We start from the raw sequence: 57671 nt of genomic DNA, 5'->3' as shown, positions 1-57671 counted from the left end.
CTCGGCCTGTTCACCCCGGAAGGGAATCAGCGCCACCTGATCGCGGTTTTGGTAGGCCTCGGTCAACAGCCGCAGCACCGCCCCCTTAGCCGACTGCATCCGGTTCAGCGCCATAGAACCCGACGCATCCACCACAAAAATCACCAGGGATCCGGCCTTGCGGGCCAGGCGCTTGGCGCGAATATCCGACTGTTCCACAATCACCCGGCGGTTGGGCTGGCGTTCCCGGCGGGCCTTTTGGTAGGGCGCGGCCGATCGCAGGGTAGCATCCACGGCAATGCGGCGCACCTGACCGCGGGGCAGCATGGGCTTGATATAGCGCCCCCGATCTTCGGAGAAAATCATGCCTCGGGAACCCGACTTACCCTGACGGTTGGCCATCTGGGCAAAGTACAGCACGTTAGGGTCGAGAATCACCCCTTCTGGATCGAAGACAAACTCTTCCGGCACGCCCGGCGGTTCCTCTTCTTGCTGATCCTCCGGTTCGTCCTGCTCTTCCTCCTGCTCCTCTTGATCTTCGGGCTCGTCCTGATCTTGATCCGAGGCATCGGGCTGGTTGGGCGGTGGCGGTGGGGGCGGGGGCTGTTCTTCCTCCGGCGGCGTTTGTACCACCGTAGCTCGGGGCACAATCACCAACTCCACGGCTCGGCGCAGATCGTCGGCGGTGACATCCACCCGGCCATCAAAAGCTGCATGGGCCTTGGCCACCCGCACGGCAAACAGTTCGGCTCGGTGCCCCTGCACCCCTGCCCGCATGGCTTCGTTCACCAAGTAGGCAATTTGGTCTGGCTTAATCCGAACGTCTTTCAACCATTCCCGCGCCAGCAAGATTTGGGTTTTGAGACCATCTAGCTCTTCGTCATACTGGGCCAGAAAGGCCTGGGGCGTTTCGGCATAGCTCGTGGCCTGCTCCACCGCCATCACCCGTTCATCCAACCCCAGCACCGCATCGGCGGATAGGGCAATGGCAATGCGATCTAAAAGATGCGATCGCAACTCTCCCTCCTCGGGGTTGTAGGTGGCGATCAGCAGAGGTCGGCAGGGATGCTGAAAACTGATGCCTTCCCGTTCAATCAAATTGCGCCCGTCGGTTAAGGCCGACAGCAGCAGGTTAGCAATTTGATCATCCAGCAAATTAATTTCATCGACATACAGAACGCCACGATTTGCCTCCGCCAACAGCCCCGGCTGGAACACCGTCTCTCCCCGCTGAATGGACTGGGCCACATCTACAGACCCAATCAAGCGATCCTCCGTGACGCCGAGGGGAATCTGGATGAAGGGTGCCGGTACAATCTCGGTGGGTAGGGGACAGGGAGGTGCAAGACCATCTGTTGACTCTACGGGGGGCAGGTCGGCCAACCGCTGTAGGGTGTCGTCATCCCACTGATCGGGGTGGAGGGGGTCGCAGTTGCAGCAGGAGCCTTGAACCACCTCAATGGGCGGCAAGAGAGCATGGATAGCGCGGGACATCACTGATTTTGCTGTGCCTCGCCGCCCGGCAATTACCACACCGCCCAACCCTGGATCAACTGCCGCCAGCAGCAGCGCTAGCTTAATGGCCTCTTGACCAACAACGGCTGATAAAGGAAATGCAGTGGACGAGCGAGTAAGGGCGACCATGGTCAAATTCAGTCATCACAATGGGTGCAGTTAACTAGCATACAGGAAAACCCTAGGGGAGGGCGATCGCTGTCTGCCCCACCAACCTCGTTGAGATGATCTAGCGCAGTCCTTATCTAGGTATTCGGTTAGGTATCGGTAGCGTGAGGTTCAGAGCCGGATGAAACATGACAAACTGCCGATCAGCAACCAGACTCAGCGAAGCGATGCTACACCACAAAGCTGATCGCCTCTCCCTGGGCAGCTTGCCAACTGCGGGCGTCGTAGTACAGATCTTCGAGCGATACAGTGTAGAGCGCCTGCTTCATGGTTTCGTGGAGCCGGTGCCAAATGGTATGGGTGACCCAGTCTTGGGCATGATCGGCGCTGGGAAGATGACGCGGCAAGGGCTCTACGGTTTCGCCTACGGCATCTAGAATCTGCCCGAGGGAAATGCTGGCGGGCGATCGCGCTAGACGATAGCCACCATGGGCTCCGCGCACTGATTCCACGAGTCCCGCCCGCCGTAGCTGAATCAGCAGCTTTTCGAGGTAGGGGGGCGGTAGATCTTGCCGTTGGGCGATCGCCCGAACGGATGCAGGGCCGTAGTTGGGCTGAAAGGTTAAATCTAGGAGGGCTTTCACACTATAGTGCCCGCGGGTGGTGAGCTTCATAGGGGCACCGCAGTCAACGATCTTGATCATACGCGCTAGCTGTTGCCCGCCGTTACTCACCGATGACTAGGTCATCCTTCTCATCCCCTGTTTCGACAACCTAGGCTAAGCCGATGAACAGATTGTTTTTGGCAGACAGGGAATGATAAATCAGGGAGCGATCGCGTCTCTGCATTGCACGACCAATCCTATCAAAGCCAATGGTAAGTTCTGCATTTCTCCAAGCTTGTAAACTTACAAGACCAAGCTTCTTTTTAAGCAAAACTAATAGAAATTAGCATGAGACGGTAAGTTTATAGGTGTAATATAGATCGAAGGAACGGTAGCAAGAGCGCAGTAGGTTCGTAGACGAAGATCGCCTTAGAAAGTTCTCTTAGTACCATCAATTGAATACCGTCTGAAGACCTTTAGATGAGAAGCATTTCATCTTGGCAATAGGCTTCTTTATCGTCTTCCTCTAAATTCTGATCCTTGTTTGACATGGGTGGTAAACGGGATTGGCTCTTTTGTCTGATGGATGTCAAAAGAGGGAGAGCCAGTCTCCAGTTGGGTGCAGGGTTAGAAGGATTCCTTCTGCTTCCGATGGTGTCGTGCCGTTTCTACTTTTTGTTGATTGACGATCGCGATAGTAAGTGAATGAGTAAAAAGAAGAAGATCGAGCTGCTAACGGGCGAAGCACTCTTAGCCAAGGTCAAGGAATTAGAGCATTTGCCTAAAGACCAAACTGCAAAAGAGTGTGGTTACTACACCGTTACGAAGGGTGGAGTAGAGCGGGTTAATATGATGAAGTTTCTCAATGCTCTGATCGAAGCAGAGGGCATTGAACTAGATGGAAAACAAGGTCAGAATGGCCGCGGTGGGCGCAGCGCCAGCTATCGAATTACAGTACAGGCTAACGGTAACCTCCTCATTGGTTCGGCTTATACCAAGCAAATGGATCTCAAGCCTGGGGATGAGTTTGAAATTTCTTTAGGACGTAAGCACATTCGTCTTAAACAAGTGAATGGTCAAGGGATGGAGGAGGATGAAGCATAGTCTTCATCTAGGCGATCGCTCTCACCAGCAGTGCCTTGATCTGAGAGAGCGTCTGTGGGGGGTGTCCCAGTTTTGCAGCCCTCACCCTAAATCCCTCTCCCAGGAAGGGCGAGGGACTTTGAATCCGGCTCCCCTTCTCCGTTTTTGGGAGAAGGGGCTGGGGGATGAGGGACAGATGTGCCAACGTGGGATACACCTGAGGCTGTGGGAGGTGCAGTCCAGGTGACTCTCTTGATTTGTCCTGGCATCCATGACCCCCATCTCACCCAAGGGTTGCTCGACGACTTGGGGCGATCGCTCCCCGAACCGCTAATTGTTCCGGCGGATCAGCCTCCCTATTCTGCTGCGCATGGGTGGGATGTTTTGATGCGATCGCAGCCCGATCTATCCTCCCCACTGACGGTGTTGGCGTTTAGCGCGGGGGTGGTGGGGGCGATCGGTGTCGCTTGGGCTTGGTATGCTCGGGGCTATCCTCTGCAGCAGTTGATTGCTGTGGATGGTTGGGGGGTACCGCTCTATGCGCCTTTCCCGGTCTATCGTGTCAGCCATGATGCCTTCACCCACTGGAGTTCTTGTCCCTTTGGGGGCACGACCCATGGCTTCTATGCCGATCCACCGGTGGCTCATTTAAATCTATGGCGATCGCCCCATACGGCAACGGGCTGGGCCGTCCGTCCGGCACTGGGTCAGCCGTCTTGCCCGATCGGCCTGCCTGCTGAACGCACCACGGCTGCGGCTTGGCTGCGGCAGTCCCTGGCTTCGCATCTTGCACCTCCTGTCTGACCTTTAGGATTGGGACGCGATCTTGGGCGGAACCATGTCAGCAGTTGCTAACCACCTGCGTAACAGTCTCTGTAAGGAAAAAGGTGTTCGAGGGTAAGATGCAAATTAAGGGAGTATGGCAAGCCGATGGACAAAAAACTGTTGTTGAGAATACTAAACTTCATCCCTCTGACCCTCGACAGCATCAAAGCATCGGCATTAGACTGAAATATTAACAATTCTCTGAAAATCCAGGTCTGTCCTTTCATCCGTCCACACTGGCTATGGCTGAGGCTTTCTCCATGCATTCCAACAGCACTGCAACCAAAAGCGCCCTTTCATCCACCGTATCGAGCCCGACGTCCACTTCTTCGTCGTCGGTACGGGTCACCGGAGCCTTTGCTCTCATCGATAGCCTACGCCGTCATGGGGTCAAGCATATTTTTGGCTATCCCGGCGGGGCCATTCTGCCTATTTACGATGAACTCTATCGGGCTGAGGAGGCCGGCGGTATCCAGCATATTTTGGTGCGCCATGAGCAAGGTGCCTCCCACGCGGCCGATGGCTATGCTCGGGCGACCGGGCAGGTAGGCGTTTGCTTCGGTACCTCTGGCCCCGGCGCAACGAACCTCGTTACCGGTATTGCTACAGCCCAGATGGACTCGATTCCCATGGTGGTGGTCACCGGGCAGGTGTCTCGGGCTGCGATCGGCACCGATGCGTTTCAGGAAACCGATATTTTTGGCATTACCCTGCCAATCGTGAAACATTCCTACGTAGTGCGCAATCCGGCAGACATGGGCCGGATTGTGGCGGAAGCCTTTTACATTGCCGCGACGGGGCGGCCGGGGCCGGTGTTGATTGATGTGCCCAAGGATGTGGGGCTGGAGGAATTTGACTATGTGCCGGTGGAGCCGGGGCATGTAAACCTGCCGGGCTATCGGCCAACGGTGAAGGGCAATCCGCGTCAGTTTAACCAAGCGCTCAGCCTGATCCGCCAAGCTAAGAAGCCTTTGCTGTATGTGGGGGGAGGGGCGATCGCTGCCTCGGCCCATGGAGAAATTCGTACCTTAGCCGAGCGCTACGGTATACCCGTCACCACCACCTTGATGGGCAAGGGCGCTTTTGATGAACACCATCCCCTTGCCGTCGGTATGTTGGGGATGCATGGCACCGCCTATGCCAACTTTGCGGTGAGTGAATGTGACCTGCTGATTGCGGTGGGAGCCCGGTTTGATGACCGAGTTACCGGCAAGCTGGATGAGTTTGCCTCTCGGGCGAAGGTCATCCATGTGGATATTGATCCGGCAGAAGTGGGTAAGAATCGCATTCCGGATGTGCCCATTGTGGGCGATGTGCGTCAGGTGTTGAGTGGTCTTTTACAGCGCGACCTCGACTCCCACATTCAGCCTGAGCCTGCCCAAACCCAAGCCTGGTTAGACCGCATTAACCAATGGCGGCATGACTATCCGCTGCAGGTGCCTTACTATGCCGATCAACTGTCGCCCCAAGAGGTGATTGTGGAGCTTAGCCGTCAGGCTCCCGATGCTTACTACACCACCGATGTGGGACAGCATCAGATGTGGTCGGCCCAGTTCCTTAAAAATGGCCCGCGTCGTTGGATTTCCAGCGCTGGGCTAGGCACCATGGGCTATGGTCTGCCGGCAGCGATGGGCGCGAAGATGGCGCTGCCGGATGAGCAGGTGATCTGTATCAGCGGTGATGCCAGCTTCCAGATGAATTTGCAGGAGCTAGCGACCTTGGCGCAGTATCGCATTGCCGCCAAGACCGTGATTATTAACAACGGCTGGCAGGGTATGGTGCGTCAGTGGCAGCAAACGTTCTACGGCGAGCGCTATTCGTCGTCGAATATGCAGCCGGGTATGCCCGATTTTGTGAAGCTGGCGGAGGCTTTTGGGGTTAAGGGTATGGTCGTGAATACCCGTGAAGAACTGGCAGAGGCGATCGCTATCATGCTGGAGCATGACGGTCCGGTGCTGATGGATGTGCGGGTTTGCCGTGATGAAAACTGCTATCCCATGGTGGCTCCCGGCAAGAGCAATGATCAAATGCTGGGGTTGCCGACACTGGCGGGATCTGAGGCGGCACCGACGACGGCTGTTTGTTCGAGCTGTGGCCATGCGAATGAGCCTACTCATCGCTTCTGCTCGGAGTGTGGCACGAAGCTTTAAGGGTTTGGCAGGGGCGATGGTTGGGTTGTGGCTTTCTTCCGAAGGGAGACGTTTCACGTTGGCGTAGCCTGTCCTCAGGACAAACGGCTTCGCTCAGCCAGCGTAGTCCCTGGGATGTTCTTATCCAGAGCTGAGTCATGGGGACATGGTTTTACATGTCATGTTCCTATGGGGCTGTAGCGTTGGGATTGTTTGTGGTGGGGGTGCGCTGTCCTGTCCCAGAGTTGATCGATCCTGTGGAAGGAGATCCAAGCCGTTTGTTGAGGCATACACCATGAGTGAGGCACCCACCCTAAGCCTGTGCATGATTGTCAAAAATGAGGAAGAGAATCTGCGGCGCTGTCTGGATAGCGTCATGGATGTGGTGGATGAGCTGGTGATTCTCGACACCGGTTCGGCAGACGACACGCCGGATATTGCGGAAGCCTACGGGGCTAAGCTGCATTATTTTCTGTGGTGTGATGACTTTGCGGCGGCCCGTAATGCCTGTCTCGCTCATGCCACGGGGGATTGGGTGCTGGTGCTGGATGCGGATGAACAACTGGTTCCTGGGGTGGGGGCGCGGTTGCGGGAGGCGATCGCTGATCCCAATGGCTTGGTGGTGAATTTAGTGCGCCAGGAAATTGGTGCAGCCCAATCGCCTTATTCTTTGGTATCTCGCCTCTTTCGCCGCCATCCTAGGCTGTCTTTTTCCCGGCCTTACCATGCCATGGTGGACGATAGCGTGGCGGAGTTGATGCGCCAAGAGGCTCACTGGACGGTGGCCAACCTTCCCGGCGTCGCCATGTTGCACCACGGCTATACGGCAGAGGCGATCGCCAGTCGCCATAAGCTGAACAAGGCGCGGCTGGCCATGGAGCGATTTCTCGTCACCCACCCCGGCGATCCCTATGCCTGTAGTAAATTAGGGGCGCTCTATGTGCAGATGGAGCGGGTGCGGGATGGGGTGGAATTGTTGGAGCGAGGTTTGCAAGAGAGCAACTTGGATCCATCGGTGGCCTATGAGCTGCACTACCACTTGGGCATTGCCTACAGCCAGCTCACCCATGTTGATCAAGCGGCCCAGCATTATCAAGCGGCCATTCAGCAAGCTATTTTTCCGGTTTTAAAGCTAGGAGCCTACAACAACCTCGGTAGTCTGCGGCGGGCGGCGGGAGATCTGGCGGGGGCAGAGGCGGCCTTTCGTGCCATGGTGGAGATTGACCCCAACTTTGCCATCGGCCATTACAACTTGGGTTTGACCCTGAAGGGCATGGGTCGGTTTCCAGAGGCGATCGCCCACTATGACCAAGCGATTCAACTCCAGCCCGACTATGCCGAAGCGTACCAAAACCTAGGCGTAACCCTTTTTAAGCTAGGGAAAATGCCCGAAGGATTGGCTGCATTTCAAAAGGCGATCGCCCTCCACCAAGCTCAGAATCCGGTGGAAGCCCATCGTTTGCGCCAGGGGCTAGCCCAGATGGGGTTTACGGTTACTGCGCCCGAAGCCTAATCGCCGTGCCGCTGGCGGTGACTAGCAACAGCGCTCCGCGATCGTCGATGTTGATGGTGCCGGTATCGATTTCAATGCCGATCACCGCATCGGCTCCTAGGCGGGCTGCTCGTTCTTCCAACTCTTTGAGTGCATCCTGATGCCCCTTCTCGAAGACGCGCTCATAGCTGCCGGTACGTCCGCCAATGATGTCGCGGATGCCAGCAAAGAAGTCTCGCAGCGCATTACTGCCGTAGACCACCTCAGCGGTAACAATTCCTAGATAGGCGTCCACAATTTGTCCCTGAAGGACGTCAGTTGTTGTTAAGATCATAGGCTACATTCACTAACGATACATCTTCCCACAACGAACCATTCACGTCCCGTTTCATGCCCCATAAATCCACCGAAGCTAACCGGATGGGCTGAACGAGCGACGTAAACTAGCAGCATTGAGGAGCTAGAGTTATACCCATGGTAAACCGAATTGCATTGACCCTAAGTGTTTTGATGGCCACGCAGGCGATCGCCCTCCCGGTCTGGGCCCAATCGCCCCCGGTACTCATCAGTCAAGCATCGAGCGGTAATGAACAGCTCAATGACCTGTTAGACGAAGGACGAGACCTGGTGGCCGCGGGAGATTATGGCGCGGCTCTGGCTGTGTACCAGCAGGCGATCGCCCTGGAGCCAGATAATGCTCGCATCTACTCCGGTATCGGCTTTGCCTATGCCAATCAAGGTGACTATCAAGAAGCTGCCGCCGCCTATGAGCAGGCGATCGCCTTGGAATCGGACAATGCTGATTTTTACTATGCCCTAGGCTATAGCCAGGCAAATCTGGGGAACTATGACGCCGCTGCCGAAGCCTATCGCCGTGCTACCCAGCTATCGTCGGACTACAGCGACGCCTTCCTCGGTTTAGGGGTGGTGCTGGTGCGGGCAGAACGCTACGATGAAGCTCTAACGGCCCTGCGTCAGTTGCAGTCTCTGCGTCCTAATGATAGTCGAGCTTATGAATATCAGGGTGTGGCTTACATCCAGCAAGGGCAACACCAAGAGGCCGTCTCTGCCTTACAGCAAGCGGTTGCCATTACCCCCCGCAGCGACTCCTACCTCAACCTGGGCATTGCTCTAGTGAACTTAGGGAACATGCCAGAAGCGCTCACGGCCTTTGAGGAAGCGATTCGTCGGAATAGCCGTAATGGGCGGGCCCATCTCCAAGTGGGTGATATCCGTCGCGCCCAAGGTGATCTGACCGCAGCGATCGCTGCCTATCAGCAAGCCACCCGCGTTCAGCCAGATATGCCCGAAGCCTATCGGCTGTTGGGCAGCGCGCTCTTGGAGGACGAGAATCCCCTCTGGGCCAGCGTTGCCTATCGCCGCTATACCGAATTAGCGCCTAACGATCCAGACGGATTTTATGGCTTGGGGGAGGCACTCATTCAGCGAGCGCTGTCCTATGATGCGGTGACGGTGTTTGAAACCGCCTTAGAGCTCTACCGTCAGCAAGGCAACGCTGAAGGCGTTGCGAAAACAGAAGAGATGCTCAACGAGTTGCAGTAGCGATCGCCTTTGTGGGCCTAGAGTTTGTTGAAGAGATGGGCATGGATCCATAAGCTCTAGGTCTGCGTCTTGCCCTGGCTCGGTCGATGGTGGGAGAGTTGGCAGGGATCGAAGCCATGGCGATCGCCGGACTGACGATTCGGTTATCCCCCGATGCCAGGAACTCTCCTGATCGAAAATAATTCTAAGAAGGTACATGCAACGGCTCCGGCGATCGCTCTGCCATCTTATCTACAGGCAAAGCTGGTCAGGAGAGCTGTACAAGCGCACCGCAACCTATCTGGGCAATATTGCTGGGCGTGATGCGAGGTCAATGGTTTCATCTGTGGAGAGCAGAGTATGGTTTGGATGAAGCGAATTAAGGCAAGGATTGGTATGAAGCAAGGTCTCAGAACCCTTGTCCTGTCGTTGCTAGCAGGTTTGGTATTTGTGGGCGTTAGCTTTCAGGTGATTGGTGGGCGATCGGTTGCGGCTCTGGCTAGTCCAGCGATCGCCCAAGTTCCTGCCGCCCAGGTGCCGACCCCCACGGAGGTGCGAGGCGGCCACAATTTTGTCTCCGCAGCGGTGCAGCGGGTTGGCCCAGCCGTGGTGCGGATTGACACAGAACGTACCGTGTCTACTGGGTTTCAAACCGATCCGTTTTTTGATGATCCTTTCTTTCGGCAATTCTTTGGCGACAATTTTCCCTCCCAGATGCCCCAACAATATCGCCAGCAGGGGCAAGGCTCTGGGTTTATCGTTGATGCCAGCGGTATTGTGCTTACCAATGCCCATGTGGTGAGCGGTGCCGATAGCGTCAGTGTCACACTCAAGGATGGCCGCACCCTTCAGGGGGAAGTGCGGGGTGTGGATGAACCCTCCGATTTGGCAGTGGTCAAAATTGATGGCAGTGATCTGCCGGTTGCGCCCCTGGGTAATTCCAGCGATGTGGAAGTGGGGGACTGGGCGATCGCGGTGGGCAATCCCCTAGGCTTGGACAATACGGTCACCCTGGGCATCGTCAGCACCTTGAATCGCTCCAGCGCCCAAATCGGTATTCCCGACAAGCGCTTGGACTTCATCCAAACTGATGCGGCGATCAACCCTGGTAACTCGGGCGGGCCGTTGTTGAACCAAGCAGGTGAGGTGATTGGCATCAACACCGCCATTCGTGCCGATGCAGAGGGTATCGGCTTTGCCATTCCCATCGATGCGGTGAAGGCCATCAAAGATCAGCTAGCTCGTGGGGAAACCATTCCCCATCCCTACATCGGCATCCAAATGCGATCGCTCACCGCTGACCTCGCGAAACAGTCCAATGACGATCCGAACGCCGCTATTCAACTCCCGGAAGTAAATGGGGTGTTGGTGATGCGGGTGATGCCCAACAGTCCTGCGGCGGAAGCTGGGCTACGGCGCGGCGATGTGATTACGGACATTGATGGGCAGACCATTACCACGGCTGAAGACCTCCAACGCACGGTAGAACGGAGCAGCGTTGGTCAACCCCTGCGCCTGCGGGTGATTCGCAACGGCAATACCCAAACCATCACCGTCCGTCCTGGCGATCTACAAGATATGCAGCAGGGATAGCAGCTCACTGAGCCGTGGCTGTGAAGGTACGGGTTGGACTACAGATCCCCGATGTTTTTAAAAACATCGGGGATCTTTCCCATGGTCCCAGATCCAGATTCCTACATCGTGCCGCGAAAGATGCCTTGGGGGCGAATAAGAAGTACCAAGATCATCATGCCTAGGGCAACTCCTAGCTTATATTGGGCTCCCAAAAGCGGCACGCTGAGTTCCTGAGCCATGCCAATCACCAGCGCTCCCAGAATGGCACCGTAGGGGTTACCAATGCCGCCGAGGATGACTGAGGCAAACATAGGCAAAATTAAGAACCAGCCCATATTGGGACGCACGGCAGTAATTAGACCATACAGGCCACCGCTTAGGGCCGTTAGACCGGTGGCGATTACCCAAGTCCAAATCACCACCCTTTCCACGTCAATGCCGGAGATGCGGGCTAGGTCAATGTTATCTGCGACGGCGCGCATGGCTTTACCTGTTTTGGTATGCTGCAGCAGATAATGTAGCCCCAAAATCACCACGGCGGATAGAGCTACGACAACTAGGTTGTAGTACTTGATGCGTATGCCCCAGACGTCGAGGGCAGCGGTGATCGGTAGGTCATAGCTTTGGTTGCTGCCGCCCCAGAACAGAATGATGCCATTGCGCAGAAATAGCGCGAGTCCAATGGAAATAATGATCAGGGTGGTGGGGGTAGCGCGGCGATCGCGCATGGGCCTCCAGAGCAATTGTTCGCAGAGCAGGGCAACTAGAATGGTGCCGATCGCTCCCACAACCATGGCAAGCCAAATATTTAACCCATTTAGGTTGGCGACGAGGGTGAGATAGGCACCGAGGGTCATCAAGTCGCCATGGGCGAAGTTGGCGAGGCGTAAAATGCCGTAGGTGAAGGTCAGCCCAACGGAGGCGAGGGCGATGATGCTGCCTACCGCAATGCCGTTCACCAAAAGCTGGATGAGGTCTGGACTCATGGGTTAATATGCCAAACGGTATAAGTCCTCATTGTCCAAGACCTGTGGCTGTTTGCAAAGCGTGGCCCCTAGGAGATGTTGACACAGGTTAGGAGGGCGATCGCTTTTTGCAGATCGGATACCAATGTGTAGATGGCCTGCTCCATGTTGCCCTCACCCCAAATCCCCCTCCCAGAGGGCGAGGGACTTTGAGGCATCTTAAACGATGACCTTGCAGATGGGACGATCGTCGGGGACGGCTTAATTTTTGGGGGGCTCCTCATCGGGGTCGGGGGTCTCGATGGGTTCTGTGGAAATGTTATCGACCGCTAGGGATAGCTGATAGTCCAAAGGTTCTCCATGGCGAGATACCACCACCACTTCGTAGTAGCCGGTTTGGGGTAGTTGCCCTGACCAAACCATGTCGGAAGAATCTTCGAGCAGCACCGGTTGTTCGGGAGTGGGGCGCGGTAGGTAGAGCGATAGCCGCGTACTGTCGGACGGGGCTTGCAGGGCGAGGCGCAAAAACTGCTGTTCCCCCAAGTTGGCGATATAGATCTGCCCGCCTCCGGGATCTAGGCGATCGCTGAGGTCAGAGCTGAATTGTCCTGCTTCAAAGACAACTTCCTCTAGCACGGTACCCTGTTCAATGGCGTCTACATAATCGAAGGCGATCGCTTGCCAGACCTGGCCCATGGGTGTTTCCAGAAAGTCTTGCCCCTGCTGCTCGGGCCAGAGGTGGAAAAAGCGAGCGTCGGTGAGGTCATTGAGGGCGCGACCGCTGACAAACTGCTCATTCACCTGTTGCCGCCAGCGATCGCGATCTGCCGCCGTAAATTGGCCAAGCCGTTGCCGTGCTGTAGGACTGAGGTGAGTTTCTAGTTGGTCGAGCCATTCGGAGGCAATCGCTGTCCATTGCGATCGCCCGTCGGCATCCTCAGGACTATCGGAAAGTGTTTGCCCCCGCTGGTCGGGATAGCGATCGAAAAAGGTTTGGTTGGTGAGGTTCACCAGGAAGGCATAGTCTACCCCCAACTGTCGCCGTCGTTCGCCTAAGGCCGCCTGCCGGGCCTGTTCCTCAGGAGGAAGAGTTGAGGACACTTCCGGCTCTGTTTCATCCACAGCTCCCGCATCCGGTGAGAAGGGTTCATCCACCGGCAACAGTAAGCGATTGGCTAGCCACCAGCCGCCCGTCCCTGCGCCGAGGATCACCGGGATCAACAGTAGCCAGACCCAGATGCCAGATCCAGATTTGCGGCCGGTGACCGGTGAAGCAGCGTAGGTTGGGGTGTGGGTCGGGACGTAGGTCGGGGCAGTATGGCTTGGGGGAGCGGTGGGCACCGATGAGGGACTGGGGCCCGTTGGAGTTGGCGGTTGGGTGATGTATCCAGGCGTTCCTCCAGACAAGGTGCTTTGCAGGGCCTGCAGGACGGCTTGGGCAGAGGGGTAGCGATCGCTGGGGTGAGGCGACAGCATGCGCTGAAAAATCTGGGTGAGATGGGGGCTGAGGGCCACCTTGCTCGTCCATGGCACCGATCCTTGAAATAAGTCCTGGGGCTCTTCGCCGGTCATCAACACCAGCATGGTCACCGCTAGGGCATGGAGGTCGCTATCGGGGGAGGCGGTGCCCCGTTCCATTTGCTCGTGGGGTGCATAGCCTACCTTGCCGAGGCGGGTGAGGGCAGGGACGGGATGATTGGGATTGTAATATTGGGAGGCGATCGCTGCCACTTGTTTGACGCCGCCAAAGTCGATCAGCACCGGCAGTTGATCATCAAACCGCAGCATCAGGTTATCCGGAGCAATGTCGCGGTGAATGACACCTAGCTTATGGATATAGTCCAGCACCGGCAAGAGCTGGGTCATCAGTTGCAAAACTTCCAGTTCGCTGAAATAGCGTCCCTCGTCGCGGCGACTGTTCAGCAAGCTGCGGTAGGTGCGCCCATCGACATAGTCTTGAACCAAGAAGAGGCGATCGCTTTCTCCATCCACCGCCCGAAACATTTCCCGAAACTTAGGAATTTGGGGATGCTGGAGTTCATAAAGCACGCCGGCTTCCCGCTCAAAAAGTTCCTGGGCCTTTTTCAAGGCCTGATCGCCCTGCACCAGCGGCGCAAATTCTTTGAGGACGCAGGGTTCATTAAATCGATAGGTATCCAGAGCCAAATAGGCCCGTCCGAAGCCCCCCTGCCCTAGTTCCCGCTCAATGTGGTATCGCTGCCCCAACAGCTTGTCAGCCGAGCGTTTGGGGGCGACTAAGGCCTGACCGCAGATGCAACAAAATCGGCTATCGACTGGGTTGGTATGGCCATTGCTACACAGTAACGTCATGATTGCGTCCTCGGGGGTCTCTAAGGAATTCTACGGACTTTTGCCTCGTCATTCCTGACTGCAGACGTCAACTATCGCCGTACACCGGAATGGCAGCACCCCGCAGATCCCCCGCTGCTTCGGAGGCCAGGAAACAAATCACCTGGGCCAAGGAAGCTGGATCCACCCATTGCTTCACCTGTTCTGTGCCCATGTCGTTGCGGTTGCTGGGGGTGTCGATGATGCTGGGCAGCACCACGTTGGCCGTGATCCGAGTGCCCTTGGTTTCCGCAGCGATCGCTTTCGTCAACGCCACGACTCCCGCCTTGGCTGCACAATAGGCGGCCAACTGAGCTCCCGGTTCCACCGCCCCGCGCGACCCCACGGTCACGATCCGCCCATAGCCCGTTTCCCGCATCCGCCGCAGGCTATGCTTGCAAACCAAAAATGTACTGGAAAGGTTGAGGGCAATGTCCTTTTGCCATTGGTCATAGCCATAGCTGTGGGTGGGGCCCATGGAAAATCCGCCCACCAGATGAATAGCTACATCCACGGCCTCCATACGGTTCACCATCTGTTCCACCGCTGCTTCGTCTAGTAAGTTCACCGGCACAAACTGGATGCGGGCCAGATCGCCGGGAGATAGTCGCCCCTTGAGGCGCTCCACTTCCTGAGGATTGCGATAGGGAATGGTGAGCGAGGCAACACCCTGACGTAAGACGGCTGGCGTCACCCCTAGCCCCAGACCGCCCGTACCGCCGGTGAGCAAAACATGCTTATGGTTCATGGTGAAGATCCCCTACATCGGTCACTCTCATTGTGACCAAGAATGGGGAAAAGCTGCAAAATCTAGCCGGATGTGGAAGGGCGATCGCCCTCTTACCCAACGATCGCCCTCACCCTGAATCTACAGCGCCCTGTTTTACAGCGAACTATTGGAGGGCACATAGTCGGTGCTGGATTGTACCGAGGGATCCGGTTCTGCGGTGGGTGTGGCCGCTTGATCGTTGTCGGTATGCTCCGCCATCTGCTGGGGCGATCGCTGTAGCTCAGTTGATTCGGTGATCGGTCGCCGTTGATCAATGAGCTGAATGGCACGGCTGACGGTTTCCGGTAAGATCACCACTAAACTGCCGCTGGGTGCTGCATCGAGGGCCGTGTTCACCGCCGTCACCTCGTCCAAAATTTCTTCGTAGGGAAACTCGGGGTTGACGTGGCGGATGCCATCGATGATGAAGTTAGCAGCGCTGCCGCGGGGGCGTCCCCGCGTATCGTCGTCTTCTTTGACAATAATCCGATCGAAGATGCTGGCAGAAAGCTGACCTAAGGTGACAAAGTCTTCATCGCGGCGATCGCCGGGCCCACCCACGACACCGATGCGATCGCCGGGCCAATTGCGTACAAAGCTACCTAGGGCTTCGTAGCTAGCTGGGTTGTGGGCATAGTCAATCAAGGCATGGAAGTCGCCAAGGTTGAAGAGGTTCATGCGGCCGGGCGTTTGATCCACCGAGGCTTGGAAGCTATGCAGGGCCGCCCGAATTTGATCAATGCTGACGCCTTGAGAAAAGGCAGCCAGGCTAGCGGCTAGGGCATTAGCAATCATGAACGGAGCGCGGCCGTGCATGGTCAGCGGTACGTTGATCGCCTGCTCGATGCGTAGAGTCCAGTCGCCTTTGAGGATGGAGAGGTAGCCATTTTCGTAGACCGCTGCCAATCCGCCCTGCTGGGTGTGCGATCGCACCAGTTCATTGTCGGGATGCATGGAGAAGTAGGCGACTTGAGCCTTCACCCGCTTAGCCATAGCGGAAACTAAGGGATCATCGGCGTTCAGCACCGCATAGCCATTGGGCCGCGCCGTTTCCACGACAACGCTTTTCAGGTGAGCGAGATCTTCCACAGTGTCGATATCGCCAATGCCTAGGTGATCTGCCGCCACGTTGAGCACCACGCCCACATCACAGTCCTTGAAGCCCATACCCGATCGCAGCAGACCGCCCCGAGCTGTTTCCAGGATCGCCACTTCCACGGTGGGGTCTTGTAAAATTACCTGAGCGCTTTGCGGCCCGGTGGTATCGCCCCGTTCTACCACGTAGTCGTTGATGTAAATGCCGTCGGTGGTGGTGTAGCCCACCACTTTTTGGGTTTGCCGGAAAATGTGGGCAATCAGTCGGGTGGTGGTGGTTTTACCATTGGTGCCGGTAATCGCCACGATGGGGATGCGAGACGAGCTGCCGGGTGGGTAGAGCATGTCTAGCACGGGAGCTGCCACGTTGCGCGGTAGACCTACACTGGGGCAGAAGTGCATCCGGAAGCCGGGCGCAGCATTCACTTCAACGACCACGCCATCTACCTCTCGCAGGGGGCGGGTGATGTCGGTGGTGACGACGTCAATGCCGGCAATGTCGAGGCCAATGATCTTGGCGATCCGCTGGGCTAGCCAGACATTTTCTGGATGAATGTCATCAGTGCGATCGATGGCGATGCCGCCGGTGCTGAGGTTGGCAGTGGCTCGCAGATAGCAAACCTCGTCTGTTTTCAGAATGGTGTCCAAGGTATAGCCTTGGCGATCGAGCAGTTGCCAGGTGGTGCGATCGACTTCAATACGAGTCAAAATATTGGCGTGACCATCACCTCGACGGGGATCGCGATTCACTTCCTCCACCAGCTCGCTAATGGTGGAACGGCCATCCCCAATTACATGGGCAGGCACGCGCTCCGCTACGGCGACGACCTGACCATTGATCACCAAAACGCGGTGGTCTTGACCGAGGTAGTAGCGCTCAATGATGACCGCGTGGGTCTTGGAGGTCTTTTGGGCCGCATCGTAGGCGGCCTCGGCTTCTTCCCAAGAGTTGATGTTAATGGTGATACCGCGGCCGTGATTGCCGTCTAGGGGCTTGATAACGATGGGGTAGCCGCCTACATCGTCGATGGCATCTTTGAGTTCATCGAGGTAATAGATCACAACCCCGCGCGGTACGGGAACCCCGGCATCTTTGAGAATGCTCTTGGTACCTTCCTTATCGCAGGCTAGCTCCACGCCCAAAATGCCGGTGTTGTTGCTGAGAGTGGCTTGAATGCGCCGTTGGTTGACGCCATGACCGAGCTGAATCATCGCCCTTGCACCTAGCTGCACCCAAGGAATGCCGCGTTCATCAGCCTCTTTAACAATATTTTCGGTGCTGGGGCCGAGGGATGCTTGGGCCCAGAGGTCGCGTAGATCGACGAGATCTTGCTCCAGCTCTTCGGCTGGATAAACACCTTCGTTGATGATGCTTTGGCACATGCGCACGGCGGCCCGCCCAGCATAGCGCCCGACCTGCTCGTCGATATATTCAAAGACCACCCGGTAGACTCCGGGGGTGCTGGTTTCGCGGGTGCGCCCAAATCCTACATCCATGCCTGCCAGGCTTTGTAGCTCCAGCGCCACATGCTCCACCACATGCCCCATCATGGTACCTTCTTGAACCCGAGAGAGAAACCCTCCACGGCAGCCAGGGGAACAGAAGTGTTCCATCAGACTTGGCAGTGCCTGGTGCAGTCCCTCGTAGAAGCCTGGTATCTCACTTGTGGGGCGATCGGCAACGTCTTCTAGATCTAGGCGTAAGACGATTAATTTGCCATAGCGAATGCTCCAGTAGTTTGGGCCTCGTAGGGTCTGGGTTTTAAGAATTTTCATAACAGTGGTTGGCGACTCTCTCAGTAGCGGAGGGTGGGAGGTAGGCGGCGGGTGGGCGAAGTGGAACTAGACAGGTTGGATGCTCAGGGAAGGGTCGCAGGTCGGCCGCGGGGGTGTTAGTGCAAGGTAGCCGCGATCGCTTGATAGCTGCTTCTATGTCTAGTCTCAATGACATAAAACCCTGCAAACTGTCCATCATGAACATGTTTGCGGCTAACGAGGAGCGTCATTGAGCCGCATCTTGCCTTGGGGCATAGGGTTGAATGGTATCCAAAACGGCCCTAGATTCAGAGGGCTGCTCGGTGCGGCATCCGTTGAGCAGCCAGCGTGAACACTTCCCCTATTCTTATGCAGATTGGGGGAAAATTTCAATTGAATCTAGCCGTCAAGTCATTAGTAGGTGACATCCGTGGGGGACTCGTTCCAGCCATCTTGGATAGGACGGGTGGCGATCGCACCTAGACTGTAGGCGATGGGAGGAACTAGGGATGGGCGGGCAGAGGGATGCGTTGATGGAGATCAAAGCGATCGCCATGGCTGAGAATATGAACTTTGAGGTGGTGCATACTCAAGGGTTCGGTCATGCCCACATCGGGTTGATTGGTGTAGGACATCTGCCCAGGATCAACAATGGTGACGGTGCCACGACCGATGACTTGAAAGAGGTCATTGCCCTCAAACATGGCGCAGGTGTCTTCATCGATACCAATGCCCAGCTTGTCAGGATAGGTGGCGATCGCACTCATCAGCCGAGCCATGCGGTTGCGGTTGTGGAAATGCTGATCCACCACCAGTTCGGGCAAAATGCTCAGGCCGGTCGTGAGGTCTACCAAGGCCCGGTTGGGCGATTCGCCACTGCCGCCGCCCGCGATCATGTGGTGTCCCATGATGGCGGCTCCGGCGCTGGTGCCTGCTAGGGTAACTTCGCCAAGCTGAGCGCGCATTCTCACCCGATCCATAATCGGAGTATCCGATAACAGACCACAGAGCCGCAATTGATCACCGCCGGTAATAAAAACTCCCGTGGCAGTTTCAATGAAGTCCTGCCATTCAGGCTTATTGCCATCATCCCGCTCGCGAATGTCGAGTACCTCGATGGTTTTGACGCCCATGTCGTTAAAAATGGTGCGGTAGCGATCGCCAATGGCTTCCGGCTCGCGAGATGCGGAGGGAATGATGGCAATCTGGGCATTGGACGCGCCAGCTCGGCTCCAAAATGTTTGGAGAATTTGGCGACCGTGAATTTTATCTTCTGCACCGCCAATGACCATGACGGCTGCTTTGGTAGTCTTGGGCATCCTCTGCGTCAGAGATTCGGTTTCTAATTGCAGCATGATACTGTGCTTAGGCTTGAAGGTGATCAATCGCTCCAGCAACCTGCGGATAGAAGACAAGGGGCTGTCCATGGGGTGGCCTAGGCTTGAACAGAGTTCATTGTGTAGGGAGGGAAACAATGGGTTTCGCCGCCGCCACGGAGATGCTCACTGGTAGAGCCCAGGGGCTTCAGCAGCATACCGTCTGGTATTGGCATCTTACCGCGAACGCTGGAGACTAGGCCCTTGAAGCACAGGGCTGAATCCTCTCCGACCAGAAACTGTGAGGATTGTGTCAGGGTCAGAGGCTTAATGGATGGCGTGAGACTGAACCAGCCTTCGGGAACATCCAGGTTTTAAGACCCACCGTTGACAGAAACCATGCTGGAGCATGTTGCTTCAATAGGCATCATCCCAGATTTTTAACCCTTGTTTAAATATTCTGTAGAATTGACCCGAAGGTTTACGGTTTTGATGTCCAGCGAATATGGGATGATAAGGGGCATTTGGGGTTGAGGAACGTATGGCTGGGCTGTGCGATTGGGGGCACCCAGTTTCGTAGCCCTCACCCTAAATCTCTCTTCCAGGCAGGGAGAGGGACTTTGAATCCGGCTCCCCTTCTCCCGTTTTGGGAGCAAGGACTGGGGGATGGGACAGACTTGCAAACGTGGGATGCTCCCTGTGCGATTTGACATTATTACGCTATTTCCAGACTTCTTTGTATCTCCCCTGCAGTCAGGACTGTTGGGGAAAGCGATCGCCAACCAAATTGCTGCGGTGCATCTCACCAATCCCCGGGATTTCACTACGGACAAGCATCATCGGGTAGATGATGAACCCTACGGCGGCGGTGTCGGCATGTTGATGAAGCCGGAGCCGATTTTTGCTGCGGTAGAGTCCTTGCCCGATCTGCCTCGGCGGGAGGTGCTGTTGATGACACCCCAGGGGCAGCCCATGACCCAGCCGCTGTTCCAAGCCCTGGCGAGTGATTATGACCAGTTGGTCTGCATTTGTGGACATTATGAAGGGGTCGATGAACGGGTGCTGAATTTAGTGACCCGTGAGGTGTCCTTGGGAGATTTTGTGCTCACCTGTGGCGAGATTCCGGCCCTAGCCCTCCTTAACGGCGTGATTCGCCTGATGCCGGGCACGGTGGGTAAAACCGATTCTCTGAAATATGAAAGCTTTGAGGATGGGCTGCTGGACTATCCCCAATACACCCGCCCGGCGGATTTTCGGGGCTGGACGGTGCCGGAGGTGCTGCGATCGGGCAATCACGGGGCGATCGCTCAGTGGCGACGGCAGCAGCAGCTTCAACGAACCCGCGATCGCCGTCCTGACTTGTTCGAAGCATGGCAGCGATCCCAGGAGCGACCCGGGGAAGCGGGCGATCGCGATTAGGTCTGGTGCTAGAAGGCAATTGATAGAAGGCGATCGGTGAAAGACAAGCTGAGGGACGAGGGGAGGAACCTATGGATATTCGCATTGGCAATGGCTACGACATACATCGACTGGTGCCCGATCGCCCCCTGATCTTGGGCGGTGTGACGCTGGAGCATTCCCTAGGGTTGCTGGGGCACAGCGATGCGGATGTGCTCACCCACGCGATTATGGATGCCATGTTGGGAGCGCTGAGCCTAGGTGATATTGGCCATTATTTTCCGCCCACCGATCCCCAATGGGCAGGCGCAGACAGCATTGAACTGTTGAAGCAGGTACACCACCTGATCCAAGCCCAGGGCTGGCAGATTGGTAACCTGGATTCGGTGATTGTAGCGGAGCGGCCCAAACTCAAGCCCCACATTAAGGCCATGCGCGATCGCCTAGCCATGGCCCTCCAGCTCAACCCCGATCAGGTGGGGGTGAAAGCAACCACCAATGAGAAGCTGGGCCCCACAGGCCGGGAAGAGGGCATCGCGGTCTATAGCGTGGCCCTGTTGACCCGTCCCTAGGCGATGGAAAACGGGAGCATCCTACTTTTCGTGCACCCTCACCCTAAATCCCTCTCCCAGGTCGGGCGAGGGACTTTGAATCCGGCTCCCCTTCTACCTTTTTGGGAGAAGGGGTTGGGGGATGAGGGCCAACGTGCGCCGTCCCTAGGCGATCGCCCACCGACCGGTACACCAGCAATCCCGATGGGTAGGAAATGTTAAGACTCTGTGACCCGCTGCAGCGGCGCGATTTTGGGATCGACAATTTTTTGGCCGATGCTAGGAAATTTGATCGCTAGACAGATCTTGTTGCCTGCCCCAAAAATATGGGTCACCTGACCGACCCCAAAGGCTTTGTGAACCACGCGATCGCCTACCGTCCAATCGTCTTCGTGGCTGCCCAGGGGATCGGAGGCCTTACGTTCACGGGTAGTACGTTGGTTGATCGGTTTTGTCCACTTTTCTGGCAGGGCGCGATCGGAGCTGGTCAACAGCAAATCGCGGGGCAGTTCTGCGAGGAATAGAGATGGACTGGCGGATTCACGGCTGCCGTAGAGCCGTCGCTCGGAGGCATGGGAAAGAAATAGGCGTTCCTTGGCGCGGGTGATGCCCACATAGCAAAGGCGGCGCTCTTCTTCCAAGGAGGCTGGATCATCCAGGGAGCGGTAGTTGGGAAACAGTCCCTGTTCTAGGCCAACTAGGAAGACGACAGGAAACTCTAGCCCCTTGGAGGAATGCAGCGTCATCAACGAAACGCGATCGCTGCTTTCGTCGCCATTGTCTAAGTCAGACGCCAGGGAAGCGTTGCCCAAGAACATCATCAGGTTCGACTCTTCGTTGTCGTCCTCAAACTGCAGGACATCGTTGTACAGCTCCTGCACGTTAGCGATGCGCTCTTGGGCTTCATCGGTGCCCTTGTCTTGCCATTCGTCTAGATAGCGCGAATCTTCTAAGACCCCCTGCACAATTTCCGATGCTGAGTGGTCATCAACACGGGACTGCCAGGTTTTGAGCATGGAGGCAAATCCCATCACGGCCTTGGCCGATCGCCCCGCTAAGGGCTTCACCGAGGTTTCGTCCTGCAAAATTTCCCAGAGGGGAACGCCTAGCTGGGTGGCGGCGCTTTCTAGGCGATCGATGGTGGCTTTGCCAATGCCCCGGCGCGGTGTGTTGATGATGCGCTTCAGGCTGACGGTATCGGCTGGGTTGGCGATCGCCCTCAAATAGGCCAACACATCCTTAATTTCGCGGCGATCGTAGAATCGTAGACCGCCGACGATAGTGTAGGGAATTTCTTGGGAGACTAGAGATTCTTCGAAGGCCCGGGATTGGGCATTGGTGCGGTAGAGGATGGCAAAGTCGCCCCAGCTTAGCTCTGGGTGCAGTTCTTCAAGCTGACGAATCTGCCGCGTCACAAACTGAGCTTCTTCGACCTCATCGCCCACCCGGTTGCAAAATACCATTTCTCCCGTGCCTCGGGTGGGGCGCAGGATTTTGTCAATCCGTTCGGTATTGTTCTCAATCAGGTGGTTGGCGATTTGCAGAATATTTTCGGTGGAGCGGTAGTTTTCCTCCAGCTTCACCATGCTGCGGGTGTCGTCATCGGGCAACCCATCGCCAAAGTCGCCTTGGAAGTCCATCAAAATGGTGAAATCAGCAGCCCGGAAGGAGTAGATAGACTGATCCGCATCTCCCACCACGAAGATCGAACGATGGTGCCAGTCGTCGAACTGCTCGGAGCTAGCACCGTTGGTGGTTAGCAGGCTAATCAGGTCATACTGGGTGCGGTTGGTATCTTGGTATTCGTCGACCAAAATATGGCGAAACCGCTGGTGCCAATAGCTGAGTACCTGTTCGTTTTGCCGAAAGAGCTGCACGGGCAGCAGAATCAGGTCGTCAAAATCTAGGGCATTATTGGCGGCCAGGGCCGTTTGGTAATGGGAATAGACGTCGGCAATCACCCGCCCGCGATAGTTGGGCTGCTCGGCTTCGATATCTTGCGGTGACCAGCCTTGGTTTTTGGCATTGCTGATGGCATAGCGCACCGATCGCGGATCAAATTTCTTGTCATCCAGGTTTAACTGCTTGGTGACGATCTCCTTCACCAAACTCTGGGCATCCGATTCATCAAAAATGGAGAAGCTGCGCGTCCAAGTGCGGCCCTGGGGATCTTGGTACTTTTCAATATCAAAGCGTAGAATGCGGGAACAAAGGGCGTGAAAGGTGCCAATCCACAAGTTCTTGGTCACCGTGCGATAGACTTGCGATCGCAGTTGGATTTGCTGGGCAGGCGATAGAGCCTCGAAGGGTTTTTGGTGCCGATGTTGGGCTTCTTGTTCTGCAAAGAGCCGTTCAATGCGCTCCTTCATTTCCCGAGCCGCTTTATTGGTAAAGGTGACGGCCAGAATATTTTCAGGATCGACCCGGTGGGTGAGCACCAAGTTAGCAATCCGATAGGTGAGGGCACGGGTTTTGCCCGACCCTGCCCCCGCCACCACCAACATGGGGCCACAGAAATGCTCTACAGCCCGACGCTGAGAGGGATTAAGATGGCTAAGAAAATCAAGAGATTGCGTCATGAAATGCCCGAACAGTGTAGCCGTTGCGATCAACTGTGTCGTGCCCACTGAACCCGTCAGCAGGACACAGACCCTATAGCTTAGGGTATCGCATCTGTCTCCGTACCGAACGGTTAATCAGGGGCGATCGCTCTGGAATCAGCCCATACAACGATCCCATTGCCCTGATTTATGCCGGTTTTCCGTCTTCCCCGGGGCTAGCGTTGCCCAACCTATCAGCACTCACGTTCTTTGATACCGGTACCTGTCCAGGATGCTTGGGCTGTAGGAGATGCCTGCAGCTACAGTCAGATTTCCTAGCGGAAATGGGTACAATCTGGACGGAACATTTCTAAAATGTCACAGTCTAGACCTTCAACCAAGCTGCCATGTTTTTCTTCCTCTCAAAATTCCTACCCACCTTGGTTTTCCCATTGGGCTTCACCTGCTTAATGATTGTGGTAGCCCTCATCACTCTTTGGCGGCGACCCCGGTGGGCAGCAGGCAGTTTGGCGATCGCTCTGATTGTGCTGTTAGTCAGTAGTAATACTTACACCGCCGAAGCGATGTTGCGATCGCTAGAGTGGCGGCACATTCCCGCTGAGGAATTACCCAATGCGGAAGCGATCGTGGTGCTGGGAGGTGCCGTGCGGGCCCAAGAGTATCCACGCCCTTGGGTGGATGTGTTGGAAGAGGGCGATCGCCCCTTACATGGCGCACAGTTATACCTTCAGGGAAAAGCACCGCTCGTGATTTTGAGCGGTGGACGCATCGATTGGTTTGGGGCTCGGGGTGCAGAAGCCGATGATATGGCCGAAATTTTAGAAGCCATGGGGGTTCCCCCTGAAGCCATGGTGTTAGAACGAACGTCCATTAATACCTATGAAAATGCCGTCAATGTGAAGCAAATTCTCGATCAACGGGGCATCAATCGGGTGCTATTAGTCACCTCTGCTGTTCATATGCCGCGATCGCTCAAAATCTTTGAGAAACAAGGCATTGATGCCATTCCTGCCCCCACGGATTTTATTGCCTCCTCGCCGATGGTCTCCCGCGAACAAACCTACCAGGCCGCCATCCTACGTTCCCTACCCGAAGCTCACAACTTACAGCATGTAACCCGTGTGATTCGGGAATACATCGGTATCGTGGTGTATTGGTTAAAAGGGTGGCTCTAGCCGTGAGACCGACGACGCATACATGGGCAACGATCCAGGATGACATCCTAGGTCTTTCCTAGGATCAACAACCTCATTCTGCAACCTATAGCATCTAGCCATATGCTGGCAAGCGTTCTAGGAGATAGATGCATTTAGATCGAAGGGATCGCCCCGATCTCCCGATCTAGATGAACAGTCACGTATGCCGAGGAGGCCCACATCTACCGACACAACCAAGCTGTTTAGCTATCCAAGCGCTCCCGATGTAGCCCTCCGTAAGACGCACACCATGCCTAGACGACCGGCTTGGTTTGGATAATCTATCTTAGGTAGTCCATCATTGACGACCAACTCCATCATTAGATCCATGACATGTCGACGCCATGGCGAGAGGATTGGTCAGAGGCATCTTTTAAGACAACTCAATATCTTGCTGTAGGCATTCCGGACAACGGCCACATCTGAACACAGCTTCATCCCGTCTAGCCATAACGACATAGATAGGCTTACCACTATGGTAGTCCTACCTTCGCTGGAAGCTGGACATGGAGCCGAGTTCTCAGATCTTCAGATCCAAGGGCGATCGCCCTTGGCATTTCCTAAATCTGATCAGGGTGACCCTTGACCCACTTTGAGTGCATCGTGTTCGCGATCCTTCCCCATCAGGGTTATGGGAGTAGTCCCTAAGGTTCTGAATCAAGGCGCAGAATGGCGGAAAGTTCAGTAAACCGGCTTAATTAAGTTGACTGAAAGGGGTGCTGACGGTTCGACCTATGACTCAGACCCGCGAGACGAACTCACCCCATCAGGAGACGGATGATCCCATCAGGGTTGCGCAATTCGTTCTGGATGAGATTGTTGCGTCATAGTTGCAGAGTAAATATGAGTGAATGGATGAATCTACCTAACGTGCGAGTATTTCAGCCAGATCGCATCCTGAGTACCCTCACAGGACGAGACTTGCTGAACTGGGTCAACGATACCCTAGCGGACGGAACGACCCACTTAGTGATTGACTGTCGCGACCTAGGCTTTATGGATGTGGGTGGGCTGGGGGCCCTAGCTGGAGCCTTGGGACGCGTACGGCGTGCCTCCGGCACCCTGACGCTCCATGGCATCCCCGATCAGCCCCAGATGGTGCTGAAGATGGCGGATATGCTCAATGCGTTTGATCCACTACCCACCTAGGCTGAAGACGACGATGGATGAAGTGTAGATACCGCATCTCATAGAACTGGATCGGGTTGCGGATGCTCCGACGCTGCTCCGTCTAATCCATGGGACATCTGATCGGGCACCTGATGGAGCTTCTGGTCAGACACCTGATCAGATATCCCATCCGATACCGTAGATAGCTGACCCGATCGCTCCTTAGACACCTGCCGTAGGGATTGGCGCACCTGCCAATCTAGATAGTGGGGCTGAAGCGATCGCCATTCTTGGCGGGCAGTCTGTTCATCGACTGCCAGTCGCTGCACGAGATTGGGCACGAGCTTGTCCCAATGCCGTCCCAGGGTGTCTCGGAGAAAGTCTCGCATCACGGCACCGTCTTGCAGTTGCCCTAAACAGTCTTGCAGGGTTTTCCAACCCTCAAGCTGGTCGGGATGGGCGTAAAGGTCAATAAAAAATTCCATCTGATAGCGCTGCTGTTTAATGCATTTGCGCAGGTCGTGCAGCAGTAGCGCTGAGGCATGGGAAAACTGTCCAGCTTTGTCGGGCTTAGCGATCCGATCGCCCTCTGGAGACGTTTCGGTGTCAATCATCCAGGCGGGATGTAGCAACACCTGCTGCGTGATGGGCTGCACCACATCTGGCCAGGCCTGCCGCAGAGATAATCCCGCCACGGTGCCATAGATGGGGGCATCGAGCCAAGCTTGAAACGATCGCTTGAAGCTCTTGTAGTGCTTGCCGCGTAGGGTTTTCCTCACCCGCTTTAGGGCTGTCTTCCGCTGTTTTGCCAGCTTTTTCAACGACTTATCCAGTTCGCGCTGCTCCACCGGAAACAGAGCTGGGCGATAGTCATTGCGCAGGCGATCGCTCAAGACATCTAGATCTCGCAACGTTCCTAGAATCCTGCCTAATTTGCGAATAGCCTTATCATCTGCCCCGGTTGGCAGATGTACCACACCTTCAAATAGGTGTAGTGCCGTTCGCATCCGCCGCATCCCCACCCGCATTTGGTGCAGTGGTTCTGGATCGGTATCACGATAAACCTCTACCTCAAACTTCACAATGCGTCGGTAGAGCTTGTGTAAAATCCGATGGGCGTAGTGTCCCAACGTCAGGGTTAGGCGATCGCCCTTGGCCGAGATTGCATCCATCCCAGGCTCCTCCATCACTATCAGCAAACCGTTACTATCAACAAACCGTGACATCATCGGTCTATCTTGATGGTATCGCGAAGCCTAGGCTGAATACATCGTCATCTAGGGGGAGCGATCGCCCTCGGCTATGAATCCAACAGCACCTTAGCCCGCTGCACAAACTGCTCCGCTGTCAAGCCATTGATCTTCATCACATCTCCAGCGCTGGCCGCCGTTTCGCCCCGCTTCCAGGCAAAAACATCGCGCGGACTGGTGCTGCGCAACATAATGGGCTCCAGCATGGCACTACTGCCGCCGGTGATCCCCAAGAGCACATCACCCCCAAAGAGGCGATCGAACCCCGCATCCTTTAGGAAGGTGCCATCTGCTTGGGAACAGGTATCCCAGGCGGTATCGCTGGGACGGTAGAGCCGACGGGGATTGATGATCGACACAATTCGACTGCCAATCCCAGCGGCCTCGAGTTGGGCTGCCGCTGCATAGGCCGGCAGCAGGGTCATGTCGCCGAGCACTGCCAAAACTACAGTGCGATCGCCCGGCGTTTCCTTCAGCACAATGGCTCCATCCTTGAGAGCCTGACGGGTTTGATCGAAGGTGGTGTAGACCGGCAAGGCTGACTTACTTGCGGTAATCGTCACCCCTTTATTGCGGGTGGCCAAGGCCCACTCATAGCAAACCTGAATGCTGTTGGCATCGCAGGGGAAGAGGGGAAACACATTCCCGTTGCGCATCATGGCAGCGAAGTAGTTTTCCACTTCAGGGCGTTGGTGCGTCCAGCCGTTGCGTCCCTGTTCCAGCGCCCCGGCGGTAAACAGGGTAATGGTTGAAGGCGTGGGGCGGCGCAGCTCAGCCATGGCCTGGGTTACCGTTTGCCAAATGGGCAGACCGTTGATGGCAAAGGACTCATAGGAACACCACAGAGTACGTGCCCCAAACAGCGCTTGCGCTACGGCTAATCCAGCGCAGGCATCTTCGCTTAGGGGTTCATAGACCTGTCCCTGGGGCTGCTGGTAATAGGTTTCATCCGTGGTGGGGTGGATGATTTTCAAGGCCACATTGATATTGTTGATCCCCGAAGCAGCATTGCCGTCCGCATTGGTGACTACAAAGGCAGGGTCTTTCTGTCCCACATGGCCAACGATCGCCCCCATGGCCGTCGTTGCCACCTGCTTATCACCCCCCACGGGAAATTCGTTCAGCGGCAGGGTACCCAAATCTGGCAAAGGCAGTTCCGTTTCCGTCACCACCGTCTTCGATGCCGGGCCACCGCCGGCCCGCTCAAAGTTGGTGCGCACCAAATCCCAGGCAGAGACCGATAGGGCCCGCTCCTGCAAAGCACTGACAATATAGTCGCGCTCTAGCGTATCACCCGGATAGAGATTGTGGGACTGGGCACCCCGTTTGTGCACCCCAGCTCCCTTAAGTTGCTTCACGATCAGCACCGTTAGGGTACCGCCCAGTGCTGATGTTGCAGCTCGGTCGGTGGCTTCGAGCACCGCCTGGGTGAAGGCTAGGCGCTGGCTTAAGGAGAAGCGGGTGCTATCGACGTAAGCCTCCGGTTGATTGGCATCATCAAACTCCTTAGCATCCACCAAGATCACATTGGCAAAGCCGTTGCCCCGCCAGTAGGACACCATTTCCTCATTGGTTTTAGTGGACACCATGCTGTGGTGCTCTTGGCTGTAGCCATTCCAGACCAAAATCGGTAGAAAATTGGTCGCCGTAGGATAGGCGGTGTTGAAATGCCCAAAGCTGCTCATGATGTAGGGTTCACCCAAACCACCGTCCCCAATGGTCACCGGAAACAGGGTACCTGGATGCAGCTTAGCGCCAGCCATAGCGAAATGTTGCCCTTGACCCAAGGGCCCTGCCGGGTTGAGCAATCCAGGAATTTGGCCCGATAGGTGCCCCAAGAGCCCATGGGTTTCTCGGAAGCGATCGCCCATATGCTGCACCGTGGTGATGCCCATGTCTTCCAGGGAGCGATCGAGGAACATATTGCTGTAGAAACCAGGGGCGTGGTGTCCCACTTCCGTGATGATATTTTTGTGCCCCAGCATCATCAAGGAGGCGATCGCATCGGCAATACTGGCAAACCCACCGGGATGTCCAGATTCTTTGCTAGCCGTAACTTGCAGCGTGAGGTAGCGCAGGGCATCGGCAGCCAAGAGGGTTTGAAAAACAGCAGCAGGATCGCTGGGGGACGCGATCGCCTTTTGTCCCTCGGCAATGGCAGGAGTTTGGCCATAGGTTTCAAACGGGGCTAGGTCTTCGCCGAAGAAGCGAATTCCCTCACAAAAAGCGGGGCGGGGTGTTACTGCCGTCATGAAAAAACTACCTCGTAGAAAACTAACTGCCTGAATTCACAGGGGATTAAAGCGACCGAATCTAGGGTCTATGAAGCGGCGATCGCCTGTAGCAATCCTTAATAATTCATCCTAATACCTGACGGAGCCAGTTTGAAGCTGCTGGTCATGGCTTCCATCAATGGGTGAGATAGACATCGCCCTGGATAATTGTGGTCTGAGATCATCAACGAACATTGCTCCATATGAACAATTGGTGCGATCTTGCTCTACTTTACGTCCTATGATTCGCACTAGGACGTAGTGCTAGATGGAATGTCGCACACCTTGATAAGCAATCGAGCATCGACGATGATTCTCGACCCAATTCAGCCCTGGGGCCAGCACCTAGGAGGAAGATGAGCCAACCCCTAAGCTTCCTTACGGCCTACTAGAAAATAGGTGGTTACCTCTCCCCACCCTTTCACCTTGAGCGGGCCTCGTTTTTCTAACTCAAACTGCTCCTTGAGGCAGTGGTAGGTGGCATCGGTCACCTGAATTTTACCTGGGATTCCCTGGGATTCCATGCGGCTGGCTAGATTCACCACATTGCCCCAGAGGTCATAGCTAAATTTGGTGAGACCGATGACGCCAGACACTACCACGCCGGTGCCAATGCCAATGCGCAGTTGAAACGAGTGCTCTTGGCTGCTTGAGAAGTGCTGGATGAACTGCTGCATATCCAGCGCCATCTGAGCGATCGCTGTGGCATGGTCGGCTTGGGGTTCTGGAATACCGCCCACCACCATATAGGCATCGCCAATGGTTTTAATCTTCTCCAACCGATGCTGTTCTGCCAGGCGATCGAAGGCAGAGAAAATGGTGTTGAGCGTATCGACCAATTCCGTGGGCGTCATCTGGGCGGAGAGCGCCGTGAAGCCCACAAGGTCAGCAAACAAGATGGTCACCTGTTCCGATCGCTGAGCGATCGCCCGTTGATCGTGCTTCAACTGGGTGGCAATCGTAGCCGGCAGGATATTCAACAGCAGCTTTTCCGAGCGCGTTTGTTCGTCTCGAAGCGCCGCCTCAGCCTGGACGCGATCGCTAATTTCCTGCTGGACGCGATCGTAAAGATGGACAAACGCCTGAATCACCTCCCCTAGTTCATCTTGCCGTGAGCGCGATAGGCTACGAAACTCAGGATCAGGGCAATCCGTCCCCACAATATCCGTAGCCGTGAGCAAATCATCTCGCAGGCGCAGAATCGGGACAATCACAATCTTGCCCAGGGTGACCATGGTGGCCGCCGTTACCACCAAAGCAATGATCGCCACCAGTCCAGCAATCCGCCAGAGAAACGCATTTAGCTCCGGCTGCACCGCCGAGGCATCGTGGCGTACCACCAGCAAAAAGTCTCCGGCGGCGGTGGAAAAAAACCAGCCAACATCGTAGCGATCGCCCTTATAGTTCATCACCATGGTGGAGATATCTGCCGCCGCCACAATATCCTCGGGCTCCAGCGTCGGCGCATCACCAAACGCATCGATCCAAACGCCATCGGTGTAGTACAAAGCTGCTCCCAAGATCACCGAATCGTCTCGCAGCTTCTCACTGACAGCAGGCAGCATATCCTCCGGATTCTGCATTAACACCGAGTCGGTTAGCGCTGCAGACAGCACTTCCTGAGAAACTTGCTGCAACTGGTTCAACAGTTCTTGTTGGCGACGATAATAAGAGGGAACCAGAATCACGGCTTCGACGAGAACGATGCTCAGAAAAACCCAAAAAACGATGGCGCGCGACAGTCGCGATCGGGTGAGACGCAGGATGGTAGACAGTCGGGGCATCATGGGAAGAGTGGCAATACGGGTAGAAACCTAGATCGATCGATCAGCGATGCATGACCGATGCAATCACCCATTAGTCAACAGCTATCCGGCAACAGGAGATAGAGCTTGGGCGATCGCACAGCAGGGCATATCCACTCCTTACTCCTAGAGAATTGCACCATCCGGGTTAGGCTAGAAACCGCGTCTGGGATCGTCCATCATCTTAGCCTGTGCAGAGCTGGTCCCTAGATCGCTTGTCTAAATAGCTTGTTCCTAGAATAGATAGCGACCAACCCACCCTCAGCCTCCGGCATCCCGACCTTCGCCTATCGGTTCCTCACCGTCCATGCCCTACGAACCCCTACACCACAAGTATCGCCCCCAAACCTTTGCCCAGTTGGTGGGTCAGGAAGCGATCGCCAAAACTCTTTCCAGTGCGCTAGAGCAACAGCGCATTGCGCCAGCCTACCTATTTTCTGGGCCGCGGGGTACGGGCAAAACCTCCAGCGCCCGCATTTTGGCCAAGTCGCTGAACTGCATGACCACATCCCGCCCCACGGCCCAGCCCTGCGGCACCTGTGAGACCTGCCGCACCATCACCCGGGGCTCGGCCCTAGACGTGATTGAAATTGACGCCGCTAGCAATACCGGGGTAGACAATATTCGCGAACTGATTGAGCGGGCCCAGTTTGCTCCGGTGCAGTGTCGCTACAAAGTCTACGTGATTGACGAGTGTCACATGTTGAGCACGGCGGCCTTCAATGCGCTCCTGAAAACCTTGGAGGAACCGCCGGAGCAGGTGGTGTTTGTGTTAGCCACCACTGATCCCCAGCGGGTGCTGCCGACGATCATTTCGCGCTGCCAGCGGTTTGACTTCCGCCGCATTCCCCTCGACGCCATGACCCAGCACCTGATGGCGATCGCCCGTCAGGAGAAGATTTCCATTGCGGACGATGCCATTCAGCTTGTATCCCAGCTCGCCCAAGGAGGATTACGGGACGCAGAGAGCTTGCTGGATCAACTGAGTTTGATTGACGAATCGATCAGCATCAGCCATGTGTGGGATTTAGTTGGCGCGGTGCCCGAACAGGATTTGCTGAATTTGCTAAGGGCGATCGCTCACGATGACGGCGTTGCGGTGTTGGAACAGGCGCGGCAGTTGATGAACCGGGGACGGGAACCGCTGATTGTGCTGCAAAACCTGGCGAGCTTCTACCGGGATGTCTTGATTGCCAAAACGGCTCGCGATCGCCAAGATCTAGTCGCGATCACCGCTTCCACCTGGGGCGAACTGTGCGACTTTGCCCAGGATCTAGATCTCTCGACCATTCTGGCTGGACAACAGCATCTGCGCAGCACCGAAGTGCAGGTGAAGAACACCACCCAACCCCGCCTCTGGCTAGAAGTCACGCTCTTGGGGCTACTGCCATCAGCGATCGCCCCCACAGCCCCAGTCAGCCCATCGTTGAGATCCAGACCACCCGCCTTTACCCCCGCGCCTATTCCCGCACCGGCACCGACACCCGCCGCACCCGTTGCCACACCGGCACCCATGTTCCCACCAGCCTTCACACCGGCTCCTGCACCTATCCCAGCCGCACCCGCACCCGCACCCACACCCGCAGCAGTCACGCCCACACCGGCACCAGCGCCACCGCCGGCTCCTGAACCTGATGTGCGGCAGACCCTAGCCGACATGTGGCTGGCTATTTTGGAGCTGGTTGAACCCATTTCCACCCGCATGTTGCTGCGGCAGCAGTGTACCCTAGCCGCCTTCAACGGCACTGAAGCTCGCATCACAACCCGCTCCCAGCCGCTCTTCCGTATGGTCAAGGAGCGCCTGCCAAACCTAGAAGCTGCCCTAGAAAACTATTTCCAACGTCCTATTCAGATCAAGCTAGACGTGGCTGCCGAAGGCTCCATGGCCCCAGCGCCACCACCGCCAGCGCCACCCGCCGCACCCAGACCTGCGTCATCTCCGCCAGCTTCTCCAGCCGCAACATCAGCACCGCCAGCTATACCTCAACCGGCAACACCCACGCCAGCCCTAGTCCAGCATATGTCCCTAGAGCCATCCCCTTGGCAGCCTGAAGATGAGGTGACGCGGGCCGCCAGGTTTCTTGCGGAAACATTCAATGGACAATTGGTGGAGCTAGACAGCGACTTGCCCGGTGATGACCTACCTAGCCATGAGCTGTCCAGCCGTGACCATCATCAACCTGAGCAAACCACTGTCCCCAAGGTCAGCACTCCGACGCCAGAGCCAGCCCATCCTTCACAATCGCCTATTGATTTTGATGACGATGACGTTCCCTTTTAAGAGACGGTGCGTTACGGCTTCGCCTAACAACACCCTACAAAGTGGTTTATGGACACCCCCTTGATCGCGCCACATCGCCAACCTGAAAGGTTAAGCGTAGAAGCTCAAAACGGAGTCAAAAAAGGGCGTACTAAGCAGCGATTGGAGCATCAACGGATCGAACGACGTAGGCCATATGCATCGGGTAACCCTGGGAGTAAAGAGCATCAATGCCCTTTAGGGCAGATTCACGGTTGCGAAATGACCATATCACTCGCTCGTTACCATTGGCGTACTGAACACGTATTTGCCAAACCATGGGGTATTCCATCCTTATATAACTAGACGGTCTCCGGGGTTCAAATTTGTTATAAGACTAAGTCTAGGGGAGCTTTACTAAACCTTCATAAACCTATCCTATGAGGTCGAAGAACGCTTTCACTCCGTGTAAGTATTGAAATAACTAGCACGTTGCACCACCAAGTCTCAGCAACACAAGCGACAAAATGAGGATTTAAATTGCGGTTTTTAGGAACCTTTAAGAAATGACCGGGGGCAGTCTCCTGAAATTTGCGGAGACGAGCAGAGGCGAGCATCTAGATCTCTCGCAGAATTACGGATGGTCTCCCAGATCACAAAAATCGCCCAGAGCTTTTCTGAGCGATTTTGATGCTGTTCCAGGCTAAGTTAAAGTAAGCTAAGTAAAATTACGGTCTAGGTATACAATCGTGCCCCTTGGTAGTAGTTCATCGTGTATTCAAACTGCAGCAGCAGGCGAGTCTTACTGCGGGGCGGCACACCTTTATGGAAACAAAAGATATCTTCCACAAATCCTGACCCGGCTGGCCCGCAGATAGACTCTACGTTGTCTTGTCCATAGAGCTCCATGAGCCGCTCATCGCTAATGGATGCACAGCGTTGTCCTATCACTTGGTGCAACAGCTTTTTCCTGCGATGGGTTTTGCGAATACAGGCATGGGGCCCGCTCTCTTCATCCACATCGGTGAGATAAAAGAAGAATTTGATGCACTTATAGTCATCAATGTCATAGTGGAAAACTTGAGCTGCCTTCAGTTGCTGATATAAGTCGCTAGGAGCCGGAAAACTCCATGAGATTTCGCTTGTGAGGTATTGAGGTTTTTCGGTGCGCAGATAGCGAGCAGCGATCGCCAAGATTTTGGGATCATTTTTCAACCGCTGGAAGGCAGGGCAGTCTGCATGGCTGTCCAGATAACTTCCCACCAGCAGCGATCGCCCTAGCTGTTGCTCAAACTCATCCTGTTGATTGATGTAGAACTTCAACGATGGATCGCGATCGCCATAGCAGGGTGCCGCATAGGCAAAGTCTAAAAGTTCCTGCAGAATGTCGGCTGGCAAGGTGATGTTAAGACCTAAGCCATCGCTTTCGAGATCCCGTACGGTCTGCTCCACATCTAGGTCAGGGAAGAGAGAGCCGGCAAAAGCATCTCCTGGCAGCCCTTTACGACTAGATCGGTGCGTAAAATCAACCCAATCCCGCACCAGCTCAAACCGAGCAGACTTCCGCATTAAAAAGAGATTAGGCTCTTTGGTGAGACATTCATAGTTCCGCTGGGCATAGTCTTGGGCTTTCGTCCACACGTGTTGATAACGACTAGTTAACATAATCAGTACGGTTCAGTGTTGAGTTGAATGTGGTGTGAATATCTGTATTCTGTATCGATGTAGATACAGATCACCCTGAAAAGCCTCTAGAACATACCTCTAGACAGGCAGGATGAACTCTTGATTGGGCGTTTGAAAACAAGATGACTGGAAAAAGAGAGCCGCTGTAGAACCTAGGATTGACGAAGGATGTCTCTTGTTTCATGAGCTTGACATCCATGCCAAAGCTTGGCTTTGCATGGATATCATCACAACCTAGTCTCTTATCAGTACAATATCCAAGCTGAACAGGTTAAGGATTGCCCATGAGCTTTCCACCGGGTCAACGCGATTCCATGGTGTCGCAGACTAGTTCAACGAGACTCATCCTTGAGGTCTATCCTCATCTTAAGTGAGCTAGTTCAACGCTGTGCTATGCATGATGATCACCTCAAATGCTCTAGATTTCTGACGTAAGCTGCTTATCTTGCTTCATTTTTAGGTGGGTTAACTGCAACCTCAGAGCCAGAGTTAACCTAGCTGAATCTTGACCTTGTCACCCTTTTGAAGAGATGCCCCTTACAACCATTGCACCCTCAAGAGACGACACAGAACAGTATCAGGATAAGACATCCCTATGCTGTCAAAACCTAGCCAGAAAATTTGGCACACGCTCACAAAGCCTTAGGTCAATGGTCGCAGAACATCTACAAACTCATTGAGAGCTTTGAACATCTTGACCTATCCTCAACGAGAGCATCACCGCTATTCACGATGAACCGAAGACTCTCAATGCCCCTTCGTGGTTAACGCTAAACGTTAAGTATTCTAACCATGAATTTACCAACGTTATTCTACTTCAGGAGATAAACCTAGGATTCTTCACGGTTTCTTCAAACTACATCATGAGCATTCAACATTATTCCTGAAACTAGCGCTCGTTTGCGTTGATCCATGTCTCACGACTAGAAACTATCCGCAGAACGCACGGCTCGCCAGCTGTTCCATAGTCTGCCCCTGATTGGCTGTTGGACATCGATATGGAGACCGTGCCAACATAAACAGGAACCACTGATGTTAAAACTGTGATCAATGTTCCTTTGATAGCCGAATGATCAACTAAACCCTAGCTATAGCGAGTGCTTCAGAGGTTGACTGTCTTGCCCCACTAGGAGCTTGACCTTTGTTTGATAGGTGATCGCCCTATCTATGACCCTCTAACGGCAACGAGTGTCCACCAAGGCAGTGCGATCGCCTGTGGTGGAGCATTCGCCTTGCTCTAAACCATGCTCATGGATTCCATGACGACCTTCGGAGCCCTAGACCCAAACCCAAGCCTTGATCACAGTGCCTTCAATTATTAACTAGGAGTGAGAATCAAAGCTCTATGTATGACTGCATCATTGTGGGCGCAGGCCCAGCCGGGGGAGCAGCAGCGTACCATCTTGCCAAACGGGGGCGCTCGGTTCTCGTGCTGGAAAAGGAATCTCTGCCCCGCTATAAGCCTTGTTGTGGCGGTGTTTCTCCGCAGATTGCCCAATGGTTTGATTTTGACTTCTCGCCCGCCATCTCCATGAAAGTGAAGACGGTGCGCTACACCTGGAAAATGGAAGACCCGGTGGATGCGGAAATTGAAAGCACAGAGCCGGTGTGGATGGTGCGGCGAGATGTATTTGATCATTTTTTGATCCAGAAAGCCCAAGAGCAAGGCGCTGAACTCCGAGATAGCACCGAGGTAACGGGCATTGAATTTAAGAGCGATCGCTGGCAGGTGAACACAGCTCAAGGACCCTTAGAAGGTCGGTATCTTGTGGCAGCGGATGGTGCAAAAGGGCCCATGGCTAAATGGCTGGGCTTTAAGGAGTATAAGCGTCGCCTGGCTGGAATGTTGGAAGCAGAAACGCCCCAGCAAGGGCAGGATATCGACCGAATTTATTTTGAATTCGGCATGGTTAAAAATGGCTACATTTGGAACTTTCCGAAGGCGGATGGTTACTCCATCGGCATCGGCACATTCCGGGGGGGCGAATCTCAGGACTTTAACGCCCTTTTGGCGGACTATGCCAAGATATTTGGTGTGGATCTCTCCAGCGCCAAGCAGTTTGTCCATCCCCTTTGTCTCTGGGATGGCGATCAGGTTCTGCATACCCAGAATGCTGTTCTGGCAGGGGAAGCAGCCTGCGTGGTTGACCCATTTACCGCAGAAGGGATCCGTCCGTCTATTCTCACCGGCGTCAAGGCAGCGGAATCGATCGATGCAGCCTTGGGAGGCGATGCCAACGCCCTAGCACACTACACCCAAGTGGTGAACGAGGTATGGGGCAGCGATATGGCCTGGGCCCAGCGGTTAGCCGGTGTATTCTACCGGGTGCCGGGGATTGGTTATAAAGTTGGTGTGAAGCGGCCGTCGGCCACCCAACGCATGGGTCAGATTCTCTGCGGTGAGTTGCGCTACGGAGATGTGGCTAACCGAGCATTGAAGCGGCTCAGTTCTGGACTGATTCCCGGTATGGGGGGACGTTAGGTCTGAGGTCTGGGGGCGATCGCCCCTATTGCAATTTAGCGATCGCCCCTTGTTCCACCAGGGTTGTTTGCGTTAAGAGATCTCGCACCGTGGCCACCAGGGTGCGATCGGCCGTAACGGCAAATTGTACGGTGATGCGATCGCTGCCCAACTGTCCTGGTGGATTCAGGTGGGCAACACACACGGGATTATGGTGGGTTTCTAGGGAACGGTAGGATTCTTGGCGATGGACGGCGCTGCTGGTCATCCGTCCTTGGGCGTCGTAGGCCAGTTCGGCTTGGGCTACGTCGGCAACTTCGCCAATATCCAGCCGAATTTCCCGTTGCCCCTCTTGGGCCACCTGCAGGGTCAAGGGTTCAGAACGACTGCAGGGGTACGTCGTCCCCTGGTCAAACAGCTTGAAGTAGGAATAGGTTTTGCTATAGGGCTCCCACAAACGAATGGCGTAGCTGTGGTGCAGGTAGTCATCCACCTCGCTAATCTGGCTGAGGGCGATCGCCCCATGGGCAACGGCTTCAAAGGGCTTGTGCATCTTCACCCGCTGCCGCCCAAAGTAGGACAGCATCAACTGCTGCACCGCCAACAGTTGGCAACTGCCGCCCACCAGTAAAACCAGTTCAATATCCGCCTTGCCCACGCCTTTTAGCTGGGCGATCGCCAACACCTCATCCAACGCCTGACGCACCTGGTCGAGAAGCTGCTGGTCTTCCAGCAAGTCTGCCAAGCCGCGTTGCGTCAACGTCAGGTCATAGGCCCGAAACGACTCATCATCCAGCCAGCTTTCCGTCGCCGTCTCCTCCGACGACAGCCGAATTTTCAGCCGCTCCGACCGTTCCAGCACCATTTGCCAGCCGGTTTCGCCAATCTGCTCCCGAGTTAGCCCCAACTGCTGCAAACAGCGCTCCCCAATCCAGCGATCGATATCCACCCCGCCCACATAGGCATCGGCTTTGGCGATCACCTCCGCTTTTAGCGATCGCTGCCCTTGGGTGGTGGGAACGGTGCGCACCAAACTCAGATCGAGGGTACCGCCACCAAAATCAATCACCAACACCCGCGATCCCGGCCGCCGCACTGCATAGCCCAGCGCTGCAGCGGTAGATTCATCCACCAACTGCACCGTCGGCACCGCCAACCGATCGCCCAGGGTACGAAACCAATCGAGGTAGCGCTCAAAAGCTCCCACCGGCACGGTGAAAATCAGGTGACTGGGCGTCATGCCCTGCTGCTGCACCTGCTGCCAAAGAGTCTGCAAGAAGGCTTCTGAAACGGTAGCGGCGGTATAAAGCTGGCCATCCAAGGTGCGGGGCGGTGGCTGAAAGTCGGCAGCTAGATCCCGCTTAAACCCCTGGAAGTAGCGATCGGGCTGGACGTGTCCCAAGCGCTGCGATCGCACCGATTCCCCCACTATCAAGGTCTCAGCATCTTTTACAAAGACTAGGCTAGGGACCACACTCACCGCCCCCCGAGGTGTTTGTATCCGGCGCGAGAGCCGATCAAACACTAGGGTTTGGGGCCGTTGGCTGGCCACATCTTGAATGGCAACGACTGTGTTGCTGGTGCCAAAATCAATGGCGATCGCTGTCATACCCTGATTGCTCAACCCTTCTGTGTCACATCATCCTAGCGGTTTTTTAGCGTTGCAGGTCTGGAACCTTACAAACCGGTGGACTCAATGAAATGAAGCTTGCCGGGTTTCGACGTCGCTCAATGCTCAAAGTCTTATAAGAAGAGGGTTGAGCGACGTCGAAATGCTTGCCAATCGTTATGTCGTCCCACTTGGGTCTGGAACCCTGTAGTTCTAGAGTCTTGCCGTTCTGGAACCTGGTAGCTCTTAAGCTTTGTGGTTATTGCACATTAGACGGCAGCGTGCGGCTCACCTTCGCGGGACAGAGAATGCGATCGCCCTGGCGGTAGCCCACAAATCGCACATAGACCGAGTCGCCCGTGGAGATATCCTCCTCATCGGGCTGATGCAGGTGAGGATCAAACGACACCGAGTCCCAAGGTTGACCAATGCGCTCATAGCCCCACTGGTTGAGCAGGTGATCCAACGGTGTCAGCATCGCCATCAAATGTCGGGCCGGAAACTCCGGCTGACGATCCACCATCTGGGCCGCGCTCGGGTAACCAATCAATAAAGATTGCAATGACTCGAAAGTGTCTAGGCGAGATTGAGCGATCGCCTGTTCCTCCTGGGTCTGTAATTGCGCCTGGAGCCGCCGACACTGTTGGCGTAGCTCGTTCACGTCGGCATGTTCGATAGACGGCTGAGACGACCCACTGCCCAACACCGCTAGGGTGGTGATCGGGGCAACAACGGTCATCACCAGATCAAAGAGAAAAAATCCACTGGCTCCAATCATGATGACGCTGAAATCCTGTTAGTAAATGATGAAGAGTGTGCAAGCGACTGGGTGAATCGGTCAGGGCGACGAGATAGATTGGGAGGCGATCGCTGGCAGCATTGTTGCCACCTCCGTGCCAGCGTCATACTCCGGCTTAAACTGGCGTTGCTCTACCTCACCCAGAGCTTGCTCCATCGCCTGGGTTGCACCAAGACAGCCGCTTCCCAGACCATCCATCACCGTTTCGATGATCTGTCCATCAGGGCCAATGCGATATTCAATGCGTTGATACTCAGCCATAAACGTTACTCCCAAGCTTGATGGGCAGCTCTTCTCTACTATCTTCTCTACTATAGTGACCTCTCATCGCCTGTGAGATAGCCCGGCTTTTATGAAAGTTCGCGGCTGGGTACCAAGCCAACGGGCTAAAATAAGAATCTACGCCACTTTGAAGAAACATGAAGCTATCCTCACTAGGATGGTGTCCCAGTTTGTTCTGCGCGATCGCAGCCCGGTGCAATGGAAATCCCAACTTACACTATGGATCTCACCTTTCAATTTGACTCCATCGACGATGCCCTATCTGACCTGAAGGCCGGACGTTCGATTGTGGTTGTAGACGATGAAAATCGCGAGAATGAAGGGGATCTGATCTGTGCTGCCCAGTTTGCGACTCCCGACATGATCAACTTCATGGCCGTGGAGGCTCGGGGGCTGATTTGTCTGGCCATGATGGGCGATCGCCTAGATGAGCTAGAACTACCCCTGATGGTCAGCAGCCATTCCTTTGAAGATAGCAGCGAGCAAACTGCCTTCACCGTCAGCATTGACGGAGCTCTGCATCTAGGCGTCACCACCGGCATCTCGGCGGACGATCGGGCTAAAACTATCCAAATTGCCATCAATCCCCAGGCCAAACCCAGCGACCTACGCCGTCCGGGACATATCTTTCCCCTGCGGGCTCGGGAAGGGGGCGTGCTCAAGCGGGCCGGTCATACGGAAGCTGGGGTTGACCTAGCGCGCCTCGCAGGACTGTATCCCTCAGGGGTGATCTGCGAGATCCAAAACCCTGATGGTTCCATGGCCCGGTTGCCAGAACTGGTGAAGTATTCCAAAGAGCGCAACCTCAAGATCATCAGCATTGCTGACCTGATTAGCTATCGCTTACAGCATGAACGGTTCATCCGACGAGAGACGGTGGCCGATCTACCCTCCCAGTTTGGTCAGTTCAAAATCTATGCCTACCGTAACCTACTGGATAACTCCGAGCACATTGCCATGGTCAAGGGTGACCCGACGAACTTTGCCCAGCAGCCCATTATGGTACGGGTGCATTCCGAATGCCTCACCGGCGATGCCCTCGGCTCCCTACGCTGCGACTGTCGGATGCAACTGCAGGCAGCCCTGAAGATGATCGAGGCGGCAGGGGAAGGCGTTGTGGTTTATCTCCGTCAAGAAGGACGCGGCATTGGGTTGGTGAACAAGCTCAAGGCCTACGCCCTGCAGGATATGGGTCTTGATACAGTGGAGGCTAACCAAAAACTCGGCTTTCCTGCCGACCAGCGCAACTATGGCATCGGCGCGCAAATTCTCAACGACATCGGTGTTAAACAGTTTCGCTTGATCACCAATAATCCCCGCAAAATTGCCGGGCTCAAGGGCTACGACCTAGAGATGGTAGATCGGGTGCCGCTCCTGATCGAGGCGACATCCTACAACGTAGACTATCTCACCACCAAAGCCCAAAAACTCGGGCACTTGCTGCTGCAAACCTATCTGGTGACAGTCGCCATTCAATGGCAAGATGAACCCGATTCCGTCACCGAACGCTACGATCGCCTCGAAAAATTGCGGCATCTTACCACTGCCCATGATCTGCTGCTGCAAGAAGAAGCCCGCCCCATGGCGATCGCCCTCTTTGGTAAATCCTCCCTCACCTTCCATCTAGGGCTCGATCAAGCCAACGTCGCCGCCGCCGACTGGTACCAAGACTGCACCCATCCCTACGTCCTCGCGATCGGGCAAATCTTAGACAACTTGGCAACCTGGAGCACCGTGCAGCAGCTTGAATTTTTGGTGTCGCCTGGTGGCGATCCCTTCACCAATCTGCAGGTGAAACTGCACCGGCAACTGTTCCGCCTGGATCAATCCAACGGTGAAACCTTACGTCCCTCAGAACTCTGTGGACAGCTTGAAACCCAACGCATCTATGTCTTTTCTCGGCACACACCAGCAGATTAGGCTGATCGACTTCACAGCCTTCATCTAGTTGTAGCGATGATCGTGAATGTCAAACTGACGTTAGGCGAGAGAATAGTTGCCGACCCAAACATCGTAATTGCCAGCATTGCTAGCGCCTAAAACGCCCTGGGTTTGCCCGACGACATAGACATGGTTGTCTGCGCTAACCGTGATGCCGTAGGTTTCCTCATCTGCTGCGGTGCCAAGTTGAAGACTGGCGATCTCGCGACCGCTGCTGGAGTATTTAACGATCCAAGCATCACTACCGCCTTGATGGGTGCCAAAGAGGGAGCCTTCGGTTTCGCCAGTGACATAGATATTGCCTGCTGCATCCAGGGCGATCGCTTGAGCTTCATCGAGGCTGCTGGTACCAAACTGGTTGAGCCACTGCTGTTGACCGTTGGTGTCATACTTCACAATCCAGGCATCGGTGCCGCCAGCGCCGGTTTGCCCTGGCAGGCTGCCCTCGGTGTGGCCTACCGCGTAAACATTGCCGGCCCTATCGACGGCCAAGCGCCGTGCTGTATCGGTGCTGCCGGAATCTAGGGTGTTAAACCAAAGCTGGGTGCCGTTGGCGCTGTATTTAGCAATAAAGGCGTCGCTGTTGGCATAGGGATTGCCGGGATTGTTGATGTCCAACTCAGCGTTGGTAATCCCCGCTACGTAGATATTGCCCGCTGCATCTACCGCAATGCTGGTAGCGGCGGCCTGTTGGCTGATGGTGTCAAAATCTCCAGAACGCTGTTGAAGACTGCCGCCACTGGTGTAGCTAGCCACAAACGTATCGCTAGTTGGAGATAGGGATAGGGAGACTTGAACGGCGGCCCCAGCGAGCAGCACGGTGCCATTGGCATCAACGGCGACATCTGCAGCAGAGTCAAGGGTGCGAATATTTCGGGTGTCTTGTGCTTGGGATATCAACTCACCGTTGATGGTGCGATAGTGGGCCAGAACTGCATCACCGGATCCTAGGAAAAAAGGGCTAAGGCTAGGCCTGCCCAAATTCCACGTGCCGACGGCGTAGAGGTTGTCGTTGGCATCCATGGCTAGACCGGAAAAGATGTCTGTCCGGTTGGTGCCGACTTGGTCTATGTCAAGTAACCCACCGCCAGCGTTAAAGGCAGCAATAAAGGCATCCTGTCCACCGGCGGAGGTGCCTGCCAAATTGCCGCCGGTGGTGCCAGCGATGTAGACCCGATTCCGGCTATCCACTACGATGCCGTAGGCGTAGTCGTTGGCGGCGGTGCCGATTTGACTAATCCACTCTTGGGTCAAGGTTTGCGTCAGGAGAGGATTGGCCTGAACAGTGAGGGCGTAGCGGGTCTGGGCATTGCCTCTGGGCGTCACCCGTAGGTAGTAGGTGCCAGCCTCTAGCTCCGTGGTGATGCGTTCGTTCCTGGTGCCTGCTTGGGTGGAAGCGTCTAGGAGCCGACCCTGGCTATCGAGTAGGCGTAGGTCGGCATTGGCCTGTAGGTTGGAGAGGCGGAGATCAATCTCGCGAGCCTCATCTAGAGTGAAGCGATAGAAATCATTGCGGTCGGAGGGCCCCACATAGTCACGGAAGGTACGGAGGCGATCGCTTGCTATGATTGCCCGAGCTTGACCCCGGCTGTCCCCAGCTCGATCTACATTGGCACTCATGCGTAGTTGGTATCGAGTATTCCCCTGCCCTTGGTAGACCCGAACGTAGTAGATGCCAGGATCGAGATTGAGGTTAATGCGTTCATCCTGGCGACCAGGGCGAGCTGATCGGGCAATGCGACTGCCATTTCGCCGCTGCAGCTCCACATTGGCATTGGCCTGTAGCCCGGATAGGGTGAGGTCGAAGCTGGTGCGTTGCTGAAAGCGTACCTGATAGTAGTCGTTGGGGGTGACCCGGCTGACAACATCCGTAAATGTACTTGGACGGCTACCAAGTTGAATTTGTGGGGCCTGGGCACGAGTATTGCCTGGTGACGTTGTCATGGTAGTGCATCCGTAATTATGGGGAAATTCCTCCTAAACTGCCCCATACTAGAGGGCGATCGCAACCGTCTTACGGAAACTTTATACAAACTTCACTCAGTACATGAGCGGTCAAATCTCTAGCTCAATCCCTGTCCTCCTGCCCGAGTCCTTCGATAAGCCGGGTAGACGCATTACAATATCTTCAGCACGATCGCTTTTCTCTAGAGATTTCTTAACCTGTTCACCCCCCTGAACGCTCCGTTTTCCTCGGCTGACCCGCTGACCCTAGGTTTCGTTGGGATGCCTAGCTGTTGGGGGATGGGTGGCATGGGAGGCTGAACGGCTAGGGCTGAAGGACGAAACGATCGGGTACTCCGCTTGCATGGTGAATTGAGGCTCTATGACTGACGCACCCGTCTCTCGCATTCGTAATTTTTCGATTATTGCTCACATCGACCACGGTAAATCCACCCTGGCGGATCGCTTGCTGCAATCCACTGGCACCGTGAGCGATCGCGACATGAAAGAGCAATTTCTCGACTCGATGGATCTAGAACGGGAGCGGGGCATTACTATCAAGCTCCAGGCAGCCCGGATGCACTATCAAGCGCGGGATGGCGAACAGTATGTGCTGAATTTGATCGACACGCCGGGGCATGTGGATTTCTCCTACGAGGTGTCGCGATCGCTAGCTGCCTGTGAAGGAGCATTGCTGGTGGTGGATGCCTCCCAGGGTGTGGAAGCGCAAACCTTGGCGAATGTGTACCTAGCGCTAGAGCACAACCTGGAAATTATTCCTGTCCTCAACAAGATTGATCTCCCTGGGGCTGATCCAGAGCGGGTGAAGGCAGAAATTGAAGAGATTGTTGGCTTGGACTGTAGCAATGCTATTTTGGCCTCCGCCAAGGAAGGAGTTGGCATTGACGACATCCTAGAGTCGATTGTCTACCTCGTGCCGCCGCCCCAAGACACCATGAAGGAGCCGCTGCGGGCCCTGATTTTTGACAGCTACTATGATGCCTATCGCGGCGTGATCGTCTATTTCCGCGTGATGGATGGGGAGGTGCGCAAGGGCGATCGCATCCGGCTCATGGTTTCGGGTAAGGAGTATGAAATTGATGAACTGGGTGTGTTGTCCCCAACCCAAGTGCAAGTCGATGCTCTCCATGCCGGTGAAGTGGGCTACTTTGCAGCGGCCATTAAGTCGGTTGAAGATGCTCGGGTTGGCGATACCATCACCCTTGCCAAGGGCTCGGCTAAGGAGCCGCTGCCGGGCTACACCGAAGCTAAGCCTATGGTATTTTGCGGACTCTTTCCCACTGATGCCGATCAGTTTGAAGATCTGCGGGAGGCCCTGGAACGGCTGCGCTTAAATGATGCAGCGTTGCAATATGAGCCAGAAACCTCCAGCGCTATGGGCTTTGGCTTCCGCTGCGGGTTCCTCGGGCTGCTGCATATGGAAATTGTCCAAGAGCGGCTGGAGCGTGAATATAACCTGGATTTGATTACTACGGCTCCCTCGGTGATCTACAAGGTGACGACGATTGATGGGGCGGTGTTGATGGTTGATAACCCTTGTCAGTTGCCCGATCCGCAGTATCGCGAGTTGATTGAAGAACCCTATGTCAAGGTAGAAATGATTACCCCGGAGGCCTTCGTGGGTACCTTGATGGAGCTAGGGCAGAGCCGGCGGGGTGAGTTTAAGGACATGAAGTACCTAGCCCAGGGGCGCACCACCCTCACCTACGAGATTCCCCTAGCGGAAGTAGTCACAGACTTTTTCGATCAGATGAAGTCGCGATCGCGGGGCTATGCCAGCATGGAATATCATCTAATTGGCTATCGGGTCAATCCTTTGGTGAAGCTGGATGTGTTGATCAATGGCGATAAGGTTGATCCCTTGGCGACGATTGTCCATCGTGATAAGGCCTACTACGTTGGTAAGGCGCTGGTGGAGAAGCTTAAGGAATTAATTCCCCGCCATCAGTTTAAGATTCCCCTACAGGCGGCGATTGGGAGTCGAATTGTTGCCAGTGAAAGCATTCCAGCCCTGCGCAAAGATGTCTTAGCCAAGTGCTACGGTGGGGATATTAGCCGCAAGAAGAAACTATTGCAGAAGCAGGCCAAGGGTAAGAAGCGCTTGAAAGCGATCGGTACGGTGGATGTACCGCAAGAAGCGTTCATGGCGGTGCTGAAGCTTTAGGCTAGTTGCAGCTCTCTAACGCCAAACGGCCACCCCATGGGGTGGCCGTTTAGTGATCTTAAGGTTGAGCGATCGCCCCTGCTGGATGGATGGTCGCTAGACTCCAGTGGGGCTGAGTCCCGAGGGCATGATGAGAGCCCTATGATCGCTGGGGGCTAGAGGCTGACGGGTGTAGAGGGGTCAGACTGCAGTTCATCTTGACGCATAGTCAAAAACCGAATGATGTCTTCACTAAAGCGCATGTCCCGTTCCATGGCAGCAACCGCCGTCGGCTCTGCTTCATAGTTCATTTGGATGTAGATCCCTTCTTTGTGGTTCTGAATTTCGTAGGCTAGGCGACGTTTGCCTCGGTGTTGGGTATCAATAGACTCAACGCCGTTATCTTTGAGAATGCCTTGATACTTAGTGATCACTTGGTCGGCCATCTCTTCACCCAAATCTGGGCGTAGGATGTACATGGTTTCGTACGCACGTTTCATAACAAACAACTCCTTATGGACAAGTGGCCTCTGCTGTAAAATTGCCCTAGTCCTTTTTTGACTCAGTAGACATGGAGCGATCGCTCCTCAATCGTCTTTGGTCTGCCCTCTGACGAACGGATTTTCTGAGTCGTATGACATGGCTCAGCAAAGGCAAGGATATATAATCATACACTACGTTTAGGTCAACCCACTATGGCGCAGCGCTACGTTCGAGTTAAAACCCCGCCTGGGCAGCTTTATTATGGGTTACTGCACCTCGATCGCCAAGTGCAGATCCTGGATGCCCCGCCTTGGTTAGGGGGGCAATTAACCGAGCAATTTCTCAATCCAGATGAGTTTGATATTCTGGCTCCCTGTGCGCCGTCTAAAATTGTGGCCATTGGCAAAAACTACGCCAAACATGCTGCAGAAATGGGAACGCCTGTGCCGGAGGAACCGCTGATTTTTATGAAGCCACCGACGGCGGTGATTGCTACCGGACATGCCATTGAATACCCACCTCAGTCTCAACGGATTGACTATGAAGGCGAGTTAGCGCTGGTGATTGGCGATCGCTGTTTTAACTGCACGCCCGAGCAAGCTCGGTCAAAGATCTGGGGCTACACCATCGCCATTGATGTCACTGCCCGCGATTTGCAACAGCGCGATAATCAATGGGTGCGAGCTAAGGGGTTCGATACCTTTTGTCCCCTCGGGCCGTGGATTGTTCGAGAACTGAGTGCTGGAGCCATGCTGCAGACGTTTCTCAACCAGAACAAGGATCCGGTGCAGTGCGCCTCGATTGACACGATGGTAGTGTCACCGGAGCAGTTGGTGTCCTATATCAGTCGGGTGATGACGCTCCTGCCTGGTGATGTGGTGCTCACCGGGACGCCGGAGGGCGTAGGGCCGCTGCAGGTGGGGGATGTCATTCGGGTGGAAGTGGAAGGCATTGGCAGCTTGGAGAGTTCGGTGATTGCCCGTCCTGAGCCAGAACCTAATCCGTCTCCCTCCGGGGAGGATGCGATCGCTCCCTAGCCCCTTTTGTAGAAACTCGGACTAAGGCAACATCAAAACGCGGGAAGGATGTCCTCCCCGCGTTGCTGCATGATTGTTAACAGGATTGAAGCTGAACTACACCCTTGCCGCTACCACTTTTTGCACCGCTTCAATAATTTGAGCCGGTTGCACAATGGTTAGTGCTTCCAGGGTACCGTTGTAAGGCGTGGGGATGTCTTGCGATGCCAAGCGCAAAACAGGGCCATCCAGTTCATCAAAGAAGCGATCGTTAATCGATGCGGTGAGCTCTGCGCCGATGCCGCCCGAGCGCATACATTCTTCAACGATGATCACCCGATGGGTTTTGGCAATAGATGCTCCAATGGTCTCAAAATCCAAGGGCTTCAGGGAAATTAGGTCGATCACCTCAGGATCGTACCCCTCTTTCTCCAAGGTTTTAACCGCATGCATGACGTGGTGGCGCATTCGTGAGTAGGTGAGGATGGTGACATCCTTGCCCTTGCGCACCAGTTCTGCCTTGTCTAGGGGCAAAACGTATTCGTCATCTGGCAAATCTTCTTTGAGGTTATAGAGCAGCACATGCTCAAAGAAAATCACCGGATTGTCATCACGGATGGCGGCCTTGAGTAACCCCTTAGCGTTATAAGGCGTAGAGCAAGCCACCATCTTCAAGCCAGGTACACCTTGGAAGTAGGCTTCTAGCCGCTGGGAGTGCTCTGCCCCAAGCTGCCGACCTACCCCGCCGGGTCCACGAATCACAATAGGAATTTTGAAGTTGCCACCGGAGGTATAGCGCAACATGCCGGCATTGTTAGCAATTTGGTTAAACGCCAACAACAGAAATCCCATGTTCATGCCTTCAATGATCGGGCGTAACCCTGTCATTGCGGCTCCGATCGCCATTCCTGTAAAACTATTCTCTGCGATCGGCGTATCGAGCACCCGCAGATCGCCATATTTTTTGTACAAATCCTTCGTGACTTTGTAGGAACCGCCATAATGTCCCACATCTTCCCCTAGCACAAAGACGCTAGGGTCGCGGGCCATTTCTTCATCGGTTGCTTGACGGAGAGCGTTAAATAGAAGGGTTTCTGCCATCTGATGGAAGGAAATGTATCTAAGGGTTCAAACTCGATATCTGTCCAGACTACAATTCTAACGGGACGCGGGCCTCTTTCGTGATCACTTAAAAAGTTCTCTAGTCTTTTTTTAAGGAGTTGGGTTTTTGTCCAAGGCTAGTCTAGGGCTTAGACGGCATGATGATAGTGTTCCATGCGTCTCTTTGTATACTAAAACTAGCCTTCTAGGACAGGATGAATCCTTGCGTTCCTTTTCCTGAAAGTCTGACCATGCAATCGCGCTTAATCCGACAACCCATTTGCCCTGTGAGTGTGTGGAATGATAGATAAATTTCGGTGGATCATGCGATCGCTCCTAGGGCGGCTGTTTATTCTAACGCTCGTCTCTGCCCTGTTTATGATCGGTGTGAGCCAAGGTGCATTTGCCCGAGCCCGAGTGTTGTTCAACCTCAGAAGTGAGCCTGTTGAAGCAGAATTGCCAACGGTTGAAGCAATTCCCAACCCCTTTAAAAATCCTACTCTCTTGCCTGCGGTACCCAATCCATCCATTGGCTATGATCCTCCCCAGCGTACTGCCATGGCCGATCCCAGCAACTACGATAGGCGGGTTCTGCAAGATGTCGATGGTCATTTGCTCACCAATTCTCTTGTGGTGGTGCTCCATGAAACGGTCGGGACAGCCCAAAGCGCCATTTATCTATTCCAAACCCATCATCCTGATGATTGGGATCAGGTGAGCTACCACGTCATCATCGAACGAGACGGCACGGTCGTGTATATCGTTCCCATTGAAATGCGAGCCTTTGGTGCAGGCAACTCAGTTTTCGTCAATGCCAATGGGCAAGTGGAGGGTGTGCGCACCAATCCCGATTTTCCCCCCTCGGTGAATAACTTTGCTTATCACATTTCCCTAGAGTCTCCACCAGGCTCCTGGGAATCTGGGCCGACCCATCGCGGCTATACCGAGGAGCAGTACCAGTCTTTAGCTTGGCTGCTGGCTAGAACCGACATTCCCGACGATCGCATTACCACCCATGAGGCCGTCGATCGCACCGAAAGCCGTATCGATCCACGCAGTTTTGATCGGGAGCGGTTTCTGGCTATCTTGCACCAGTATCCTAATCGCCGCGCCTAGGGGGCAGCGTTTCGTAGAAACCGTAGTCTTTGTAGCAGGTGGCTGATAGTTATATGACAGAATATGAGAGATGGGAATGCATGTTCGTACGTAAGGGCATCCTGAAAATGTAGTGAGGTTAATTGGAAAAACAGCAAAACCTGAACCTAATGGTAGGCAGGTCTAAAATAAGTATGGCTGGTGCGATCGCCCCTGGCGTTGAGAAAGCGATCGCCTCTCCTCGCGGGAGCAGAAAAAACTTCGCTAGTATTGAAGATGAATCGATTATGAGGCGTGGCTGTTGCAGGCTAGCGTATACGTTGAACAGTCCGCTTTACCGAACTCACGTCTTGCATTCCCATGGAATCTAGTAGTCAATCTGATATTCCTCCGAAATCCACTGCTACTTGGCCTGGACAGGTTATGGGAACCATCATTGCGCTACTGACGCTAGTGATTCCACTGTTGGCGATCGCCTACGTCTCCTCTCAACCCCTAGAGCCATGGCCGCCAGCCCCTTATCCGGTTCTGCGTTCAAACGTTGGATCCGGTGATTAGTCCTAAGTGTGTTGCCCTAAAAGACCCAAGTCATCTCTGGTTCACCCTCTTCAGTTCTAACCAGACCCGTCGAGGCGAGTCCGTCTTCCACTAAAATGCTATTCGGGAGATGGTGTTGGTGCGATCGGTCATGGTGCTCTATAGAGTCAAAAATGGAGCGGTCAATGGTGAGTCTAAAACCTTGCCTAGTTACCTGGCTTGCCGATCTCCCAGCCGCACCCAGTTTGTTCACTGAGTTGTACTAGCCTGGAGATTTTTTGTGGACTTATCACGCATTCCTGCCCAACCTAAACCGGGTCTAATCAACGTTTTGATTGAGATTCCGGCTGGCAGCAAAAACAAGTACGAGTATGACAAGGATCTAGAGGCGTTTGCCCTCGATCGCGTTCTATATGCATCGGTGCAATACCCCTACGACTATGGATTTGTGCCCAATACCCTAGCGGAAGATGGCGATCCTCTCGATGGCATGGTCTTGATGGATCAACCCACCTTTCCCGGTTGTGTGATTGCGGCACGTCCCATTGGTATGTTGGAGATGATCGACGGGGGCGATCGCGATGAAAAGATTCTTTGTGTGCCTGACAAAGATCCGCGCTACACCCAAGTGAAATCCTTGAGCGACGTCGCTAGCCATCGCTTGGACGAAATTGCTGAGTTCTTTAAGACCTACAAAAACCTTGAGAAGAAGGTTACGGAAATTCTCGGTTGGAAAGATGTTGATCAAGTAGCTGCCCTTGTGAATGCCTGCATTGCTCGCTACAAATCTAACTAACGTCGTCCTATCTGCCAAGCGGGCGTTGTCACACCTCACCCATAGAAACAACCCCCATGAAGAGAAGTGGTGGGGTGAGCAACGCCTATCGCTGATGATAAATAACACCGGTTTAGGGATGATGCCGGGGTTTTAACCTCATTAGCCGGGCTTGCTACTTTTTTCTCCTCATTCACGTCAGAAGAGTATCCCGATAAGAGGTTTAGGGCTGGTATATACATGAAAGACATTCTTAATGAAGCTGCCCGATGGCTTAACGTGTAAGCGTTTCTGTAGGGATTCTTGGTCGTTCGTTGATGTGTGTATCGTTTGAGATAACGGCTGACAGCAGCACGGCTGACAGTAGCATGGCTGATAAAAGACAGTAGCGTTGTGCTCTACGTGGCGCAGATACGTGAGAGGTTTGTCTTCACTGAGCCTTAGGCTAGGTGGTATGGGGTGCAACATCTGAGGGCATCACCCGATGGCAGACCATAGCGATGAAGAGTAGCATCGATTAAGATGATCACATCATCAGCATCTAAAGTTTCAGGGGTAGAGTTGCTTGCTGTTTTTTTGCACGACCTATCATCTTGCCGAGAGAGCCATCCCTTGGTTTAGATACTAGAACCTAGATCGTTGCTGTTCTTCGGGAACCCATTGCAGACTGTATCTAGAACTGGGTAGCTATTGTAAATCGATATGCATTCCTCAGTTTTGGGCATACTTAAGAAGCGATGGTTTATTCAGATCTCAGAGAAGAGTTCATGATCATGAACTCGGTTGGTACGACGACATCCAACTATGGTTAATTTGCTCGAACAATGTCAGGCATTGATACCCCAACTACTCATGCTCAACCTGTTTCAATTCATGGTATTGCCCCACCCAAGCCGATGAGCACTGAAGCGTTCATGGTGTATTTTTGGGGCGTTCGGGGTTGTATCCCCACGCCCAGCCTAGAGACCGCCCGCTACGGCGGTAATACAGCCTGTGTAGAACTGCAAGTAGCAGGAAAGCGCCTAATTTTTGATGGCGGTACGGGGTTACATGTATTGGGCAATCACCTGCTAAAGCAGATGCCTGTTGATGCGCACATCTTTTTCACCCATACTCACTGGGATCGGATCCAGGGATTCCCATTTTTTATGCCTGCCTTTCATCAAGGCAACTGCTTCCACATCTACGGCTCTGTGGGCTTAAACGGAGCCTCGATTAAGCAGCGACTCTGTGATCAGATGTTGCGCCCTCATTTCCCGGTGCCTCTTCAGGTGATGCAGGCTGACATGCAGTTTCACAACATCTCGCCAGGCTCCATCATCACGCTCGATGATGTGACTGTTGAAACTGTTTCGTTGAATGGTACGAACAGTTCTCTTGGGTATCGGGTCACGTGGGAAGGGCGATCGCTTGTCTATGCCACCGATACAGAGCATAACGGCCGCAACGTTGACCAAAATGTACTGTACTTAGCCAGTGAAGCAGATCTACTCATTTACGATGTAGACTATGCCGATCGCGCTTACTATGATCCAGCGGTAAAAGCGGTCACCCGTCAAACCCAAACCTGGAAAGAGGCGGTAGAAGTGGCGATCGAATCTCACGCCAAGCGAGTCATCTTATTCCACCACGATCCACACCATGAAGATGACTTCTTAGACCACATGGAACTGGAGGTTCAGGCAACCTTCCCCCATGCTCAGTTGGCCCGAGAGGGAATGGCTATCAATCTTCTAGAGTAAAGGAGAATGAGGTGTCTAAAGGGTTTCTCCCTCGTCCAATCGGGCGAGGGATTGTTGTTATGGTTGACTAGAGAACTGAGATGGGTGTCGGGGCTTGAGACAGAATATCTCGTTCCATCGTATTGATGAACTCTTGATTCTCAAAATACTGCATATAAGCCTGGCGAGCATTTTGAATAATTTGATTGGCTTCGTCTGGGTTCTCTAAGTAGTAGCGACACTTTTCTTCTAGATCCTGAAAGTCCCATCGGACAGGCACGTAGGTTTTGCCTGGATAGAAGATATTGGGCCGGGTGTCGATATGATCGACGGAAGGTTTGATGAGCAAGCATCCATGGCAGGCTGCTTCATAATCCCTCCAGGTAATTTCTCCCCATCCAAAGGGGCTGAACACGATGCGACTGCGTTTAATCTCATCTAGATACTGTTTGCTAGACACGCTGCGTGCTCCCTCGGGGCTGCGATCGACGGCAAGTTTGTACTGAGCCTCTAGGGGAACGAGCGCTTGAACGGCGGCTAGTCGATATTGACCGTACCATTCCACCTGTTCGGGCGGCCCAAACGACAGGCGGCAGAACACATCAATGTCTTTTTCTCCGGTTCGACGCGCTGGTTTGCGGAAGGTTTTGTAGAATCCTTGGGATGTGGCAAAGTTCCAGTAGGTGCCAATTCTTGATTCATACCCCTCTGGAGCCTGAGAGCCGACATGCCAGTTGTTGAGATCGTAGTTCAGTTCATGGGCTAGATAGTCGGTGAGGAAGCTACCGCCCACAAAGGGACGAGTATAGAGTTGAACGTCTTTAAGCCGCTGGTATTTGAGGAACTGATTGACGTAGGGCAAAACACTGAAGTATCGACTGCTGGTTTGGTCGAAGGGATCGAGGAAAATGATCTTTTTATAAGGGTTGTGTTTGCGAATATACTCCAGGCTACGTTCAGCCGTTTCGCTATCTTCTCGCCAGTCAGGACGAATGATGATCACATCAACGTTTTTCTTCGTAGAGGCATCACAAATATCGCTGAAGGTATAAGCCTGAATATGCTTGAACTCTAGGCATATCCTCCGACGAAGCTGCCGACGGTATAAAAAGAAAGGATACAGTTGAGCGGCTGCAATATTGTCGAGCTTGTTTTTCGAATTGCCGATTAGAAGTGCACGCATAAAGATAACGCCCCAGGAATCAGATAATTATGATGAGTCAAATGAGTGAATGCAAGCCTGAATAGTCCCACGATTGTCCCATGGGCGAGAAGTAGACCATGGGACTGCTGCGCTGTCATAAACGCTGGAAGAAGGGTCTAAGTTATGTAACCCAATCGTTCGTGATTGACTGACAAAACTCCTGCAATCTTGATTCCATCGTAGGATGGGTTAGCGTCAGCGTAACCCATTGGAATCTAAGCTGATGCTGGGTTTTACATTGCTCAACCCAGCCTACAGAAAAGATGGGTCAGTCAACCCGTTTGATCTACACCTTAAGATCAACCTTGAGAATATCAAACCTGCTTGTTTAACAGGTTTTTAATCTTCTGTTAACGTGTAGAAGCGGTATTAGTGGCATGATGGCAAAGAATAGGATGATAGAGGTGCATCCTACGGCGATCGCTACGACTAGCTATGTTCGATACTATTGTGAGATTCAATGTCTCTGAGTCAGATGGTTCGTGAGTTCATGCCTCCTGTCCAATCTCCTGCTAGTGTGACTGCATCACCATCGCTCAAACTTAACTCAGTACTTGGTGAATTGTCGCTACATCATTGCCAAGCTCACTCTCAAAGCACAGCCCAGGATATTGCTCGCCAATTCGATGCTGATCCCATGATCCCAGGCGTTGTGCTGCTTGAGCACAACCAGTTTGCAGGGATGATTTCTCGTCGTCGGTTTTTGGAGCGGATGAGTCGTCCCTATGCCCTAGAGCTATTTTTGCAGCGATCGCTTCAGACGCTATATCGGTTCATTGCCCATGAATTCTTAGTCTTGCCTAGCCAGACGCTAATTGTCGATGCAGTTCAGCAGTCTCTACAGCGATCGCCTGAAGATTTATATGAACCGATTGTGGTGCAGAGCGGTGATGACTACCGGCTATTAGATATTCATCAATTATTGTTGGCCCACTCCCGCATTCATGAGTTAGCCAAGCAGGTGATTCATGAACAAACTCAAGCGCAGATGTTTCAACATGAAAAATTGGCGAGCTTAGGGCGTTTGATTGCGAATGTGTCCCATGAGATTTTAAACCCGGTTAATTTCATTGCTGGAAATATCAATTATCTTGGAAACTATGGTCAGGACTTGCTGGCGTTAATTGATGTTTATGATGCAGATGATCATCAGAACTCTGCTCAATCTGATGCAATGAAGCAAGAGATTGAATTTGATTTCTTAAAAAAAGACTTTTCTGAAATTATTTCTAGTATGCAAGTAGGGGCCGATCGCCTCCGAAAAATAGCTGAAAGTTTGCGAACGTTTTCCTATCAACATAAAGATGAATATCAAGCAACAGACATTCACGAATGCTTGGAAAACACGCTGGTTATTTTAAGTACGCGCCTCCGCAATGTGGTGACTGTGGTGCGACAGTATGGTGAGTTACCCATGGTTTCGGTTTATCCAGGTCAGCTGAACCAGGTCTTTATGAACCTGATTAGTAATGCGGCAGATGCGATCGCAGAACGGCAACAGCAGCTCTCAACAGTGAAACGCGATCGCTCGTTAGCTGCTGTAGATTGGCAACCACAAATTACGATTACAACTCGACAACTTACACGGGATGAATTGCTTCACACCAGCGATACCGACGTTGACCGCTGGGTTTGTATTTCGATTGATGATAACGGTTGTGGTATCCCGGATAATCTTCAAAAGCGCATTTTTGAAGAGTTTTTCACAACAAAATCCGTTGAACATGGAACAGGTCTAGGCCTAGCTATTTGCCGACAGATTGTTTTCGAGAAACATGGAGGATGCTTACACCTACGCTCCCAGGTGGGTGTGGGTACAGGGTTTGATATTTTCTTGCCGATGCATGAGTGATTGGACATGACCATGGCAAAATCACTGACATCACGTCCTGGGCAAGACCTCAGGTTGGATTGATTTTCATCATGATTTCATCAAAATCTATGCCGTTAGAGAGGTTTTTCATGATCCAAGGTTTGCCAAACTGGTTTATTGGGGTGATGTGGCATCCGGTATAAAGCCAATCTAGTGACTTTAATCTGGTGTGCGTTGGGCATCTTCAGCTATGTCTGTGTATGGGTACAGGTTCAGCGATCGCCCCCAGCGTTGCCCTTGATCGTTGTGATCAGTTGTGACGAGTTGTCGTGACCATTGGCCAACGTTTATGCTTCAGCGATCGCCCTAAGGAGGATGTCCATCCCCACATTGGCATTTGTTCTAAGGGCTGTCCCCTACGGTCTAGAACCAAGAGTTTGGCTCAGTCCATATGGCACTCAATGCCGAGGCGATCGCCCCACTATTGTTCAGACTATAAGGTGAGGGATGATGACTTCTCCGACCTATGTAATGGCGCTGGATCTAGGTACCACAGGGAATCGAGCGATCTTGTTCGATCGCCGTGGTACCATCGCCGCCCAGGCCTACAAAGAGCTCACTCAGTACTACCCCCAGCCGGGTTGGGTTGAGCACGACCCCCGTGAGATTTGGGATGATACCTGCTGGGCGATGCAGGCGGCGATCAAAAAAGCCGGCATCCAACCGCAGCAAATTGCCTCTATCGGGCTGACTGTTCAGCGGGAAACTTGTTTACTGTGGAATAAAACCACCGGTCGTCCTCTGCATAATGCGATCGTCTGGCAAGATCGTCGCACCTCCGCCATGTGTCGCCAATTGGCAGAGCAAGGCTATGTCGATGAGATTTACGATCGCACTGGCTTGGTGCTGGATGCCTACTTTTCTGCCAGTAAGCTGCAGTGGTTGTTAAAACATCTAGAGAAAGATGATCCACCCATGGAGCCCAACAATATCCTGGCGGGCACTATCGATAGCTGGGTGCTTTGGAACCTAACTGGTGGGCAGGTACATGCGACGGACGATAGCAGCGCTAGTCGCACCATGCTGCTTAACTTGGTGAATCGGCAGTGGGATGAAAAAATGCTGGCCCTGTTTGGCATCCCACGGGAGATTCTGCCTAGTATTCAGCCCAGTATTGGCCACTTTGGGACGCTTGCACCGGATATTCTGGGTGCTGAAATTCCCATCACGGCGGTTTTTGGTGATCAACAGGCGGCGCTCTATGCCCACGGGTGCGATCGCCCTGGATTGTTGAAATGCACCTATGGCACGGGCTGCTTTTTGGTGTCCCATACGGGCAATGCGATCGCCCGCTCCAAAAACCATCTGCTGTCTACTATTGCCTGGACGCAATCCCATGGCGATCAAACTGAGGTGGGCTATGCCTTAGAGGGTAGTATGTTCACGGCTGGAGCCTGCATCCAGTGGCTGCGGGATGGGCTGAAGTTAATTACCGCAGCCTCAGATACTGGGCCCATGGCGGAACAGGTGTCTGATAATGGCGGAGCCTATTTTG

At 54.1% G+C, this 57671-nt stretch carries 43 protein-coding genes (2 of these 43 only partly in view); 22 read left to right on the top strand and 21 right to left on the bottom strand.

Going from position 1 to position 57671, the window contains the following annotated elements:
• Together bchD and V6D20_22430 are read right to left on the bottom strand one after the other, a co-directional pair.
• Positions 1–1623, bottom strand: partial view of a magnesium chelatase ATPase subunit D gene (gene bchD / locus V6D20_22435; GenBank protein HEY9818539.1) — the 5' portion only. 447 nt of this gene lie to the left of the window's left edge; only the first 1623 of its 2070 coding nucleotides appear in the window; it begins with the start codon at positions 1621–1623; its stop codon lies beyond the left edge, outside the window.
• Positions 1624–1832: 209 nt separating this feature from the next.
• On the bottom strand, positions 1833–2276 hold the full coding sequence (locus V6D20_22430; GenBank protein HEY9818538.1) for an RrF2 family transcriptional regulator: 444 nt from the start codon (positions 2274–2276) through the stop codon (positions 1833–1835).
• Positions 2277–2912: 636 nt separating this feature from the next.
• On the opposite strand from V6D20_22430, the gene V6D20_22425 reads away from it, so the two are divergent.
• The 4 genes from V6D20_22425 to V6D20_22410 all read left to right on the top strand — a co-directional run bounded on the left by V6D20_22425 (position 2913) and on the right by V6D20_22410 (position 7757).
• Positions 2913–3311, top strand: coding sequence for an AbrB family transcriptional regulator (locus tag V6D20_22425; GenBank protein HEY9818537.1), 399 nt, complete (start codon positions 2913–2915; stop codon positions 3309–3311).
• Between the two features lie 222 nt (positions 3312–3533).
• Positions 3534–4094: a hypothetical protein gene (locus V6D20_22420; protein ID HEY9818536.1), complete on the top strand. Its 561-nt coding sequence runs from the start codon at positions 3534–3536 to the stop codon at positions 4092–4094.
• Between the two features lie 263 nt (positions 4095–4357).
• Positions 4358–6265 (top strand): biosynthetic-type acetolactate synthase large subunit, encoded by a 1908-nt coding sequence (gene ilvB / locus V6D20_22415; protein HEY9818535.1) that lies wholly within the window; start codon positions 4358–4360, stop codon positions 6263–6265.
• A gap of 274 nt (positions 6266–6539) precedes the next feature.
• Complete coding sequence (locus V6D20_22410; protein ID HEY9818534.1) at positions 6540–7757, top strand: glycosyltransferase; 1218 nt, start codon at positions 6540–6542, stop codon at positions 7755–7757.
• On the opposite strand, the gene V6D20_22405 is transcribed toward V6D20_22410, so the two are convergent.
• On the bottom strand, positions 7738–8070 hold the full coding sequence (locus tag V6D20_22405) for a YbjQ family protein (GenBank protein HEY9818533.1): 333 nt from the start codon (positions 8068–8070) through the stop codon (positions 7738–7740). The genes V6D20_22410 and V6D20_22405 overlap by 20 nt on opposite strands.
• A 140-nt stretch (positions 8071–8210) precedes the next feature.
• Between V6D20_22405 and V6D20_22400 the strand changes: the two genes are divergently transcribed.
• Positions 8211–9299, top strand: coding sequence for a tetratricopeptide repeat protein (locus V6D20_22400; protein HEY9818532.1), 1089 nt, complete (start codon positions 8211–8213; stop codon positions 9297–9299).
• Positions 9300–9647: 348 nt separating this feature from the next.
• The gene (locus V6D20_22395) at positions 9648–10871 is read left to right on the top strand and encodes an HhoA/HhoB/HtrA family serine endopeptidase (GenBank protein ID HEY9818531.1); all 1224 of its coding nucleotides are present in this window, start codon (positions 9648–9650) and stop codon (positions 10869–10871) included.
• A 101-nt stretch (positions 10872–10972) separates the two neighbouring features.
• On the opposite strand, the gene V6D20_22390 is transcribed toward V6D20_22395, so the two are convergent.
• From V6D20_22390 to cphA, 5 genes are all read right to left on the bottom strand, one after another.
• Positions 10973–11839 (bottom strand): branched-chain amino acid ABC transporter permease, encoded by an 867-nt coding sequence (locus V6D20_22390; GenBank protein ID HEY9818530.1) that lies wholly within the window; start codon positions 11837–11839, stop codon positions 10973–10975.
• Positions 11840–11907: 68 nt separating this feature from the next.
• On the bottom strand, positions 11908–12036 hold the full coding sequence (locus tag V6D20_22385; protein ID HEY9818529.1) for a hypothetical protein: 129 nt from the start codon (positions 12034–12036) through the stop codon (positions 11908–11910).
• Between the two features lie 43 nt (positions 12037–12079).
• A complete protein-coding gene (locus V6D20_22380) occupies positions 12080–14149 on the bottom strand; it encodes a protein kinase (protein HEY9818528.1) in 2070 nt (689 codons plus the stop codon).
• Positions 14150–14216: 67 nt separating this feature from the next.
• On the bottom strand, positions 14217–14915 hold the full coding sequence (fabG, locus tag V6D20_22375) for a 3-oxoacyl-ACP reductase FabG (GenBank protein ID HEY9818527.1): 699 nt from the start codon (positions 14913–14915) through the stop codon (positions 14217–14219).
• A 135-nt stretch (positions 14916–15050) separates the two neighbouring features.
• Positions 15051–17807 (bottom strand): cyanophycin synthetase, encoded by a 2757-nt coding sequence (gene cphA / locus V6D20_22370; protein ID HEY9818526.1) that lies wholly within the window; start codon positions 17805–17807, stop codon positions 15051–15053.
• 327 nt (positions 17808–18134) lie between these two features.
• On the opposite strand from cphA, the gene V6D20_22365 reads away from it, so the two are divergent.
• Positions 18135–18269 carry a hypothetical protein gene (locus V6D20_22365; protein HEY9818525.1) on the top strand — a complete coding sequence of 45 codons (135 nt, stop codon included), beginning with the start codon at positions 18135–18137 and terminating at the stop codon, positions 18267–18269.
• Positions 18270–18289: 20 nt separating this feature from the next.
• On the opposite strand, the gene V6D20_22360 is transcribed toward V6D20_22365, so the two are convergent.
• The gene (locus tag V6D20_22360) at positions 18290–19141 is read right to left on the bottom strand and encodes a cyanophycinase (GenBank protein ID HEY9818524.1); all 852 of its coding nucleotides are present in this window, start codon (positions 19139–19141) and stop codon (positions 18290–18292) included.
• Positions 19142–19792: 651 nt separating this feature from the next.
• On the opposite strand from V6D20_22360, the gene trmD reads away from it, so the two are divergent.
• Positions 19793–20521 carry a tRNA (guanosine(37)-N1)-methyltransferase TrmD gene (gene trmD / locus V6D20_22355; GenBank protein HEY9818523.1) on the top strand — a complete coding sequence of 243 codons (729 nt, stop codon included), beginning with the start codon at positions 19793–19795 and terminating at the stop codon, positions 20519–20521.
• Positions 20522–20592: 71 nt separating this feature from the next.
• Positions 20593–21072 (top strand): 2-C-methyl-D-erythritol 2,4-cyclodiphosphate synthase, encoded by a 480-nt coding sequence (gene ispF / locus V6D20_22350; protein HEY9818522.1) that lies wholly within the window; start codon positions 20593–20595, stop codon positions 21070–21072.
• 197 nt (positions 21073–21269) lie between these two features.
• Here the strand turns inward: ispF and pcrA are convergent, their stop codons facing one another.
• Positions 21270–23630, bottom strand: a complete 2361-nt coding sequence (gene pcrA / locus V6D20_22345) for a DNA helicase PcrA (GenBank protein HEY9818521.1) — start codon at positions 23628–23630, stop codon at positions 21270–21272.
• Between the two features lie 401 nt (positions 23631–24031).
• Here pcrA and V6D20_22340 point away from each other — a divergent pair, with 401 nt between their 5' ends.
• Both V6D20_22340 and V6D20_22335 read left to right on the top strand, forming a co-directional pair.
• Entirely contained in the window at positions 24032–24787 is a 756-nt protein-coding gene (locus V6D20_22340) for a YdcF family protein (protein ID HEY9818520.1), read from the top strand.
• Between the two features lie 864 nt (positions 24788–25651).
• The gene (locus tag V6D20_22335; protein HEY9818519.1) at positions 25652–25957 is read left to right on the top strand and encodes an STAS domain-containing protein; all 306 of its coding nucleotides are present in this window, start codon (positions 25652–25654) and stop codon (positions 25955–25957) included.
• Positions 25958–25995: 38 nt separating this feature from the next.
• Here V6D20_22335 and V6D20_22330 read toward each other — a convergent pair whose 3' ends face one another.
• The 3 genes from V6D20_22330 to V6D20_22320 form a co-directional block, all read right to left on the bottom strand.
• A complete protein-coding gene (locus tag V6D20_22330) occupies positions 25996–27090 on the bottom strand; it encodes a CHAD domain-containing protein (protein HEY9818518.1) in 1095 nt (364 codons plus the stop codon).
• A 128-nt stretch (positions 27091–27218) separates the two neighbouring features.
• The gene (locus V6D20_22325; protein HEY9818517.1) at positions 27219–29420 is read right to left on the bottom strand and encodes a hypothetical protein; all 2202 of its coding nucleotides are present in this window, start codon (positions 29418–29420) and stop codon (positions 27219–27221) included.
• 389 nt (positions 29421–29809) lie between these two features.
• A complete protein-coding gene (locus V6D20_22320) occupies positions 29810–31228 on the bottom strand; it encodes an adenylate/guanylate cyclase domain-containing protein (protein HEY9818516.1) in 1419 nt (472 codons plus the stop codon).
• A gap of 325 nt (positions 31229–31553) precedes the next feature.
• Between V6D20_22320 and V6D20_22315 the strand changes: the two genes are divergently transcribed.
• Complete coding sequence (locus tag V6D20_22315; GenBank protein HEY9818515.1) at positions 31554–33527, top strand: DNA polymerase III subunit gamma/tau; 1974 nt, start codon at positions 31554–31556, stop codon at positions 33525–33527.
• A 693-nt stretch (positions 33528–34220) separates the two neighbouring features.
• Here the strand turns inward: V6D20_22315 and V6D20_22310 are convergent.
• Positions 34221–35150 carry a hypothetical protein gene (locus V6D20_22310; GenBank protein ID HEY9818514.1) on the bottom strand — a complete coding sequence of 310 codons (930 nt, stop codon included), beginning with the start codon at positions 35148–35150 and terminating at the stop codon, positions 34221–34223.
• Between the two features lie 1366 nt (positions 35151–36516).
• On the opposite strand from V6D20_22310, the gene V6D20_22305 reads away from it, so the two are divergent.
• Complete coding sequence (locus V6D20_22305; GenBank protein ID HEY9818513.1) at positions 36517–37653, top strand: geranylgeranyl reductase family protein; 1137 nt, start codon at positions 36517–36519, stop codon at positions 37651–37653.
• Between the two features lie 25 nt (positions 37654–37678).
• Here the strand turns inward: V6D20_22305 and V6D20_22300 are convergent, their stop codons facing one another.
• From V6D20_22300 to V6D20_22290, 3 genes are all read right to left on the bottom strand, one after another.
• Entirely contained in the window at positions 37679–39256 is a 1578-nt protein-coding gene (locus V6D20_22300; protein HEY9818512.1) for an Hsp70 family protein, read from the bottom strand.
• Positions 39257–39500: 244 nt separating this feature from the next.
• Positions 39501–40019: a hypothetical protein gene (locus tag V6D20_22295; GenBank protein HEY9818511.1), complete on the bottom strand. Its 519-nt coding sequence runs from the start codon at positions 40017–40019 to the stop codon at positions 39501–39503.
• Between the two features lie 60 nt (positions 40020–40079).
• Positions 40080–40301: a DUF2997 domain-containing protein gene (locus V6D20_22290; GenBank protein HEY9818510.1), complete on the bottom strand. Its 222-nt coding sequence runs from the start codon at positions 40299–40301 to the stop codon at positions 40080–40082.
• Positions 40302–40541: 240 nt separating this feature from the next.
• Between V6D20_22290 and ribBA the strand changes: the two genes are divergently transcribed.
• A complete protein-coding gene (gene ribBA / locus V6D20_22285) occupies positions 40542–42242 on the top strand; it encodes a bifunctional 3,4-dihydroxy-2-butanone-4-phosphate synthase/GTP cyclohydrolase II (GenBank protein HEY9818509.1) in 1701 nt (566 codons plus the stop codon).
• 60 nt (positions 42243–42302) lie between these two features.
• Here ribBA and V6D20_22280 read toward each other — a convergent pair whose 3' ends face one another.
• Positions 42303–44207 carry an SBBP repeat-containing protein gene (locus tag V6D20_22280; GenBank protein HEY9818508.1) on the bottom strand — a complete coding sequence of 635 codons (1905 nt, stop codon included), beginning with the start codon at positions 44205–44207 and terminating at the stop codon, positions 42303–42305.
• A gap of 382 nt (positions 44208–44589) precedes the next feature.
• Here V6D20_22280 and lepA point away from each other — a divergent pair, with 382 nt between their 5' ends.
• Positions 44590–46392 (top strand): translation elongation factor 4, encoded by a 1803-nt coding sequence (gene lepA / locus V6D20_22275; protein ID HEY9818507.1) that lies wholly within the window; start codon positions 44590–44592, stop codon positions 46390–46392.
• A 36-nt stretch (positions 46393–46428) separates the two neighbouring features.
• On the top strand, positions 46429–46551 hold the full coding sequence (locus V6D20_22270; protein ID HEY9818506.1) for a hypothetical protein: 123 nt from the start codon (positions 46429–46431) through the stop codon (positions 46549–46551).
• On the opposite strand, the gene rpsF is transcribed toward V6D20_22270, so the two are convergent.
• On the bottom strand, positions 46548–46871 hold the full coding sequence (gene rpsF, locus V6D20_22265) for a 30S ribosomal protein S6 (GenBank protein ID HEY9818505.1): 324 nt from the start codon (positions 46869–46871) through the stop codon (positions 46548–46550). The genes V6D20_22270 and rpsF overlap by 4 nt on opposite strands.
• Before the next feature lie 195 nt (positions 46872–47066).
• Between rpsF and V6D20_22260 the strand changes: the two genes are divergently transcribed.
• On the top strand, positions 47067–47891 hold the full coding sequence (locus V6D20_22260; protein HEY9818504.1) for a fumarylacetoacetate hydrolase family protein: 825 nt from the start codon (positions 47067–47069) through the stop codon (positions 47889–47891).
• A 96-nt stretch (positions 47892–47987) separates the two neighbouring features.
• On the opposite strand, the gene V6D20_22255 is transcribed toward V6D20_22260, so the two are convergent.
• On the bottom strand, positions 47988–48971 hold the full coding sequence (locus V6D20_22255; protein HEY9818503.1) for an alpha-ketoacid dehydrogenase subunit beta: 984 nt from the start codon (positions 48969–48971) through the stop codon (positions 47988–47990).
• A gap of 300 nt (positions 48972–49271) precedes the next feature.
• Here V6D20_22255 and V6D20_22250 point away from each other — a divergent pair, with 300 nt between their 5' ends.
• The 3 genes from V6D20_22250 to V6D20_22240 all read left to right on the top strand — a co-directional run bounded on the left by V6D20_22250 (position 49272) and on the right by V6D20_22240 (position 53120).
• Positions 49272–50087 carry a peptidoglycan recognition family protein gene (locus tag V6D20_22250; protein HEY9818502.1) on the top strand — a complete coding sequence of 272 codons (816 nt, stop codon included), beginning with the start codon at positions 49272–49274 and terminating at the stop codon, positions 50085–50087.
• Positions 50088–50883: 796 nt separating this feature from the next.
• Positions 50884–51399: an inorganic diphosphatase gene (locus V6D20_22245; protein ID HEY9818501.1), complete on the top strand. Its 516-nt coding sequence runs from the start codon at positions 50884–50886 to the stop codon at positions 51397–51399.
• An 875-nt stretch (positions 51400–52274) separates the two neighbouring features.
• A complete protein-coding gene (locus V6D20_22240; protein ID HEY9818500.1) occupies positions 52275–53120 on the top strand; it encodes an MBL fold metallo-hydrolase in 846 nt (281 codons plus the stop codon).
• A gap of 67 nt (positions 53121–53187) precedes the next feature.
• On the opposite strand, the gene V6D20_22235 is transcribed toward V6D20_22240, so the two are convergent.
• Positions 53188–54282, bottom strand: coding sequence for a glycosyltransferase (locus V6D20_22235; GenBank protein HEY9818499.1), 1095 nt, complete (start codon positions 54280–54282; stop codon positions 53188–53190).
• 658 nt (positions 54283–54940) lie between these two features.
• Between V6D20_22235 and V6D20_22230 the strand changes: the two genes are divergently transcribed.
• Both V6D20_22230 and glpK read left to right on the top strand, forming a co-directional pair.
• Positions 54941–56155, top strand: coding sequence for a HAMP domain-containing sensor histidine kinase (locus tag V6D20_22230; protein ID HEY9818498.1), 1215 nt, complete (start codon positions 54941–54943; stop codon positions 56153–56155).
• A gap of 468 nt (positions 56156–56623) precedes the next feature.
• Positions 56624–57671, top strand: partial view of a glycerol kinase GlpK gene (glpK, locus tag V6D20_22225; protein ID HEY9818497.1) — the 5' portion only. Its footprint extends 467 nt past the window's final position; 1048 of the gene's 1515 nt are visible here — the first part of the coding sequence; its start codon is at positions 56624–56626; the stop codon falls past the right edge of the window.

It is taken from the genome of Candidatus Obscuribacterales bacterium (genome assembly GCA_036703605.1).
Lineage (GTDB): Bacteria > Cyanobacteriota > Cyanobacteriia > RECH01 > RECH01 > RECH01.
The sequence above is the reverse complement of the archived record's forward strand: the minus strand, read 5'-3'. Positions and strand labels throughout refer to the sequence as shown.

What these genes read in the sequence shown, in the direction of transcription:
- V6D20_22430 (HEY9818538.1), bottom strand. Translation starts at nt 2,276, where the DNA reads ATGAAGCTCACCACCCGCGGGCACTATAGTGTGAAAGCCCTCCTAGAT.
- V6D20_22425 (HEY9818537.1), top strand. Translation starts at nt 2,913, where the DNA reads ATGAGTAAAAAGAAGAAGATCGAGCTGCTAACGGGCGAAGCACTCTTA.
- ilvB (HEY9818535.1), top strand. Translation starts at nt 4,358, where the DNA reads ATGGCTGAGGCTTTCTCCATGCATTCCAACAGCACTGCAACCAAAAGC.
- V6D20_22410 (HEY9818534.1), top strand. Translation starts at nt 6,540, where the DNA reads ATGAGTGAGGCACCCACCCTAAGCCTGTGCATGATTGTCAAAAATGAG.
- V6D20_22405 (HEY9818533.1), bottom strand. Translation starts at nt 8,070, where the DNA reads ATGATCTTAACAACAACTGACGTCCTTCAGGGACAAATTGTGGACGCC.
- V6D20_22400 (HEY9818532.1), top strand. Translation starts at nt 8,211, where the DNA reads ATGGTAAACCGAATTGCATTGACCCTAAGTGTTTTGATGGCCACGCAG.
- V6D20_22395 (HEY9818531.1), top strand. Translation starts at nt 9,648, where the DNA reads ATGAAGCGAATTAAGGCAAGGATTGGTATGAAGCAAGGTCTCAGAACC.
- V6D20_22390 (HEY9818530.1), bottom strand. Translation starts at nt 11,839, where the DNA reads ATGAGTCCAGACCTCATCCAGCTTTTGGTGAACGGCATTGCGGTAGGC.
- V6D20_22385 (HEY9818529.1), bottom strand. Translation starts at nt 12,036, where the DNA reads ATGCCTCAAAGTCCCTCGCCCTCTGGGAGGGGGATTTGGGGTGAGGGC.
- V6D20_22380 (HEY9818528.1), bottom strand. Translation starts at nt 14,149, where the DNA reads ATGACGTTACTGTGTAGCAATGGCCATACCAACCCAGTCGATAGCCGA.
- fabG (HEY9818527.1), bottom strand. Translation starts at nt 14,915, where the DNA reads ATGAACCATAAGCATGTTTTGCTCACCGGCGGTACGGGCGGTCTGGGG.
- cphA (HEY9818526.1), bottom strand. Translation starts at nt 17,807, where the DNA reads ATGAAAATTCTTAAAACCCAGACCCTACGAGGCCCAAACTACTGGAGC.
- V6D20_22360 (HEY9818524.1), bottom strand. Translation starts at nt 19,141, where the DNA reads ATGCTGCAATTAGAAACCGAATCTCTGACGCAGAGGATGCCCAAGACT.
- trmD (HEY9818523.1), top strand. Translation starts at nt 19,793, where the DNA reads ATGCTCCCTGTGCGATTTGACATTATTACGCTATTTCCAGACTTCTTT.
- ispF (HEY9818522.1), top strand. Translation starts at nt 20,593, where the DNA reads ATGGATATTCGCATTGGCAATGGCTACGACATACATCGACTGGTGCCC.
- pcrA (HEY9818521.1), bottom strand. Translation starts at nt 23,630, where the DNA reads ATGACGCAATCTCTTGATTTTCTTAGCCATCTTAATCCCTCTCAGCGT.
- V6D20_22335 (HEY9818519.1), top strand. Translation starts at nt 25,652, where the DNA reads ATGAGTGAATGGATGAATCTACCTAACGTGCGAGTATTTCAGCCAGAT.
- V6D20_22330 (HEY9818518.1), bottom strand. Translation starts at nt 27,090, where the DNA reads ATGGATGCAATCTCGGCCAAGGGCGATCGCCTAACCCTGACGTTGGGA.
- V6D20_22325 (HEY9818517.1), bottom strand. Translation starts at nt 29,420, where the DNA reads ATGACGGCAGTAACACCCCGCCCCGCTTTTTGTGAGGGAATTCGCTTC.
- V6D20_22320 (HEY9818516.1), bottom strand. Translation starts at nt 31,228, where the DNA reads ATGATGCCCCGACTGTCTACCATCCTGCGTCTCACCCGATCGCGACTG.
- V6D20_22315 (HEY9818515.1), top strand. Translation starts at nt 31,554, where the DNA reads ATGCCCTACGAACCCCTACACCACAAGTATCGCCCCCAAACCTTTGCC.
- V6D20_22310 (HEY9818514.1), bottom strand. Translation starts at nt 35,150, where the DNA reads ATGTTAACTAGTCGTTATCAACACGTGTGGACGAAAGCCCAAGACTAT.
- V6D20_22305 (HEY9818513.1), top strand. Translation starts at nt 36,517, where the DNA reads ATGTATGACTGCATCATTGTGGGCGCAGGCCCAGCCGGGGGAGCAGCA.
- V6D20_22295 (HEY9818511.1), bottom strand. Translation starts at nt 40,019, where the DNA reads ATGATTGGAGCCAGTGGATTTTTTCTCTTTGATCTGGTGATGACCGTT.
- V6D20_22290 (HEY9818510.1), bottom strand. Translation starts at nt 40,301, where the DNA reads ATGGCTGAGTATCAACGCATTGAATATCGCATTGGCCCTGATGGACAG.
- ribBA (HEY9818509.1), top strand. Translation starts at nt 40,542, where the DNA reads ATGGATCTCACCTTTCAATTTGACTCCATCGACGATGCCCTATCTGAC.
- V6D20_22280 (HEY9818508.1), bottom strand. Translation starts at nt 44,207, where the DNA reads ATGACAACGTCACCAGGCAATACTCGTGCCCAGGCCCCACAAATTCAA.
- lepA (HEY9818507.1), top strand. Translation starts at nt 44,590, where the DNA reads ATGACTGACGCACCCGTCTCTCGCATTCGTAATTTTTCGATTATTGCT.
- V6D20_22270 (HEY9818506.1), top strand. Translation starts at nt 46,429, where the DNA reads ATGGGGTGGCCGTTTAGTGATCTTAAGGTTGAGCGATCGCCCCTGCTG.
- rpsF (HEY9818505.1), bottom strand. Translation starts at nt 46,871, where the DNA reads ATGAAACGTGCGTACGAAACCATGTACATCCTACGCCCAGATTTGGGT.
- V6D20_22260 (HEY9818504.1), top strand. Translation starts at nt 47,067, where the DNA reads ATGGCGCAGCGCTACGTTCGAGTTAAAACCCCGCCTGGGCAGCTTTAT.
- V6D20_22255 (HEY9818503.1), bottom strand. Translation starts at nt 48,971, where the DNA reads ATGGCAGAAACCCTTCTATTTAACGCTCTCCGTCAAGCAACCGATGAA.
- V6D20_22250 (HEY9818502.1), top strand. Translation starts at nt 49,272, where the DNA reads ATGATAGATAAATTTCGGTGGATCATGCGATCGCTCCTAGGGCGGCTG.
- V6D20_22240 (HEY9818500.1), top strand. Translation starts at nt 52,275, where the DNA reads ATGAGCACTGAAGCGTTCATGGTGTATTTTTGGGGCGTTCGGGGTTGT.
- V6D20_22235 (HEY9818499.1), bottom strand. Translation starts at nt 54,282, where the DNA reads ATGCGTGCACTTCTAATCGGCAATTCGAAAAACAAGCTCGACAATATT.
- V6D20_22230 (HEY9818498.1), top strand. Translation starts at nt 54,941, where the DNA reads ATGATCCCAGGCGTTGTGCTGCTTGAGCACAACCAGTTTGCAGGGATG.